Origin of the sequence: Streptomyces sp. NPDC096046 (genome assembly GCF_040303285.1) — a bacterium.
In the GTDB taxonomy this organism is placed as follows: Bacteria; Actinomycetota; Actinomycetes; order Streptomycetales; family Streptomycetaceae; genus Streptomyces.
Window position 1 is genome coordinate 81,075 of record NZ_JBEOSZ010000023.1, and the last position, 44,531, is coordinate 125,605.

Consider the following 44,531-nt stretch of genomic DNA (forward strand, 5'->3'; position numbering starts at 1 on the left):
AACGTCGAGAACGCCTCGTACGGAATCGGCCTGTGCGCCGAGTGCGGCCTGGTGTCCGAGCTGCACAACACCGGCGGCGGCCGGCTGACGCACTTCACCTGCGTCGACCGCGACGGCGACCCGCTCGTCCCGTGCGGCCGCTGCCGCCAGCTGCTCCACGAGTTCGGCGGTCCGGACCTCCTGCTGGAGACCCCGGCGGGCATCCTGCCGCTGTCGGAGATGCTGCCCCAGGCCTTCGGCCCGGACCACCTCAGCAAGTAACTTCCGTGCGGCCCCTCTGAGTTGCTCACGCGACCGGCTCAGAGGGGCCGCACGGCTTCTGGAACCCTCGGAAGGAAGCCAAGCCATGGCCATGGACGTCATCTCCGTCATCCGCACCAAGCGGGATCGCGGCGAACTCAGCGACGAGCAGATCGACTGGGTCATCGACGCGTACACCCGCGGGGAGGTCGCCGACGAGCAGATGTCCGCTCTCGCCATGGCGATCCTGCTGAACGGCATGAACCGCCGCGAGATCGCCCGCTGGACGGCCGCGATGATCGCCTCCGGCGAGCGCATGGACTTCTCGTCCCTGTCCCGCCCGACGGCCGACAAGCACTCCACGGGCGGCGTCGGCGACAAGATCACACTCCCGCTGGCCCCCCTGGTCGCCGCCTGCGGCGCTGCCGTCCCCCAGCTTTCGGGCCGCGGCCTCGGCCACACCGGCGGCACCCTCGACAAGCTGGAGTCGATCCCGGGCTGGCGGGCGCTGCTCTCGAACGAGGAGATGCTGTCGGTGCTGGACGGCACCGGCGCGGTGATCTGCGCGGCGGGCGACGGCCTGGCCCCCGCCGACAAGAAGCTGTACGCGCTGCGGGACGTCACCGGCACGGTCGAGGCGATCCCGCTGATCGCCTCCTCGATCATGTCGAAGAAGATCGCGGAGGGCACGGGCTCGCTGGTCCTGGACGTGAAGGTCGGCACCGGCGCCTTCATGCGGACGCTCGAAGATGCCCGCGAACTGGCCTCCACGATGGTGGGCCTGGGCACCGACCACGGCGTGAAGACGGTCGCGCTCCTCACGGACATGGCCACGCCCCTCGGCCTGACCGCCGGAAACGCCCTGGAGGTCCGAGAGTCGGTGGAGGTCCTGGCGGGCGGCGGCCCCGCGGACGTGGTCGAGCTGACGATCGCCCTGGCCCGCGAGATGCTGGACGCGGCCGGCGTGAAGGACGCCGACCCGGCCGAGGCCCTGGCCGACGGCTCGGCGATGGACGTCTGGCGCCGCATGATCGCGGCCCAGGGCGGCGACCCGGACGCGGCGCTGCCGGTCGCCCGCGAACAGCACGTGATCAAGGCCCCGGCCTCGGGCGTCCTGACCCGCCTCGACGCCTACGACATCGGCGTCGCCGCCTGGCGCCTCGGCGCGGGCCGCGCCCGCAAGGAGGACCCGGTCCAGGCGGGCGCGGGCGTCGAGATGCACGCCAAGCCGGGCGACACGGTGACCGAGGGCCAGCCCCTGCTGACCCTCCACACGGACACCCCCGAGCGCTTCGAGTACGCTCTCCAGTCGATCGAGGGCTCCTACGACGTGGCGGCCCCCGGCACGGCCTTCACACCGTCGCCGGTGGTGCTGGAACGTATCGCCTGACCAGGCGGCTTCCCTGCCATATGAACGGGACCGGATGAACGGGACCGGGGACCCCCACCGGTCCCGTTCGGCAGGCCGGGACCGGGGACCCGCCCGCCACAACCGCGTCGGCAAGCCGCCGACTGCGCCACCGCCGGGACTCCGCTCCACCTCCTCACCGACCGTTGGGCTCCCGGGGGCCCGACGACGACGCAGTACGGGGAGCCGAAGGGCGAGGTCCACCGCGTCCTGAGCCGTGAGGTTCGGTGCTCCCATCAAGCTGCCGGACCCGTTCGGCGTGACGACCGGCACCAGTGAGTCTCCGGTCGACCGACCGTCACCCCAGCACCGCCGCCACCACCACCAGGACCGGCACCGCCAGCACCGTCGACAGCAGGATCGCCTCCCTCGCCAGCGCCTCGCCCACCCGGTAGCTGCTCGCGTAAGTGAAGAGGTTCTGTGCCGCCGGAAGTGCCGATGTCACCACCACGTCGAGCAGGGACGCCCCGTGGAGGCCGAAGACGCCCGCCGCGAGGGCCCAGGCGGCCAAGGGCTGGACGACGGACTTGAGGGTCACGGCGAGGAGCACGGGGGCCCGCTCGGCGCCCCGCAGGGGCAGGGTGCTGCCCCGCAGGGAGATACCGAAGGCCAGGAGCACGGCGGGTACCGACATGCGGCCGATCAGGGTCAGGGGGTCCATCAGTGGGCCCGGCAGCGTGAGGCCCGACGCCGAGACCGCCACGCCGGCCAGGGAGCCCAGGGCTATCGGATTCCGCAACGGTGTGAGCAGCCGCTGCCACAGCGGCCGCTTCTCCCCGCCGCTCACCAGGTCCAGCACCGTAAGCGCCACCGGTGTGACACCGACCAGCTGGAACAGCAGCACCGGCGCGACCAGAGACGCGTCGCCCAGCACGTACACGGCGATCGGGATGCCCAGGTTCCCGGAGTTGACATAGCTGGAGCACAACGCTCCGATCGTCGTCCGGCCCACGCCCCAGCCGCGCGCCACACCCACCGCCACGAAGACACCCGCGGCCGCCGCCGTGCTCAACGCCGTGACCAGCAGCCGGTCGGAGAAGACCACCGACAGGTCCGCCCGCGCGAGGGTGGTGAAGAGCAGCGCCGGTGACGCCACATGGAAGGCGAGCTTGGTCAGGACCTCCCGGCCGCCGTCGCCCAGATACCCCCGGCGTCCGATCAGATAGCCGACGCCGATGACGACGGCGATGACCGCGAACCCGCTCAGCACTCCCTGCACGGCACCTCCTCACCGGCGAAGCGGGCATCGGGCAGCGCGGGAGGGGCAGATGGTTGGGGCATGCGGCCAACCCTCCGGGGGTGGCGCTGCCCGGTCAATGTGATCCGTCCGGCGCGGAACGCGCTGCGCGGCAGGAACGCGCTGCGCGGCGTCGAACGCTCCGCGCGGCGCCGAGTGATCCGCGCAGCATCGAGTGGTCTGCGCGGTGTCGAACGCTCCGCGCGGTGTCGAACGCTCCGCGCGGTGTCGAACGCTCCGCGCGGCATCGAGTGATCTGCAGGGCGCCGAGTGATCCGCGCGGCACCGACGGGGCGGACAGGCCCGATGAGTTACGGTCGTCCGCCCGGTCTACCGATCGTGGACGCCATGACACCGCCCGTACTCGTACTGCCCGGCCCCGGCACCCGCGACGAGGTGAGAGGGCTCAGCGACGATGTGCGGGCACTGCTGCACGGCAGCGGCGCCCGGGTCGTGGTGTGCGATGTCGCGGGCCTGGGGCCGCCGGGGCTCGCCGCCGTCGACCTGCTGGCGAGGCTCCAGCTGGCCGCCCGCCGGGCCGGGGGCCGGATCCGGCTGCGCGACCCCGACCCCGCCCTACGCGCCCTGCTCGACCTGGTCGGTCTCCGCTTCGAGGTGGAGGGGGAGGTCGAAGAGCGGAAACCAGCGCTGGGTGTCGAGGAAGCAGTGGAACCCGGTGATCCGGCCGTCTGAGATCTCCAGCACCTGGACCGCCCACGGAGCGAAGCCGCCCTTCTCCGGGTCCGGCTTGTACTGGGCGAATCCCGGCAGGCCGTTGACCTGCACCGGCACCAGCCGGGAACCCGCGCAGGGTGCGCCGAGGGTGGTCATGAAGCCGGTGATGTCCTGCGTGCCGGTGAGCCACAGGTCGAACGGCGGCATCGTCATGACCGCGTCCTCGTGCAGCAGGGCCGTCAGCGCCGTCATGTCGTAGCCCTCGAAGGCCGCCACATAGCGGTCCAGAAGCTTCTGCTGGTCCTCGTCCAGCGGGTCGGAGACGGCCGCTGCGGCGCCCGGCTCCTGCCGCTCGGCCAGCGTGGCGCGGGCCCGCTGGAGGGCGCTGTTCACCGACGCCACCGAGGTGTCCAGCAGCTCGGCGACCTCACTGGCCTTCCAGGCGAGGACCTCGCGCAGGATCAGCACGGCACGCTGCTTGGCCGGGAGCTGCTGGAGGGCGGCCATGAAGGCCAGCCGCACGGACTCCTTGGCGACCGCCGCCTCCGCCGGGTCGTCGGTGGTGGGCAGCACACGGGCGTCCGGCATGGGCTCCAGCCAGGTGTTGTCCGGTCGGGGGGAGAGGGCCGCCTGGGCGAGCGGGGTGGACTCGGTGAGGTCCATCGGCCGGGCGCGCTTGTTGCCCGCGGTGAGCATGTCCAGGCACACGTTGGTCGCGATCCGGTAGAGCCAGGAGCGCAGACTGGAGCGGCCCTCGAACTTGTCGTAGCTGCGCCAGGCACGGACCATGGTGTCCTGCACCGCGTCCTCGGCCTCGAAGGAGGAGCCGAGCATCCGGTAGCAGTACCCCGTCAGCTCGGTGCGGTGTGCCTCCAGCCTGGTGTCCAGGTCCGTCGATGTCGCCGTGCCGTTCGCCATCTCCACCCACCCCTGTGGACGTTCTGTTCACGCGCCATTGCGCCCCAGCACCTCGGAAGCTACCGCAGCCCACTGACAACGGCCCCCCGAGCACACGGAAGCGCAGGTCGCAGCCGGTGCTCCAGACCGGCTGCGACAAGCCGGCGGGCCTTCAAGCGAGCTCCTTGACCGACATCAGCAGATGCCGGTGCTCCCCGGCCTCCGCGCCCGCGCCCGCCGCCCCGTCGCCCGGCATGGCGTGCAGCAGCGCCCGCTGCCCGGCTCCGAGCAGCTCCAGCCGTACCCGCGGGCTCTCGAAGGAGGTCAGCGCGTCCAGCAGGTAGGCGGGGTTGAACGCCACCGGCACCTCGTCGGCGCCGCTCAGCGTGGCCGGGATCCGCTGGGCCGCCACATCGTCCCCGTAGCCGGCGCGCAGCAGCACGGAGCCCTCGGCCGAGAAGCCGAGGCGCACCGGACTGTTCGCCTCCGCCACCACCGCGACCCGCCGCACCGCCTCCGCCAGCGTCTCGCGTTCCACCTCGGCGACCGCGGCCCCCGCCATGTCGAACAGTGATCTGAAGGCAGGCAGCCGCCCGTCCAGCAGCCGCAGCGCGGTCCGCGTCCGGCCGCCCTCGAATCCGACCAGTCCGCCGCCCCCGCCCGGCTCCCAGCCGATCCGCACCTCCCCGCCACGCCCCAGCGACCGGGCCACGTCCAGCAGCCGCCGCGCGGGCAGCAGGGTCTCCACGGCCGGGTCGTCGCCGGTGTCCGCGGCCTGCGGCCGCCACTCCAGCCGCCGCACCGCATACCGGTAGCGGTCCGAGGCCGCCAGCGTCATCGCACCGCCGTCGAGGCGCAGTTGGACGCCCGTCAGCAGGGGGAGAGAGTCGTCGCGCCCGGCGGCGACCGCGACCTGGGCGACGGCGGTCGCGAAGGCGGCGGCGTCCACGGTGCCGTAGGGCGCGGGCGGGGCGGGCGGGGACGGGTACTCGGCGAGCGGCAGTGCCGACAGCCCGAAGAGCGTCCCGTCCGCCTCCACCGTGAACCGCGAGGCTTCCAGCGCACAGCTCACCGGCCCGTCCGGCAGCACCCGGCAGACGTCCAGCAGCCGCCGCCCCGGGACGAGCACCCGCCCTGGTGCCGTGACCTGAGCGTCGGCCTCCACGCGTACCGTCGCCTCGAAGTCGACCCCCGTCACCGTCAGCCGACCGGTCTCCGCCTCCAGCAGCAGTCCGCCCAGCACCGGTACCGGCGTCCGCCCGGGCAACGCGCGTGCCGCCCGGCCCACCGCGTCGGCGAACTGAGTACGGTCGGTCCGGAACTCCATGGAAAATCCCCCTGCTCGGTCCGGTGGTCAGCCGACGCGGACGGTATCCGCACCCACTGACACCCGGCCCCGACCAGGGGGAGGGAACCCGTGCTCAGGCGGCCGGGGCCAGTCGCCGGCGTTGCAGCCGGGCCGCCCGGGTACCGAAGACGGTGATCGTCACGACGCCCAGGACCGCCAGCAGCCCGACCCCGACCGTGCCGGCCCAGCCGCCCGCGTGGAAGGCGATCGCGCCGACGGTGCTGCCCGCGCTGGAGCCGATGTAGTACGCCGACTGGTACAGCGCCGAGGCCTGGGCGCGGCCGTGCGTGGCCGTCTTGCTGACCGCCGAGGAGGCGACCGCGTGCCCCGCGAAGAAGCCCGCCGTGATCAGGACAAGGCCCAGCAGGACCAGCGGGAGCGAGCCGGCCAGGGACAGCAGCAGACCCGCCGCCGTCGTACCGCCGCCCGCGTACAGCGCGCCCCGGCGGCCCAGCCGGCCGACCAGCCGGCCCGCCGTGGACGCCGACACCGTACCGACCAGGTACACCAGGAAGATCGAACCGATGATGCCCTGCGGCAGCGAGAACGGGGCCTCGGTCAGCCGGTAGCCGATGACCGTGTACACACCGCCGAACACGGTCATGAACAGCGCGCCGATCGCGTACAGCCGGCACAGCAGCGGGTTGGACAGGTGGGCGCGGACCGTCCGGGCCAGGACGCGCGGCCGCAGCGAACCGGCCTTGAAGTGCTTCGGGGCGGGGAGCAGCAGCCGGAAGGCCACCGCGCACGCCACCGCGATCACGCCGATGACACCGACGGCGACCCGCCAGCCCCACTCCTGCGCGACCCAGCCGGTGATGACGCGGCCGCTCATCCCGCCGACGCTGTTGCCCGCGACGAACAGGCCGATCGCGGTGACCAGCGCCTTGGGGCTGACCTCCTCGGCGAGGTACGCGGTCGCCGACGCCGGCAGCCCGGCCAGGGCGGCGCCCTGCAGCGCCCGGAGCGCGATCAGCACACCGAGGGAGGGAGCCAGCGGTACCAGCAGCCCGAGGGTCACGGCCACGGCCAGCGAGCCCGTCATGACCGCACGGCGTCCGAAGCGCTCCGACAGGGCGCTCATCGGCAGCACGAACAACGCCAGCCCGCCGGTCGCCGCCGCCACGGTCCAGCTCGCGTCGCTCGCCGCCACCCCGAACTCGCCGGAGATCAGCGGGAGGAGGGCCTGGGTGGAGTACAGCAGCGCGAAGGTCGCGACCCCCGCGAGGAAGAGGGCGAAGCTCATCCGGCGGTAGCCGGGGCCACCCGGGGAGACGCGTGAGTCGGCGGCAGGGACAGAGGCATCGGCGCCCACGACGGTGGACGCCCCGGTACTGGCGGGAGACATGCTTCGAACGTACGGACGCCGCACTCATCCGTCCAATGCATGGAACGGTCATAATCGTTCCCATGGTGCATCAATCGAGCTCACAAGGTCGCCTGTCACCGAGCAGTGACACAGAAGACAGGGCGGAGATGTCCAGAGCGCTGGCTCCCCGCCTCGCGTACTTCGCGGGTGTCGCCCGCACCGAGCACGTCACCCGCGCCGCCCGGGAGATGAACGTCCCGCAGTCGACGCTCTCGCGGTCCATGGCCCGCCTGGAGCAGGACCTTGGCGTCGACCTGTTCGCCCGGCACGGCCGCACGGTCTCCCTCACCCCGGCCGGCCGTACCTTCCTCACCTCCGTCGAACGCGCCCTGGCCGAGGTCGAGCGCGCCGTCGAGGAGGTGCGCGCGGACGCCGACCCGGCCACCGGCAAGGTCGCCTTCGGCTTCCTGCACACCATGGGCGCCGAGACCGTCCCGGGCCTGCTGCACGCCTTCCGCGCCGACCATCCGCGCGTCCGCTTCAGCCTCGTCCAGAACTACGGCGAGGCCATGCTGGAGCGCCTGCGCGCCGGCGAGCTCGACCTGTGCCTGACGTCCCCGGTGCCGGACGCGCCCGACCTGGTGGCCCGCCGCCTGGACGAGCAGAAGCTGCGCCTGGTCGTCCCCGCCGACCACCCCCTCGCCGGGCGCCGCCGCATCCGCCTCGCCGAGGCGGCCGACGACACCTTCGTCACCCTGGAGCCCGGCTACGGCCTGCGCCGCATCACCGACGACCTCTGCAAGGAGGCCGGCTTCAAGCCCCGCATCGCCTTCGAGGGCGAGGAGGCGGAAACCCTGCGGGGCCTGGTGGCGGCGGGCCTGGGAGTGGCGCTCCTGCCCCCGCCTGCCGTCCCCCGTCCCGGAGTGGTGGAACTGACGGTCACGGCCCCACGGGCGGCCCGCGAGATCGGCGTCGCCTGGCTGGAGGGCCACCCGGACACACCCCCGGTGGCGGCTTTCAAGAAGTTCCTTCTCTCGAGGAGAGGCAGCTTGTTGCCGGCCTAGCCATGGCCTACCCGGGGTCGCGGGGACCCGCGCGGCACGCCACGAACGACCCGCACGGGCTCACTGGCGAGCAGCCCGGCGGCGCTACCGCCTCGAAGGGCTGAACCCCGCGGCCAACGGCATCCGCAACCCCAGCGGGGGCGGCGCGGCGAACGCGTCCCGCACCGGTCGCGACATGGCCCGCCCGAACAGGGCTCCCATCACGAAGTCCTCGGCCAGGGCCAGCACTTCGTCCCGGTACTGGCTCAACCCGTGGCCGTCCGCGTGCACTTCGAACCGGCACACGTCCCGGTTCGCCTTCTTCGCCCGCGCCGCCAGCCGGAACGACAGCTCCGGATCCGTCCGCCCGTCGTTCGTGCCGTGCACGATCAGCACCTGGCGCCCGACCAGCTGCTTCACCGGTTCGGGTGGCGCCGCGACGTCCTCCTGCGGCAGCCATGGGGCGAGCGCGAGCACGGAGTTGACGGCTTCGTGCCCGGCGGCCCGCAGGCCCGCCCGGCCGCCCATCCCGAGGCCGACGAGGCAGACGGGGACGTCTCCGTACCGCCGTACGATCTCGTCGGCCGCCCAGGTCGCGTCCTGTGCGAGGTTGGCCTCGCTGCCGTTCCAGCCGCGGCAGCGGTAGTGCACCACGTGCGCGGCGAGACCCTCGTCCCGGCCCGCGCGGGCCAGGCGGCGTCCGACGCCGCGCATCGAGGCGGTCGCCAGCACGGGGGACGGCCTGCGGCCGGAGACCTCGTCGCCGCCCGGGAGCAGCAGCACTACGCCGCTCACCGCTGTCGGCTCCGGCCCCAGTGCCCTGCCCAGCCGGGCCCTGCGAACCGGCGTCGCTTGGTGTGCCATGACAGAACAGTGTCAGAAACGCGGGTGTACTCGACCCGTCCTCGCGGTCACCGTTACGTATCGACGAAAACGTACAGCGGCGGGGAACGCGCCGTCTACGCGCGTAGGAGTTAGAGTGCGGAAATGACGAGCCAGACCATCGCGAACACCCCGACACCGGACCAGATCCGCCGGGCTCCCAAGGTTCTGCTGCACGACCACCTCGACGGCGGTCTGCGCCCCGGCACGATCGTCGAACTCGCCCGCGAGGGCGGCTACTCCCAGCTCCCCGACACCGACCCGGAGAAGCTCGGCGTCTGGTTCCGCGAGGCCGCCGACTCCGGTTCCCTGGAACGGTACCTGGAGACCTTCTCCCACACCGTCGCCGTCATGCAGACCCGTGACGCCCTGGTCCGGGTCGCCGCCGAGTGCGCCGAGGACCTGGCCGCGGACGGCGTCGTCTACGCCGAGGTGCGCTACGCCCCCGAGCAGCACCTGGAGGGCGGCCTCAGCCTCGAAGAGGTCGTCGAGGCCGTCAACGAGGGCTTCCGGGAAGGGGAGCGGCGCGCCCGGGGGAACGGCCTGCGCATCAGGGTCGGCGCGCTGCTCACCGCCATGCGGCACGCGGCACGCGCCCTGGAGATCGCCGAACTCGCCAACCGCTACCGCGACCTGGGCGTCGTCGGCTTCGACATCGCGGGTGCCGAGGCCGGCTACCCGCCCACCCGGCACCTCGACGCCTTCGAGTACCTCAAGCGCGAGAACAACCACTTCACCATCCACGCCGGCGAGGCCTTCGGCCTGCCCTCCATCTGGCAGGCCCTCCAGTGGTGCGGCGCCGACCGGCTCGGGCACGGCGTGCGGATCATCGACGACATCCAGGTGCACGAGGACGGCCGCGTCGAGCTCGGGCGGCTCGCCTCCTACGTCCGGGACAAGCGCATCCCGCTGGAGCTGTGCCCGAGCTCCAACCTCCAGACGGGGGCCGCGTCCTCGTACGCCGAGCACCCCATCGGGCTGCTGCGCCGACTGCATTTCCGCGCCACCGTCAATACGGACAACCGTCTCATGTCGCACACCAGTATGAGCCGAGAATTCGAGCACCTCGTCGAGGTGTTCGGATACACGCTCGACGACATGCAGTGGTTCTCCGTCAATGCGATGAAATCATCGTTCATTCCTTTCGATGAACGACTGGCCATGATCAATGACGTGATCAAGCCCGGATATGCCGAGCTGAAATCCGAATGGCTGTTCCGTCAGACCGCCTCCACCAGCGATTCTGCCGCCTCGGAGGACTGATTCGGGGGTATTCGGCGCACAGCGAATGCGGGCGGTGTTCACAATCCGTCCGCATTTCGATGTTTGCGGCGGGCGGGGTCGCGTGATTACGGTCGCTGAACCGCTCACACCCCGTCATCCCGTTACGAGGACGCATTTCATGAAGCAGTCTGCTGCCAAGACCCTCGGTGTCGCCGCTCTCGGTGCCGCCTTCGCCGCCGCCGGTGCGGGTGCCGCCAACGCCGCCTCCGCCCTTCCGGACACCGCCCAGACGCCGGAGACCGTCACCGCGGCCCTCCCGGCGGAGCAGCTCTCTCAGACGCTGCCGGGCTCGGGCGAGGCGCTGGGCCAGGGGCAGACGGCGGCCGGTGCCGGTCCGGCCGCCGCCCAGCCGGTCGCCGAGCAGGTGCTCGCCAACGGCCCGACGGGCCCCGCCGCCGATCTGCTGGGCGGTCTCCCGGTGCAGGGCCTGCCCACGCACGGCCTGCCGGTCAACGGCGTGCCGGTCGGCTGAGCCTCGCCGAGGCGGACACACGCCGATGGGGCGCACCCGCACGGGGTGCGCCCCATCGGCGTTCTCGCGTACGGATGTCACCAGGCGGTCTGGGCCTTGCCGCGCGTCTTGTCCTCGGAGGGCAGCAGGATCCACAGGGCGATGTAGAGGAGGAACTGCGGACCGGGCAGCAGGCACGAGACCAGGAAGATCACCCGCATCGTGGTGGCGGAGGTGCCGAAGCGCCGTGCCAGCGCGGCGCACACGCCGGCGATCATACGGCCGTGGGTGGGGCGGGCGAGGCGGGACATGTGCGACTCCTTCGTGAGGGTGTATGAGGCCTCTCGTACGAGTACCCCATCCGCACACCACGCTACGTAGACGAAGGGGGCAAAGCGTCGCTCCACGGGGCGATCCCGACCCTGGGAATCGTCGGGGTCCGACCCTGAGCCGGCTCCTCCGGAGGCAGGGGCGCACGCAGCAGGCGGGTGGTCGTCGTGCGGCGGCGCAACCAGGAGCGGCCCGCCGGGACCAGTGCCAGATGCGCGAGGGCCACGCCCGCGGTGTTCAGGAACAGCGAGTCGACATCGACGACCTGACCGGGCACGCCGGTCTGCAGCAGTTCGATGCCCCACGACAGCAGGGCGCCGACCGCGACGGTGCGCAGCAGGGACGCCAGCGGCGAGACGACCAGCCTGCCGCCCACCACGGGCAGCAGCACACCCAGCGGGGCGAGCAGGGCCAGCCCCTCACCGATCCGGCGGGCCGCCTCGGACCAGCCCAGGGCGAGATCGGCCCGGATACCGGCGAACGGCCGCAAGTTGGCGGGCATCACCCAGGGCACGTCCAGCGGCCGCAGCGTGACCCAGGCGACGAACGCGAGGTGGGCGACGAGGAGGACACCTCCTGTCACACGGATGCGGGACGCGGCGCTGCCGCCGACGGAGCCTTGACGCTGCACGCCCCCCAAGACGCGGCCTCCGGCCGGATCGGTTCCGCAAGGGGCACCGGAAGGCCGGTGAGGCATGCGCCACAGCCCGGACGGCGGCATGCGCCACAGGGCCGGGCGGGTCACTCCGCGGCCACGCCCCGCGCCGGCGGTTCCGTGCTGCCCGGGCGGGCCCGCACCTCCTCGGTGCACTCGTAGCGGCGCGGAGCCTCGGCGCCGGGTCCGCCCAGGACCACCGAGCCGTCCCCCTGGGCCGCCGCCGAGTCGGAGAAGGTGCACACGATCTGGGCGAGGGCGTACGAGGTGAGTCCGGCCGGCGCCGTGCTCAGCCGCAGTGTCTCCTCCGGGTCGCCGGGGCGCGGCCCGCCCACGGAGATGCCGCCGCGGACGGCCGTGCTGTAACCGGCCTCCTTCTCGGCGGTCGACGGGGGTGTGGCGAGCTGGTCCAGCAGGCCCTGCGCGACGAGCATGCGTCGCTCGGAGTCGGCCGCGCCGTCCGGCACCCGCACGGTCCGGTCGACGGTCACCAGCGAGGACCCGCACAGCAGGAACACCTGCACCGGCAGTCCCCGGGCGGCCTGCGTCGACACGTCCGGCTCGGAGAGCGAGCACCGCACCCGCGACGGCGCGGGTCCGAAGTTGGTCGGCACCTCCGTGGGCCGGATCCCGCAGCCGGCCAGCAGCACGGCGAGCGCCGGAACGGCGAGCAGCCGAGGCACGGCCGCGAAACGCGCGGTCATCAGGCGTCCCCCTTCGAGTCCGCGCCCTGGGGCCGGCCGGTGTCGCTCCCGGGCTCCAGCTCGTCCTCGGCCGGCTGCTCCTCCGCCGGGGACGTGCCGCGCGGCAGCCGCAGCGTGAACACCGCCCCCGAGTCGGGCGAGTTGGCCGCCGTGATCTCACCGCCGTGGATGTGGGCGTTCTCCAGCGCGATGGACAGGCCCAGACCGCTGCCCTCGGAACGCGGCCGTGAGGCGCTGGCCTTGTAGAAGCGGTCGAAGACGTGCGGCAGGACGTCCTCCGGGATGCCGGGCCCGTGGTCCCGCACCTCGATGACGATGGAGTCGTCCGCCTCCCGTACGGACACCCGGACCGGGGAGCCGCCGTGCTTGAGCGCGTTGCCGATGAGGTTGGCCAGGATGACGTCCAGGCGCCGCGGGTCCAGGCGGGCGTGCAGGCCGCGCTCGGCGTCCAGGTCCACCGCGTCCAGCCAGGCGCGGGCGTCGATGCAGGCGGTGATCTGGTCGGCGAGGTCGACGTCGTCCAGGACGAGCCGGGCGGTGCCCGCGTCGAAGCGGGTGACCTCCATCAGGTTCTCGACCAGGTCGTTCAGCCGCCGCGTCTCGCTGACCACCAGCCGCACGGCGGGCTCGATCATCGGGTCCATGCTGCCGGTCTCCGCCTCCAGCTCCTCCTCGAGCACCTCCGTCACGGCGGTGATCGCGGTGAGCGGCGTCCGCAGCTCATGGCTCATGTCCGCGACGAACCGCCGGGACGCCTCGTCGCGGGCGGCCATGTCGGCGACCCGTTTCTCCAGCGCCTCGGCCGCGTTGTTGAACGTCCGGGACAGATCGGCGAGTTCGTCGGTCCCGGACACCCGCAGCCGGGTGTCCAGCTTGCCCTCGCCGAGCCGCCGGGCAGCCGCCCCGAGCCGCTGCACCGGCTTCAGCACCGTCGTCGCCGCGGCCTGCGCGAGCAGCGCCGAGCCGATCAGCGCGAGCCCCGTGGCGATGCCCAGCGACCACGCCAGCGAGTTGAGGTCCTTGGCCTCCGGCTCCAGCGACTTGAGCATGTAACCGGTCGGGCCACCGCCGATCACGCGCGTGCCCGCCACCAGGTAGGGGGTGTCGTGGTCGACGATGCGCTGCCAGTACAGGTGGTGCGGGTGCTTGTCGGCCCCGTCGACCTTCTGCGTCCGGTTCACCGCCGTGCGCAGCGAGGCCGGCACGTCGCCCAGTGAGAAGCCGCTGAGCCCGCCGGAGCTGCCGTAGACGGTGCGGCCATCGGTGTCACGGCCGACCAGCAGCACACTGAAGCGCTGGTCGCTGCCCGCCATCTGGCCCGCGGTGTGCTGCAGCTCGTCCTGCGTCGGCCGCGGGGGCAGCGCGCCCGCCCGGTTCTGCATCTCCTGCTCGAAGTCGCGCAGCACGGCGTCCTGGGTGCGGGTGAGCACCGCCTCGCGGTTGAGCCAGTACGCGATCCCGGACGCGGACACGGCGGCCGTCAGGGCCACCAGGCCGAACACCACGACCAGTCGCAGCCGCAGGCTGGTGAAGCGCAGCCCCGACAGAACTCCCTTGCGCGCCCCGGTCCAGCCGCGGGCCCCCCCTTGGTGCGCCTGGGTCACTGAGGCGCGTCCAGCCGGTAGCCGACACCCCGCACGGTACGGATCAGCGTCGGGGACGAGGGCACGTCCTCGACCTTGGCGCGCAGCCGCTGGACGCACGCGTCCACGAGCCGCGAGTCGCCCAGGTAGTCGTGCTCCCACACCAGCCGCAGCAGTTGCTGCCGGGACAGCGCCTGGCCCGGCCGCCGGCTCAGCTCCAGCAGCAGCCGCAGCTCGGTCGGCGTCAGCTGGAGGTCCTCGCCGTTCTTCGTCACGGTCATCGCCGAGCGGTCGATGACGAGGCTGCCGAAGCTCGCCGCGTCGTTCGACTCCCGCTCGCCGCGCCGCAGCACGGCCCGGATCCGGGCGTCGAGCACGCGTCCCTGCACCGGTTTGACGACATAGTCGTCGGCGCCGGACTCCAGCCCGACCACCACGTCGATGTCATCGCTGCGCGCGGTCAGCAGGATGATCGGCAACTGGTCCGTGCGCCGGATGCGCCGGCACACCTCGAACCCGTCGATGCCGGGCAGCATCACGTCCAGCACGATCAGATCCGGCCGCTGCTCGCGCAAGAGCTTCAGACCGTCCTCACCGCTGGCAGCGGTCGCCACGCGGTGGCCCTGGCGCGTCAGTGAGAGCTCCAGGGCCGTCCGGATGGCGTCGTCGTCCTCGATCAGCAACAGGGAAGGCACGCGCTCATTCTGGCCCATGGAGGGGTCGGGGTTCGACCGGTGGGGCCCAGTCGTTGTGGCCGGTACCGCCGACGCGTGTGCGGGAGCTGTGGTGGACCTGTGGCCGACCCCTGTGACAGGCCTGTGACAGTCGGCGGACACGGCCATGAAGGTGCGGCGGCAAGCTTTTCGGCACAGGCGAGGAAGCCCGCCCGAACAGGCGGGCCGCACACCGGAAGTCCACGACGGGGGGCGCGAGATGAACACGCTGCACGGCATCAGCACCAGCGCAGTTGTCACGCGTCTGCACGACGTGAACCGGGGTTGCGAGAAGTCCGGTGGCGAGGGGGGCACCTCCCTGCTCGAGCGGAGCCGAGAGCTCGGGGGACGGGGGTGCGCTCGCGGCACCGGGCGTCAGCACACCGTGTTCATGACGGTGGTCGACGCACCCACGGGGGAGATCAACAAGGGGTCCGCGGCGGCAGCCGCCACGGGCGCCGACGGGGGAGCAGCGTACGGGGAGGGCTCGGGGGAGCGCCGTTCGCTGACGGAGGCGGAGTTCACCGCCTACGTCCAGGAGCGCCGCGCCTCCCTGTACGCAACCGCCTACCACCTCACCGGTGACCGCTTCGAGGCCGAGGACCTGCTGCAGAGCGCGCTGTTCTCGACCTACCGGGCGTGGGACCGGATCAGTGACAAGGCGGCGGTCGGCGGGTACCTCCGCCGCACCATGACCAACCTGCACATCAGCGCCTGGCGGCGCCGCAAGCTCAACGAGTACCCGACCGAGGAACTGCCGGAGACGCCCGGCGACACGGACGCGATGCGCGGCACCGAGCTGCGCGCGGTCCTGTGGCAGGCGCTGGCCCGGCTGCCCGAACTCCAGCGCACCATGCTGGTCCTGCGCTACTACGAGGGCCGCACGGACCCGGAGATCGCGGAGATCCTCGACATCAGTGTCGGCACGGTGAAGTCCAGCATCTGGCGGTCGCTCCGCCGGCTGCGCGAGGACGAGGTCCTCAGCTTCGGCCGTGACGAGGAGGACGCCTTCGGCGAGCTCGTCGCCTGAAGGTACGGGGGGAGCCCCGCAGGGGTCACGGGGGAAACACAGGGGGCCCACGGGGGAACTGTAGAGGCGCTGGGGGCGTCTCCACAGGAGAGTGGGGGCTCGGGGGAGACAACGGGGGAGCACAGAAGCGGGGCTGGAGGGCCGGGGGGTCCGTCCAGTCCCGCTTTTTCCTGTGCCCGGCCCTCCAGCTCCCTCTAGGCCACTGTGTCGAGGCTCGTGCACCGGCCGGCCGCCGCTGCCGCCAGCCGGCCCAGCGCCTCGTCCCGGTCGCAGGCGTACGCGCCCAGTGCCGTCTGGCGGGCGACGATCGTGCGCTCCTGCCGCATCAGGCGCCAGCCGCGGCGCAGCAGGAACGGCACCGACTTGCGGCCCTCCCGCAGATCCCGCAGGAAGCGGCGGCGGAAGGTCTTCACCGGGCCGCGGCTCAGGCACAGCGCGTCGGCGAGGACGCCGAGTTCACGGCAGCGCGTGACGATCTCCGCGGCGAAGATGCCCTCCGCGATGAACAGCGGGGGCCGTCCGATGTCGACCGTCTCGTCTCCGGTGCGGGCGCTGAGGGAGATGTCGTAGACGGGAACTTCCGTACGACCCGTGCGGCACAACCGGACGATCGCGGCGACGGCCGTGTCCGCGTCCCACGAGTCCGGATGGTCCCAGTCGATGTCGGAGCTCTCCGCCACCAGGGGCAGGGTCGGGTCGTCGCCCTCCTTGTAGAAGTCGTCGAGCCGCAGCACCGGGAGGCCGGAGCGGGCCGCGAGGAGGGACTTGCCGGAGCCGGAAGGGCCGCAGAGCAGCACGACTCGCGTCGATATGGGCGATGGAGAACTCACGGGACACCAGTGTGAGGCATCCACCGGGGGCCGTACGACCCCGCGGGTCGGCTTTGATGCGCGCGTCACACCTCAACTACCACAAGTGCCTTTATTGTCACTTTCAGTAGTGATGGAACTGTGCAGGAGAAGGTGGCACCGCTGACGACTCGACTCCCTGCTCGGAACTCGCGGAACTCCCCGGCCCGGTGTGCGCTGCTGGCCGTCACCGCCGTCGGGGTAGTGCTCGGCCCGGCGGGCGACGCCGTCCCGCTCATCCGCGGGATTCGCACCCGCCCCCTGCCGGGCAGGTCGACCAGCAGGCGGGCCTGCAGGCGCTCACCGGCGTCGTCGGCTACGTCACCGGCCCGGTCGCCGGTTTCAAGCCCGGCCCTCTCGCGGGTGCGGGCGTCGACCCCCTCGGCAGCGGCGTGGGTACGCAGCACGGCGACTTCGGGCCGCTGACTTCGCAGGCGCTGACGAGGCCGGTGGCCCAGGCGCCGCCGATCGGGAGTATGCCGCTGCTGGGGTCGGTGGCGGGAGGGCTGGGCTGAGCGTGGGATGCACGAGTGAGGAAGGTGAGTCGAGCTCCCTTCGTCGTGAAGTGGCTGGACTCACTCTGTTCAGGCGGTACGGCCCAGGTGAGTGATCATGATGTGGATCACTTCGTCGTCAATGATGTACAGGACCCGGTAGTCGCCGACGCGGAGGCGGCGGATGTCGGGTGACCCATACGGAGTCGACGCCGCCGGACGGGGGTCATCGGCCAGTTTGTCGATGGTGTCGAGGACCAGGGCGAGCCCGCTCGGGTCTTCTTTCAGGGACCGGGCTGCCGAGTCGAGGGCATGCGGCTCGAAGACGATCTCGTACGTCACCGCTGTTCGAGCCCCAGCCGTCGACGAACCTCGGCCATCGGGATACCCGGTTCGAGGGTTCCCTCTGCCTTGCGCCGCTGATAGTCCGCCACCGCCAGGGCGTCTTCGAAGTCCTCTATCACTTGCGGTGACACGAGGAGTGCGGCCACATGTCCGTGGTCGGTGAGGGCGATGGTCTCGCGGCCGTGGGCGGCGCGGCGGACCAGGTCGCCGAGCTGGGAACGGGCGGCGCTGATGGCAATCTCAACCATGCTCTCATGGTGCCACAAGATTACCCTTGTGTGCAATGCATTCGACTAGATGCATGTATGGGTATCACTGTGCTGGGGTCCGGCTGTTCCGTCGAAACGGAAGGAGCGCCTGTCGGCTGCCGGGACAGCCTCGTCGGGGACGGCGCTCTGCATGGTGCCGTCTCGCTTGGACTCATAAAGTCGAGGGGGAACCCGTGGCGTACCCGGTTTAGGTCAGGAACCTGCGCAGGAAGCTGATCGAGCGGTTCCGGCCGCTGATCGACATGGAGGATGTCGCGGGCAGGCCGGACGAGGAGCAGATGTTCCTCAGTCGTGCGGTGGCCGCACTGGCGGTCAAGATCGAGACGGCATGTTCTGACGAAGAGGCCGGCCGTTCCGTGATCGACAGCTCCACCGACAAGGGTGTCGACGCGGTCTCGGTACAGCAGCGAGGTGACCGGCAGCAAGTCACCGCCAGGCTCTGTGACCTGGTGCGGCCCGGGCGGCTGATCATCGTCGATGTGCGTTCCGACGACATCGAGAAAAGCGATGCACTCGGCTTGTTCGTCGTGCTGATGCAGTTGTTCGCAGAGGCGCGTCAGGGACACGAGGCATTCAACAAGTTGGTTGTCTTCGACGAGGCGCACAAGTATGCGGACAGTGGGGACTTGGTGGCAGGGCTCGTCTCGAGTGTTCGCGAAATGCGACACAAGGGTATGTCCGTCATCGTCGCGAGCCAGGACCCGCCGTCCGTTCCGACCGCATTGATCGAGCTGTCCAGCGAAATCGTGTTGCACAAGTTCACGTCACCGGCGTGGCTCACGTACCTGCAGAAGGTGAACACCGCGCTGGGTGGCCTCACGCCGCAGAAGATGGCGGCTCTGCAGCCAGGGGAGGCCTATCTCTGGTCGAGCAAGGCGACGGACGAGGCCTTCACCCAGGGAACCGTGAAGGTCCTGTGCCGCCCGCGGGTCACTGAGCATGGAGGCGGGACCAGAACGGCCTTCGACTGACCTGTGACTGGGGGCAGTGGCCCCGACATGGGCTGTCAGGGCCACTTTGGAGGGCTTTACGCTTCCGGGATCTCAGTACGAGGAACCCGACGCGCCCAGTGACCCGGTGGGGTGCCAGACCGTTTTGGTCTCCAGGAACGCCGTCAGCCGGTCGATGCCGGGGGTCTCCGTGTAATCCACAGGCTGTGGACGGAGGACGCGCTTGAGGTTGTCCGCCGCGGCGATCTCCAGGTCCTTCGCCAGGGCCTCGTCGGCGCCCGCGAGGTCGATCGCGTTGACGTCCTGGTGGGCGGCGAGCGGGGTGGCGATCTCCGCCGTGCGGCCCGACAGGACGTTGACGACGCCGCCGGGGACGTCCGAGGTGGCCAGCACCTCGGCCAGGGACAGGGCGGGCAGCGGGGTCTTCTCGCTCGCCACCACGATCGCCGTGTTGCCCGTCGCGATCACCGGGGCCAGCACCGACACCAGGCCCAGGAAGGACGACTCCTGCGGCGCGAGGACCGCGACCACGCCCGTCGGCTCGGGGGAGGACAGGTTGAAGAACGGGCCCGCGACCGGGTTGCCGCCGCCGACCACCTGGGCGATCTTGTCGGTCCAGCCCGCGTACCAGACCCAGCGGTCGATCGTGGCGTCCACGACCGCCGCGGCCTTGGACTTCGACAGCCCCTCCGCGCCGGCCACCTCGCGCGTGAACTGGTCGCGGCGGCCCTCCAGCATCTCGGCGACGCGGTAGAGGACCTGGCCGCGGTTGTACGCCGTCGCCCCGGACCAGCCGCCGAACGCCTTCCGGGCCGCGACGACCGCGTCACGGGCGTCCTTGCGGGAGGACAGGGGCGCGTTCGCCAGCCAGTTGCCCTTTGCGTCGGTCACCTCGTACACCCGGCCGCTCTCGGAACGCGGGAACTTCCCGCCGACGTACAGCTTGTAGGTCTTCAGGACGTTGAGCCGATCAACTGCATTCATTTAACGCTCGCCCTCCGGGCTCGACGGGGCGAGGTACGCCTCCAGGCCGTGGCGGCCGCCCTCGCGGCCGAAGCCCGACTCCTTGTAACCGCCGAACGGCGACGTCGGGTCGAATTTGTTGAACGTGTTGGACCAGACGACACCCGCGCGGAGCTTGCCGGCGACCGCCAGGATGCGCGAGCCCTTCTCCGTCCAGATGCCGGCGGACAGGCCGTAGGGCGTGTTGTTGGCCTTGGCGACCGCCTCGTCCGGGGTGCGGAAGGTCAGCACCGACAGCACCGGGCCGAAGATCTCGTCCCGGGCGATGCGGTGCGCCTGGGTGACGTTCGTGAACAGGGTCGGGGCGAACCAGTAACCGCTCTCCGGCAGTTCACACGCCGGCGACCAGCGCTCGGCGCCCTCCGCCTCACCCTGCTCGACGAGCGAGGTGATGCGGGTGAGCTGCTCCTCGGAGTTGATCGCGCCGATGTCGGTGTTCTTGTCCAGCGGGTCGCCGAGGCGGAGCGTCGACAGGCGGCGCTTGAGGGAGTCGAGAAGCTCGTCCTGGATCGACTCCTGGACCAGCAGGCGGCTGCCGGCGCAGCAGACCTGGCCCTGGTTGAAGAAGATGCCGTTGACGATGCCCTCGACGGCCTGGTCGATCGGGGCGTCGTCGAAGACGATGTTGGCGCCCTTGCCGCCCAGTTCGAGCGTGACCTTCTTGCGCGTCCCGGCGACCGTGCGGGCGATCTCCTTGCCGACGGCCGTGGAGCCGGTGAAGGCGACCTTGTTCACGTCCGGGTGCGCGATCAGCGCGGCGCCCGCGTCGCCGTAGCCGGGGAGGATGTTGACGACGCCCTTGGGCAGGCCCGCCTGGCGGCAGATGTCCGCGAAGAACAGCGCGGAGAGGGGGGTGGTCTCGGCCGGCTTCAGCACGACCGTGTTGCCGGTCGCCAGGGCCGGGGCGATCTTCCACGCCAGCATCAGGAGGGGAAAGTTCCAGGGGATGACCTGGCCCGCGACGCCGAGCGGCCTGGGGTTCGCGCCGAAACCGGCGTGGTCGAGCTTGTCGGCCCAGCCCGCGTAGTAGAAGAAGTGCGCGGCGACCAGGGGCAGGTCGGCGTCGCGCGTCTCCTTGATCGGCTTGCCGTTGTCCAGGGTTTCGAGGACGGCGAGCTCGCGGGAGCGCTCCTGGATGATGCGGGCGATCCGGAAGAGGTACTTCGCGCGCTCCGCGCCCGGGAGGGCCGACCACTTCTCGAAGGCCCGGCGCGCGGCCTTCACCGCGCGGTCCACGTCCTCGGAACCGGCCTGGGCGATCTCGGAGAGGACCTCCTCGGTGGACGGGGAGACGGTCTTGAAGACCTTGCCGTCCGCCGCTTCGACGAACTCGCCGTCGATGAACAGGCCGTACGAGGGCGCGATGTCGGCGATCGCGCGCGACTCGGGGGCCGGGGCGTATGCGAATACGGGTGCCATGGTGATCAGTCCACCGTCACGTAGTCGGGGCCGGAGTAGCGGCCGGTGGCCAGCTTCTGGCGCTGCATCAGCAGGTCGTTCAGCAGCGAGGAGGCGCCGAAGCGGAACCAGTGGTTGTCCAGCCAGTCCTCGCCCGCCGTCTCGTTGACCAGCACGAGGAACTTGATGGCGTCCTTGGAGGTCCGGATGCCGCCGGCCGGCTTCACACCGACCTGGATGCCGGTCTGCGCACGGAAGTCGCGCACCGCCTCCAGCATGAGCAGGGTGTTCGCCGGGGTCGCGTTGACGGCGACCTTGCCGGTGGACGTCTTGATGAAGTCCGCGCCCGCCAGCATCCCGAGCCAGCTCGCGCGGCGGATGTTGTCGTACGTCGAGAGCTCGCCCGTCTCGAAGATGACCTTCAGGCGCGCGGAGGCCCCGCAGGCCTCCTTCACGGCGGTGATCTCGTCGTACACCTTGAGGTATCGACCTGAGAGGAACGCCCCGCGGTCGATGACCATGTCGATCTCGTCCGCGCCGGCGGTGACGGCGTCGCGCACGTCGGCCAGCTTGACGTCGAGCGCGGCGCGGCCCGCCGGGAACGCCGTGGCCACCGAGGCGACCTTCACACCGGAGCCGGCGACGGCCTCCTTGGCCACGGCCACCATGTCGGGGTAGACGCACACCGCCGCCGTGGCGGGCGCCGTACGGTCCGTCGGGTCGGGCTTGACCGCCTTCGCGCCGAGTGCCCGGACCTTGCCCGGGGTGTCCGCGCCTTCCAGCGTCGTCAGGTCGACCATCGAGATGGCCAGGTCGATGGCGAACGCCTTCGCGGTGGTCTTGATCGAACGCGTGCCGAGGGAGGCCGCCCGGCCTTCGAGCCCGACCGCGTCGACGCCGGGGAGCCCGTGGAGGAAGCGGCGCAGCGCGCTGTCGGACGCGGCGACGTCCTTGAGGGGGTGAGCTGCGGTGAGTGCAGAACTGGGCATGGTCACCAGACGAGCATATCTACGCGCGTAGCGGCTGTACAGCCCTCCGGTTTGCCCGGGTGGATGCCGGACCGGCGGGACCGGTCCGGCAGAATCGAGACATGACGAGCCCCGAGTCCCAGTCGCCCGCGCCGCAGCCTCCGGAGCCCGAGTCCCCGGACCGGGTGTACCGGTCGGTCCCGGCCATCGCCGGCGGTGTGATGCTGCTCGCCATCGCCGGGTGGCTCGGTATCGACGCGGTGCTCTCCGGGGACGGGCGCACACCGTGGCTGGCGCTCGCCGTGCTGCTGCTCGTCGTGCCGCTGGTCGTCGCCTTCACCCTGCGGCCCGCGGTGTACGCGGGCGACGACCGACTGCGGATCCGCAACCCCTTCCGCCTCATCGTCCTGCCCTGGGGGCAGGTCGCCTCGCTGCGCTCGTCGTACTCGAACGAGGTCCTCACCGAGTCCGGTGCGAAGTACCAGCTGTGGGCCGTGCCGGTCTCGCTGCGTGCGCGCAAGAAGGCCGCGCGGCGTGAAATGCGCGCGACGGCGCAGGCGCGACGCGAGATGGGGCGGGAGACGGGGCGGGACGAGAGCCGCGGCAGCGCGCTCGGCATGACCGCGGGGCTGGGACACGGCCTGAGCCGGGAGCCGATGTCGGACGGGCCCGTCCGGGCGGAGACCGACCGGATCATGGACGAACTGCGGGCGCTGCGCGAGGCGCGGCACGAGGCGGAGTCGGCACGGGGCGAGGTGGCCGTGCGGTGGGCCTACGAGGTGCTGGCGCCGGCGGTCGCGGGGGCTGTGCTGGTGCTGATCCTGGTGGCGGCGGGCTGACGGGGTCGCGGGCTGACGGGGCTGCGGGCTGACGGGGCCGGGGACCGACGTCGTGGCCGAGGCCTTGGGGCGGGGCCTTTGGTCGGGGACCGACGCCGTGGGCGGGGCCGAGGCCCTGGGTCGGGGACCGACACCCGTGGGCCGTGGCTTCGGTCCCTCGGTCTGGGGCGGGGCTGCGGCTTTCCGGTCCGGGTGCGGGCTGCGGCCTCTCGGTCCGGGGTGCGGGCTCCGGCCTCTCCGCCGAGGACCTCTCCCAGGCGCCTCTCGGCAAGCGGCAGCGGCGGGAGGCCGCCCGGAAGAGTTCCTGAGTCGTCGGCAGGGGGCGGTGGTGCGGGGCCTCGGCCTCAGATGCCCGCCGCGGCCGACAGGCCTCGCTTGATCGACTCCAGCAGCGCCGTCGCCTTCGCGCGGGCCGCGGGGAGATCCTCGTGGGACCCGACCGGGATCACGACCTCCAGGTAGCACTTCAGCTTCGGCTCCGTGCCGCTCGGGCGGACGATCACCCGGGCGCCGTCGAGGGTGTAGCGCAGACCGTCCGTGGGCGGGAGATCGGCCGTGCCCCGGGTGAGGTCGTCGGTGCCGGTGACCGGCAGGCCGGCCAGTTCCGTCGGGGGCTGTTCGCGCAGGCGGCGCATCGCGGCGGTGATGAGGGAGAGATCCTCCACGCGGGCCGAGAGCTGGTCCGTCGCGTGCAGGCCGTGCTCCACCGCCAGGTCGTCCAGCAGGTCGAGGAGTGTGCGGCCCTCCTCCTTGAGCCGGGAGGCGAGTTCCGTGATCAGCAAAGCGGCCGTGATGCCGTCCTTGTCGCGCACGCCGTCCGGGTCGACGCAGTAGCCGAGGGCCTCCTCGTAGCCGAAGCGCAGGCCCTCGGCGCGGGCGATCCACTTGAAGCCGGTGAGGGTCTCGACATGGGGGAGTCCCGCCTTCTCGGCGATCCGGCCGAGGAGGGACGACGAGACGATCGACTCCGCGAAGGTGCCGGTCGCTCCGCGGCGGACCAGATGGGCGGCGAGCAGGGCGCCGACCTCGTCGCCGCGCAGCATGCGCCAGTCGGTGCCGTCCTGCACGGCGACGGCGCAGCGGTCCGCGTCCGGGTCGTTGGCGATGATCAGGTCCGGGGCGGTTGCGGCGGCGCGTGCCGTGGCGAAGGCCAGGTCCATCGCGCCGGGCTCCTCCGGGTTGGGGAACGCGACGGTCGGGAAGTCCGGGTCGGGCTCGGCCTGCTCGGTGACGAGGACCGGTTCCGGGAAGCCGGCGCGGGCGAAGGCGGCCAGGAGGACGTCCTTGCCGACGCCGTGCATCGCCGTGTACACCGTGCGGGCGGTGCGGGGGGAGCCCTCGGACAGGACGGCGTCCGTGCGGGCGAGGTAGGCGTCGAGGACGCTGTCGTCGAGGATGTCCCAGCCTTCGGTGGGGCGCCGGACGGTGGTGAGGGACGGGACCGCGGCGATCTCCGCCGCGATGTCGATGTCCGCCGGGGGGACGATCTGCGAGCCGTCGCCGAGGTAGACCTTGTAGCCGTTGTCGCGGGGCGGGTTGTGGCTGGCCGTGACCTCCACGCCCGCGACCGCGCCGAGGTGCCTTATCGCGAAGGCGAGCACGGGGGTCGGCAGGGGGCGGGGGAGGATCGCCGCGCGCAGGCCGGCGCCGGTCATGACGGCGGCGGTGTCCTGGGCGAAGTCGTGCGACTTGTGGCGGGCGTCGTAGCCGATGACCACGAGGCCGTTGTCGTGCCCCTGCTTCTTGAGGTAGGCGGCGAGACCCGCGGCGGCGCGGATGACGACCGAGCGGTTCATGCGCATCGGACCGGCGCCGAGTTCACCGCGCAGGCCGGCGGTGCCGAACTGCAGGGTGCCGCCGAAGCGCGCGGCGAGTTCCGTGTGGTCTCCGGCGTCGATGAGGCGGGCGAGCTCGGTGCGGGTCTCCGGGTCGGGGTCCTCGGTGAGCCACGCCTGGGCCTGTGCGATGAGTTCGTCGTGCACGGTCGGTGTCAGCCTCTCGGTTGTGGGTGGTGCCGGGGTGCCTGCGGCGGTCTGTGCGGGGCCGTGGGGGTGCGCGGGGCCGCCTGCCCGGGTGCGGTGGGTCGGGGCCGCGCCGGGGGGTGTCCGTCCTCGGAACGGCGCGATGGGGTCGGATACCGACTGACCGTCCGTTGGCGCGCCAACCGCTGCGGGCGGACACCCCCCGACACGTCCCCTTCCGTGCGTGCGCGGGTGCGGCGGCGCGGTGGTCCCGCTCAGCTGCGGGCAGTCGTGCCGCTGAGGGCGATGGTGGTCCCCCTGCTCGAACGGAGCCGAGAGCTTGAGGGAGGGCGGGCGCAGCGGCACCCCGCCTGAGCAGTGGTGCCCGGTGCTTACAGGCGGCCCAGGACCTGCGTCAGTAGTGAGCCCATCCGCGTCGCGGAGTCGCGGCCCGCCTGGAGGACCTCTTCGTGGTTCAGGGGCTCGCCCGTCATGCCCGCGGCGAGGTTGGTGACCAGGGAGATGCCCAGGACCTCGGCGCCCGCCTCGCGCGCGGCGATCGCCTCCAGGACCGTCGACATGCCCACCAGGTCCGCACCGATGACGCGGGCCATGCGGATCTCGGCCGGGGTCTCGTAGTGCGGGCCGGGGAACTGGGCGTAGACGCCCTCCTCCAGCGTGGCGTCGACCTCCTTGCACAGGGCCCGCAGGCGCGGGGAGTACAGGTCGGTCAGGTCGACGAAGTTCGCGCCGATGATGGGGGAGGTGGCGGTGAGGTTGATGTGGTCGCTGATGAGGACCGGCTGGCCGGGGCGCATGCCCTCGCGCAGCCCGCCGCAGCCGTTGGTGAGGACGACCGTCTTGCAGCCGGCCGAGACCGCGGTACGGACGCCGTGGGCGACCGCTGCCACCCCGCGGCCCTCGTAGTAGTGCGTACGGCCCAGGAAGACCAGGGCGCGCTTGTCGCCGATCCGGTACGAGCGGATCTTGCCACCGTGGCCCTCCACCGCCGGCGGCGGGAAACCGGGGAGCTCGGTGACCTGGAACTCGGCCTCGGGGGCGCCCAGGGCGTCCACGGCCGGGGCCCAGCCGGAGCCCATCACGAGGGCGACGTCGTGGGTCTCGGCGCCCGTCAGTTCGCGCAGGCGGGCCGCGGCGGCGTCGGCGGCGGTGTGGGGGTCGCCCTGGATGTCGTCCGGAAGAAGAGATGCGTTCACGCCGAAGAGGGTAGCCGGTGAAAGCCTACGCGCGTAGATGGCAGAGCTCACGGGGTGGCGATCGTTGTCTTGTCGTTTCCGACGAAGGGGAGCGGACGGCGGCCGTCAGCAGGGGCGCTTGCGGAGCTCCATCACGTAGTCGTGCGGGGCGCCGGCCGACTCGGCGGCGTCGGCGATCTCGCCCAGGTAGCGGGCGGAGGGCAGGCCGCCCTCGTAGGCGTTCAGGGCGAAGGCCCAGGCCGATTCCTCACCGTCCAGGGTGTGGACCCGTACGCGCGTACGGCGGTAGATGTCGAGGCCCACGCCCTCCCAGCGGTCGAGGGACTCCTCGTCCATCGGGGCGATGTCGTACAGGGAGACGAAGACCTGGGAGAACGGGTCCTCCACGATCGTGGGCAGTGCGCCTTCCCAGCCCATGTGCTCGCCGCCGAAGGTCAGTCGCCATCCGTTCAGCCAGCCGGTGGCGCGCAGCGGCGAGTGCGGGGCGCGGCGGGACATCAGCCGCGCGTCGAGGTTGCCGGCGTACGCGGCGTAGAGCGACATGGGGGAAGGGTACGGCAGGCGACCCCGGCGTCACTGTCGTAACAACCGGCGCAGCGGCGGGGCCCCGGGGCGGTGGCACCGCGAGCGGTGCGGGACAATGGAGTACGTGACTCGGATCGTGATCATCGGTGGCGGACCCGGCGGATACGAAGCGGCCCTGGTGGCCGCTCAACTCGGCGCGGAGGTGACCGTCGTGGACTGCGACGGTCTGGGCGGGGCGTCGGTGCTCACCGACTGCGTGCCGTCGAAGACCCTGATCGCCACGGCCGAGGTGATGACCACCTTCGACTCCTCCTACGAGGAGCTGGGGATCATCGTGGCCGACGACACCCCGCACATCGAGCAGGCCGCCCGGGTGGTGGGCGTGGACCTGGGCAAGGTCAACCGGCGTGTGAAGCGGCTGGCGCTCGCCCAGTCGCACGACATCACCGCCTCCGTGACCCGTGCGGGGGCGCGTGTCATGCGCGGGCGCGGGCGGCTGGAGGGCATGCAGGCGCTCGACGGGTCGCGCAAGGTCGTGGTGCGCACCGCCGACGGGAGCGAGGAGACGCTGACGGCTGACGCCGTGCTCATCGCCACCGGCGGACACCCCCGTGAGCTGCCCGACGCCCTGCCCGACGGCGAGCGGATCCTGAACTGGACCCAGGTGTACGACCTCGACGAGCTCCCGGAGGAGCTGATCGTGGTCGGGTCGGGTGTGACGGGTGCCGAGTTCGCCGGCGCCTACCAGGCGCTGGGGTCCAGGGTGACGCTGGTGTCGTCGCGCGACCGCGTGCTGCCGGGCGAGGACCCGGACGCCGCCGCCGTGCTGGAGGACGTCTTCCGGCGGCGCGGCATGAACGTCATGGGGCGCACCCGGGCGCAGTCCGCCAAGCGGGTCGGGGACCGGGTCGAGGTGACCCTCTCCGACGGGCGGGTCATCACCGGGTCGCACTGCCTCATGGCCGTCGGAGCCGTGCCCAACACCGCGGGCATGGGGCTGGAGGAGGCCGGGGTCCGGCTGCGCGAGTCCGGTCACATCTGGACCGACAAGGTCTCGCGCACGACCGCTCCGGGCGTGTACGCGGCCGGTGACGTGACCGGCGTGTTCGCCCTCGCCTCCGTGGCCGCCATGCAGGGCCGCATCGCCATGTACCACTTCCTGGGCGACGCCGTGGCCCCGCTGAACCTGAAGACGGTCTCGTCGAACGTCTTCACCGACCCGGAGATCGCCACCGTCGGCTACACCCAGGCCGACGTCGACGGCGGGAAGATCGACGCCCGGTCCGTGAAGCTGCCGCTGCTGCGCAACCCGCGCGCGAAGATGCAGGGCATCCGCGACGGCTTCGTCAAGATCTTCTGCCGGCCCGGCACGGGCATCGTGGTGGGCGGTGTCGTCGTGGCGCCGCGTGCCTCGGAACTGATCCACCCCATCTCGATCGCGGTCGACAACAATCTGACAGTCGAACAGATCGCGAAGGCCTTCACCGTCTACCCCTCCCTGTCGGGCTCGATCGCCGAGGTGGCGCGGCAGTTGCACACCCGCAAGGAGAGCGGCGAGGGCTGAGGCCGAAACCGGTTCCTCCCTGGTCACGGGGAGTGTTCGACCATGCGTACGGCATAGGCGGCGGGACTGGGCTTCTATACCACTCCCCGCTGCTCGGTGCGAACATCTTCTGCTATTCAGCGCAAACTGCTGAAAGCAGACGGTCGCTGGCGTTACTGTCAGTTTCGTGTTCGCTGCAGAACGTCGCCAATTGATCCTCGAAATGGTGCGAGCGAACGGGGCCGTGTCGCTCCGTGAGCTCGCCCGCGTCGTCCAGACCTCCGAAGTGACCGTACGGCGGGACGTGCGCGCGCTGGAGGCAGAAGGACTCCTCGACCGCCGGCACGGCGGTGCGGTATTGCCGGGCGGTTTCACGCGAGAGTCCGGCTTTCCGCAGAAGTCTCATCTCGCGACCGCCGAGAAGACCGCCATCGCCGACCTCGCCGCGAATCTCGTGGAAGAGGGGGAGGCGATCGTGGTCGGGGCGGGTACGACGACCCAGGAGCTGGCCCGCCGGCTCGCCCGGGTGCCCGGGCTCACCGTCGTCACCAACTCCCTCCTCGTCGCCCAGGCGTTGGCCCATGCCAACCGGGTCGAGGTCGTGATGACCGGCGGTACGCTCCGCGGTTCGAACTACGCCCTGGTCGGGAGTGGTGCGGAGCAGTCCCTGCACGGGCTGCGGGTGTCACGGGCGTTCCTGTCCGGGAGCGGGCTGACCGCCGAACGCGGGCTGTCCACGTCCAACATGCTGTCGGCGTCCGTCGACCGGGCGCTGGTGCAGGCCGCGGCGGAGGTCGTCGTGCTCGCCGACCACACCAAGCTCGGCACCGACACCATGTTCCAGACCGTGCCGACGGATCTCATCACACGCCTCGTCACGGACGAGCCGCCCGCGCATGACGACCGTGCCGCCACGGAACTCCAGGCGCTCGCCGACCAGGGCGTGCAGATCGCCGTCGCCGGGGGGCAAGGGGGCTCTGCCGGGGCGGGGGGCCCGGGGGGTGACTCCCTCCCGGCGCGCCAGCAGCGCCGGGATGTGCCGTTGCCCGGGCCTCGACGGCAGGCGCCGGGGGCCGGGGGCCAGTTGCGGTCCGCCTCGATGCTGGGTGAACAGGGGCCTGCGGCGGAGCGGGCACGGGTGGCTGACATGCGGCGGCGTTGACGCCGACGGTGGATTGAGCCGCGGTTGCTTTTTCACGCCCCCGCGTTGCCGCTGAGGCCGGCCCTGGGTCCGCAGCCCAGCGGAACGGGGTGCCGCCCGCGCCCCCCCGGGCGGCAGGCATGCCCGCGGGCTGCGGGGACCGGGGTGCCGCCTGCGCCCCGTCCGGCTGCCCTTGGCGGCACGATCGCCCGCAGCCCGGGCGACCCGCACCCGCCGGACGACGCGAGGGGCCGTGTCGGGGGTGTCCGCCCGCAGCGGTTGGCGCGTCGACGGGGAGTGAGTCGCTACCCCATCCCATCGCGCCGTTCCGAGGACGGACACCCCCGGCGCGGCCCCGACCCACCCCGAGGGGTGGGCGCCGCGCCAGGGGTGGGACGTCAGTCCTTGATCTCGCAGATCGCCGCGCCCGACGTCACCGACGCGCCGATCTCCGCGCTCAGCGCCTTGATGGTGCCCGACCTGTGCGCGTTCAGGGGCTGCTCCATCTTCATGGCCTCCAGGACGACGATCAGGTCACCCTCCTTGACCTCCTGGCCCTCCTCCACGGCGACCTTGACGATGGTGCCCTGCATCGGGGAGGTGAGGGTGTCACCGGACGCCACGGGGCCCGACTTCTTCGCCGCGCGGCGCTTCGGCTTGGCGCCCGCCGCGAGACCCGTACGGGCCAGGGACATGCCCAGCGACGACGGCAGGGAGACCTCCAGGCGCTTGCCACCGACCTCGACGACGACCGTCTCGCGGCCCGGCTCCTCGTCCGCCTCCGCGTCGGCCGGTGCGGTGAACGGCTTGATCTCGTTGACGAACTCCGTCTCGATCCAGCGGGTGTGCACCGTGAACGGTTCGGTCGAGTCCGTGAGCTCGGGCGCGAACGCCGGGTCCCTCACCACCGCGCGGTGGAACGGGATCGCCGTCGCCATGCCCTCGACCTGGAACTCCTCCAGCGCGCGGGCGGCCCGCTGGAGGGCCTCCTTGCGGGTGCGGCCGGTGACGATCAGCTTCGCCAGCAGAGAGTCCCACGCCGGGCCGATGACCGAGCCGGACTCCACCCCCGCGTCCAGGCGGACACCCGGGCCGGACGGCGGGGCGAACGTCGTGACCGTGCCGGGAGCCGGGAGGAAGTTGCGGCCCGGGTCCTCGCCGTTGATGCGGAACTCGAAGGAGTGGCCGCGCAGCTCCGGGTCGCCGTAGCCGAGCTCCTCGCCGTCGGCGATGCGGAACATCTCGCGTACGAGGTCGATCCCGGCGACCTCCTCGGTGACCGGGTGCTCCACCTGGAGACGGGTGTTGACCTCGAGGAAGGAGATCGTGCCGTCGAGGCCGACGAGGAACTCGACCGTGCCGGCGCCGACGTAGCCGGCCTCCTTCAGGATCGCCTTGGAGGCCGAGTACAGCTGCTCCACCTGCGCCTCGGACAGGAAGGGCGCCGGGGCCTCCTCCACCAGCTTCTGGTGCCGGCGCTGGAGGGAGCAGTCACGGGTGGAGACGACCACCACGTTGCCGTGCTGGTCGGCCAGGCACTGGGTCTCCACGTGCCGGGGCTTGTCCAGGTACCGCTCGACGAAGCACTCGCCCCGGCCGAAGGCGGCGACGGCCTCGCGGACCGCCGAGTCGTACAGCTCCGGCACCTCTTCGAGGGTGCGGGCGACCTTCAGACCACGACCGCCACCGCCGAAGGCGGCCTTGATGGCGATCGGCAGGCCGTGCTCCTCCGCGAACGCGACGACCTCGTCGGCGCCGGACACCGGGTCGGGCGTGCCCGCCACCAGCGGGGCACCGGCGCGCTGCGCGATGTGCCGGGCGGCGACCTTGTCGCCGAGGTCGCGGATCGCCTGCGGCGGCGGGCCGATCCAGATCAGGCCCGCGTCCAGGACCGCCTGCGCGAACTCGGCGTTCTCCGAGAGGAAGCCGTAGCCGGGATGGATCGCGTCCGCGCCCGACTCGCGGGCGGCGTTGAGCACCTTCTCGATGTCGAGGTAGCTGGTGCCCGGGGTGTCACCGCCCAGGGCGAACGCCTCATCCGCCGCGCGGACATGCAGAGCGTCCCGGTCCGGGTCGGCGTAGACGGCCACGCTCGCGATACCGGCATCCCGGCAGGCCCGGGCCACGCGGACAGCGATTTCGCCACGGTTGGCGATGAGCACCTTGCGCACGATTGAGGCTCCCTCCTTGAAACAAGCCGAGTTTAGGGACTGCCGACACGGCACTACGACCCGTCCCCAGTGGTGAGCTTGCCCACACGGAGCGTGATGCGTGGCTCGCTCGACCCGCGTAATCCCTTGTCGCACCGCGGTACGCAGTATTCCTGCGGGAAACCCTAGCCGTCTCCTGTGGTCAAGGTCTCTGTCATCACGTGCTGCGGGCCACTCGGTTTCTTTGTCGAGTCCCTACGAATGGCCCAATGATTCTTTGCGCGCTGCCGGACCCTTGTCCCCCGGTTTACCGTCCCCCAAGCTCAAAGGAGCAGGGGGTGCCCCCATGTAGCGTTCGCGATGTCTTCAGAGGGAAGAGGGTGGGCCCGGTGATACGCAGGCCGGTGGCGTGGGTCGTGGCGGCGATGCTGTTCTGCGAGGCGATCGGCGTCGCGGCCCTCAACTGGTTCCTGGGAGTCGTCGTCGACCGCCAGGACATGTCGCTGGCCGGGCTGGACCCCCACATGATGTCGGTGTCGTCGAAGATCGGCGGGATCGTCTTCGGCCTCTACTTCGCGCTGTGCGGCCTGGTCGTCCTGCTGGTGGCGCTGCGGGACCGGCCCCCGGCGGGCTTCGGGCGGGTGCTGCTGATCAGCGCGGCCGTCGTGCACGGGGTGCTGGGCGCGTTCACCTGGGGCCTCGTCGGCTGGCCCGCGTTCCTGTTCATGATGCTGGTGCTCGCCCTGGTCGTGCTGCTGCTGATGACGTACGACCGCCCGGCCGAGCCCGCGGACGCCGTGCCCGGGGGCGGCAAGACCGGCGACGGGTCCCCCGTCACTTCTCCGCCGGCGCCCACAACTCCGTGATGCCGACGCCCAGTTCGGCCAGCAGCCGCCGGACCAGGGGCAGGCTGATGCCGATGACGTTGCCGTGGTCGCCGTCGATGCCGTCGATGAACGGGGCCGAGCGGCCGTCCAGGGTGAACGCCCCGGCGACGTAGAGGGGTTCGCCGGAGGCGACGTAGGCGGCGATCTCCTCGTCGGTGGGCTCGCCGAAGTGGACGACCGTGGAGGCGGTGGCGGACACGTAGCGGCCGGTGAGCGTGTCGTAGACGCAGTGGCCGGTCTGCAGGGTGCCGGCCCGGCCGCGCATCGCCTTCCAGCGGGCGGTGGCCTCCTCGGCGTCCGCGGGCTTGCCGAGAGCCTCGCCGTCCAGGTCGAGCACCGAGTCGCAGCCGATCACGAGCGCGCCCTTGGTCTGTGGCCGGGCCGCCACGACGGAGGCCTTCGCCTCGGCCAGGGCCAGCGCGAGCTCGGCGGGGGTGGGGGCGGTGACGGCGTCCTCGTCGACGCCGCTCACGATCACCTCGGGGGCGAGGCCGGCCTGGCGGAGCAGTCCGAGCCGGGCGGGGGACTGGGAGGCGAGGACGAGTCGGCGACGCGGCTGATCTGTCATGCGTTCAGCGTATCGGCGTCACCCCGGGCGTCTCACCTCACGCCGATCACGATCATCGCCAGGACCATGGCCAGGGCCAGGAGAACGCTCAGCCGCCGCAGCATGTCCTGCGTGTCGCGCAGTTCCTCGGGCGGCTCGTTCTCGGGGTCGGACCACAGCATGACCCCAGCGTGCGGCCTGGCCCGGCGGGGCGCCTGAGTAGGGGTACTCAAATCGGCGCCCCGCGTTGCTTCACCCGGCCGGTCTCATCCTGGCCAGTAGGTGCGGCCCCACGCCGCCGGCCCCGGCTGGGGCAGGCGGTGGGCCGCGATGCGGGACGGGTCGGACCAGGAGTCGCGGGTGGCCGGCGCGCCGGGCGGCGTCGCCGCTGCCGCCGCGGCGCGGGCCCTGACCACCGCCAGGGCGGCGGCCAGCTCCTCCGGGGTCGGGTTGCCCCGTACGACCTTGATCGTCATGTGGGCCTCCTGGGCTCGCTGCGGGCTAGAGGGGGATGTTGCCGTGCTTCTTCGGAGGCAGGGATTCCCGCTTCGTACGCAGTTGACGCAGCCCCCGTACGACGTGCCGGCGGGTCTCGGAGGGCAGGATCACGGCGTCGATGTAACCGCGCTCGGCCGCGACGTAGGGGTTGAGGAGGGCGTCCTCGTACTCCTGGATGAGCCGCGCCCGGACCGCCTCCAGGTCCTCCCCGGCCGCCTCGGCCTCGGCGATGGTGCGGCGGTGCAGGATGTTGACCGCGCCCTGGGCGCCCATGACGGCGATCTGGGCCGTGGGCCAGGCGAGGTTGAGGTCGGCGCCCAGGTGCTTGGAGCCCATGACGTCGTAGGCGCCGCCGAAGGCCTTGCGCGTGATGATCGTGATGAGCGGGACGGTCGCCTCGGCGTAGGCGTAGATCAGCTTGGCGCCGCGGCGGATGATGCCGTCGTGCTCCTGGTCGACGCCGGGCAGGAAGCCGGGGACGTCGACGAAGGTGAGCACCGGGACGTTGAAGGCGTCGCAGGTCCGTACGAAGCGGGCGGCCTTCTCGCTGGCCTTGATGTCCAGGCAGCCGGCGAACTGCATCGGCTGGTTGGCGACGATGCCCACCGGGTGGCCCTCGACCCGGCCGAACCCGGTGACGATGTTCGGCGCGTACAGCGGCTGCGTCTCGAAGAACTCGGCGTCGTCCAGGACGTGCTCGATCACCGTGTGCATGTCGTACGGCTGGTTCGCGCTGTCCGGGACGATCACGTCCAGCTCGCGGTCCTCGTCGCCGACCTCCAGGTCCGCCTCCTCCGCGAAGACCGGGGCCTCGGAGAGGTTGTTGGACGGCAGGTACGACAGCAGCTGCTTGATGTACTCGATGGCGTCCTTCTCGTCGCCCGCCATGTGGTGGGCGACTCCCGAGGTCGCGTTGTGGGTCCGCGCGCCGCCCAGCTCCTCGAAGCCCACGTCCTCGCCGGTGACGGTCTTGATGACGTCGGGGCCGGTGATGAACATGTGCGAGGTCTGGTCGACCATGACCGTGAAGTCGGTGATGGCCGGGGAGTAGACCGCGCCGCCCGCGCACGGCCCGACGACCAGGCTGATCTGCGGGATCACGCCGGAGGCGTGGGTGTTGCGGCGGAAGATCTCGCCGTAGGCGCCCAGCGAGGCCACACCCTCCTGGATGCGTGCGCCCCCGGAGTCGTTGATGCCGATGACCGGGCAGCCGGTCTTCAGGGCGAAGTCCATGACCTTGACGATCTTCTGGCCGTACACCTCGCCGAGGGCACCGCCGAAGACGGTGAAGTCCTGGGAGAACACGGCGACCGGGCGGCCGTCGACGGTGCCGTACCCGGTGACGACCCCGTCGCCGTACGGGCGGTTCTGGTCGAGGCCGAAGTTGGTGGAGCGGTGCCGGGCGAACTCGTCGAGTTCGACGAACGAGCCCTCGTCGAGCAGGAGCTCGATCCGCTCACGGGCTGTCAGCTTGCCCTTGGCGTGCTGCTTCTCGACGGCACGTGCGGAGCCGGCGTGTGTCGCTTCCTCGATGCGTCGCTTCAGATCCGCGAGCTTGCCCGCGGTCGTGTGAATGTCGGGCTGCTGCTGCTCTTCCGGCTCGGACATCGGGATGCGGCTCCCTGCCTGCTCAAAAGGGGGGACGGTTACTCATCCGTAGAGTAGTGGGGTGCCTCCGCATCGGCAGTGCGGCGTTTACCACACCTAGGGTGGCTTGCATGACGCCGCGAGATGCATCAGAGCCGAACGGAAGCCGGTGGTCGGACCTGGACCGTCCGCCCCTCAACATCACCGCCCTGCGCCGGGGTCTGGTACGGCAGGGAGGGCTGTGGTCGGAGGTGGACCTGGTGCAGCGCACCGGCTCCACCAACTCCGATCTGGTGGCCCGGGCAGCGAAGGGCGAGGCGGCCGAGGGCGCGGTGCTGGTCGCCGAGGAGCAGACGGAGGGCCGCGGCCGCCTCGACCGGCGGTGGACGGCACCGCCCCGCTCCGGCCTCTTCTTCTCCGTCCTGCTCACGCCGAGCGAGGTGCCGGTGGCGCGCTGGGGATGGCTGCCGCTGCTGGCCGGGGTCGCGGTGGCGACGGGGCTGTCCCGGGCGGCGGGCGTCGACACGGCCCTGAAGTGGCCGAACGATCTGCTGGTCACGGTGGGGGGAGCCGAACGCAAGGCCGGCGGGATCCTGGCCGAGCGGGCCGGCGACGGCGGGGTGGTCATCGGGGTCGGCGTCAACGTCTCGCTGAAGGACGACGAGCTGCCCGTGCCGACGGCGGGGTCGCTGGGGCTGGCCGGGGCGGTGAGCACGGACCGGGACCCGCTGCTGCGGGGCGCGCTGCGCTCGCTGGAGGACTGGTACGGCAAGTGGCGTGCCGCCGAGGGCGACGCGGGGGTCTGCGGGTTGCACGAGGCCTATGCGGCCGGCTGCGCGACGCTCGGGCGCGTGGTGCGAGCGGAGCTGCCGGGGGATCGGGCGGTTGTGGGGGAAGCGGTGGCCGTGGACGGGGACGGGCGGTTGGTGCTCGCCACCGAGGAGGGCGTGCAGGAGCCGGTCGGCGCCGGGGACATCGTGCACCTGAGACCGGCGTGAGCTGAGGGCGAGTGGGCCCGCGACACGGTGGGGCAGAGTGCCGCCGCGCCCAGCAGGCCACCACCAGCGGCATGCGTCCTCGCAGCTCAGCGGGAGTGTGCCCGAGCGGGGTGCGGGCCAGGTGCCGCCGGCCCGTCCGGCGATCGAGGACGAGGCCGTTCAGGCCGATCGGGCGTCCAGGGGGGCGGATCCCTCCGGGGGCAGCGGCACAGACGTCGAGTTGCCTGCAACACCGGGTGCCTCACCCCCCGGCGGCCCTCACGGAGTGAGCTGGCGCACACCTGCCGTAGAGTTGAGGCCGGTCGATACATGACCGTGACAGATCGGAAGGGCAACACGCGTGACCGTCGACGACTCGGGTTCCGGCGAGGACGCGCAGGGCGCCGACTCCGGCGAGGATCCGCTCGCCCTGCGCCTCGAAGGGCTCATCCTGGGCGCCGAGCGCCGCTACACCCCGTTTCAGGCGGCCCGCAGCGCCGGCGTCTCCATGGAGCTGGCCTCCCGCTTCTGGCGGGCCATGGGCTTCGCCGACATCGGCCAGGCCAAGGCCCTGACCGAGGCGGACGTCCTCGCGCTGCGGCGTCTGGCCGGTCTCGTCGAGGCGGGGCTGCTGAGTGAGGCGATGGCCGTGCAGGTGGCCCGGTCCACGGGGCAGACCACCGCGCGGCTCGCCGAGTGGCAGATCGACTCCTTCCTGGAAGGGCTGACCGAGCCGCCCGAGCCCGGCATGACCCGCACCGAGGTGACCTACCCGATCGTCGAGCTGCTCCTGCCCGAGCTGGAGGAGTTCCTGGTCTACGTCTGGCGCCGGCAGCTCGCCGCGTCGGCCGGACGGGTCGTGCAGGCGGCCGACGACGAGGAGATGGTCGACCGGCGCCTCGCCGTCGGCTTCGCCGACCTGGTCGGTTTCACGCGGCTGACCCGCCGCATGGAGGAGGAGGAGCTCGGCGAGCTGGTCGAGGCCTTCGAGACCACGGCCGCCGACCTCGTGGCCGCCAACGGCGGACGGCTGATCAAGACCCTCGGTGACGAGGTGCTGTACGCCGCCGACGACGCGGGCACGGCCGCCGAGATCGCCCTGCGGCTGATCGAGACCATGGCGCACGACGAGACGATGCCGGAACTGCGGGTCGGCATGGCGTTCGGCACGGTGACCACCCGAATGGGTGATGTGTTCGGTACGACGGTGAACCTGGCCTCCCGGCTCACCTCGATAGCTCCCAAGGACGCCGTCCTGGTCGACACCGCCTTCGCCGAGGAGCTGATCCGTACGCAGGACGCCCCGACCTCGGAGGCGGAGGCGGCCGAGGAGGCCGCGGCGGCGGAGAAGGAGGGCGAGGAGCCCCCCGTGTACCGGTTCGGGCTCCAGCCGATGTGGCAGCGGCCCGTGCGTGGGCTGGGCGTCGTGGAGCCATGGCTGCTCACCCGGCGGGACGGCGCGCCGTAGCCGCTTGCCCGTGGGGCGTCACCGGCGGCCGAGGGGCGAGTCCACGCAGAGGCCGATGACCGGCACGCACAGGCCCGGGTCCCGCGGCTGCGCGGGCGCCTCGGGCCGCGGTTCCGGGGTGGGCGCGGTCCTGCTCGGCCGTGCGGACGGGGTCGGTGCCGGGTGCGGGGCATCGCCCTGCGACGCCGTCGGCGCCGGGGCCGGGCCCCGGGTGTTCGGCGTGTCGGGAATGGTCGTGGGTGCGGGGCCGGTGACCGCGGCGCCCACGGAGGTGCCGGTCGGGGCGGAGGCAGGCGGCTGGGGCCGCTCGGTGGCCGGGGGCGGGGTCAGGTCGCCCAGGGGCGTGGGCGACGAGGGGCTCGCCTCGGGTGCGGCCGGGAAGGTCGCGGCGCTGTGGGTGGCGTCATCGGGGGCGGTGGAGACCGGGTCCGGGCGGGGCCCGGCCCCGACCGGACCGGCGTCGGCGTCCGGACCGGAGGCCAGGCGCAGGAGGCTCAGGGCGCCGGTGGCGAGGGCGAGGGCAAGGCCGCCGACGGCGAGCAGGACCTTGCGGGGACGGGGCTTGCGGTGCCGGCCCCGGACGCGCGGAGCGAAGGGCCCGTTCTCGGCCGGGTCCGGCTCGACGGGCACGGGCGGCTCACGCCGATGGGGCGCCGTGGTGCTCCCGATGTCTCGTGGCCTCGCCTGCGTGTTCGTCGTCATCACGGCCCCTCCCCGAAACGGTCCCTCCCCGACGCACCCGCGCCCCCTGTACGCCGTGGCGGACGCACGCTATGCGCTCCCATGGGCGGTTGGGCCGGAGTTGGGGTGATGTCACTCGAACGGGTGGGCGGGGGGTGGAGGGGGAACCGGATGCGTCCGGCCTTTCGCGGGTGGGGCGCGGCTGCGATGATCTGGGCGTCGACCTTGTTAACCCGCGTTAACCGGAGGGTGTCATGAGTGAGGAACGGTTCGGGGAGTTCGTGCTGGTGCGGCGGCACGAGCAGGGGCATGTCGCGGAGCTCGTCCTCGACCGGCCCAAGGCCATGAACGCGGTGTCGACCCAGATGGCGCGGTCCGTCGCCGGGGCCTGCGCGGCCCTGGGGGAGGACCGGGACGTCCGGGCGGTCGTGCTCACCTCGACGCACGAGCGGGCCTTTTGCGTGGGGGCCGACCTGAAGGAGCGGAACTCGTTCAGCGACGCGGATCTGCTGCGGCAGCGGCCGGTGACGCGGGGGGCGTACACCGGGGTGCTGGAGCTGCCGGTGCCGACGGTGGCGGCGGTGCACGGGTTCGCGCTCGGCGGCGGATTCGAGCTGGCTCTGGCGTGTGACGTGATCGTGGCGGACCGGACGGCCGTGGTGGGGCTGCCGGAGGTCTCGGTCGGGGTGATCCCCGGGGGCGGGGGGACGCAGTTGCTGCCGCGACGGGTCGGGGCGGCCCGGGCGGCCGAGCTGATCTTCTCCGCGCGGCGGGTGGAGGCCGAGGAGGCGGGGGAGCTGGGGCTGGTCGACCAGGTGGTCCAGGAAGGACGGGACCGCGAGGAGGCGCTGGCACTGGCGGCCCGGATCGCCGGGAACTCGCCGGTGGGGCTCCGCGCGGCGAAGCGGGCGCTGCGGCTCGGGCAGGGGCTGGATCTGCGGGCCGGGCTCGAGGTTGAGGACGCGGCGTGGCGGGCCACGGCGTTCTCGGGGGACCGGGCGGAGGGCGTCGCGGCCTTCAACGAGCGGCGCACGCCGCAGTGGCCGGGGGAGTAGGGAGCGGGAGCCCCGGCCCGGGCCGAACAGGTCGTCCCCGTTCGCGTCGTAAACAGGTCAGTCTGGCTGGAAACTCCCTAGCCTGGAGTGATGGGTGAGGACAGACGGCTGGCGGCCGTCGTCGCATTGGCTCAGGGGATGGCGGCCGCGCACGGGTCGCGTGAGGCGTGGCGTGCGGCGGCCACCGGGGCGTGCCGGGCCCTGGGCGGGAGCTTCGCCGCGCTGTCGGTGTGGGAGCGGGAGCTCGGGCGGCTGAGGGTCCTCGTGAACGTCGGCGAGCTGGCCGAGGGGGAGGAGGAGTTCCCCGAGGACGAGGCCTATCCGGTGCACCAGTTCGCGGAGATCACCGAGTTCCTGCACGAGCAGTGGGCCGGTGGCGGGGAGCCCGACGCGTGGGTGGAGACCGCCCAGGGGCCCGCGGCCGGGCGGCGGCCCGGGTACTGCCATCAGCGGGTGGCCGCCCTGCGGCGCCGGGGCCGCGGCTGCTGCGTGGTCGCGCCCATCGTGCTGCACGGGCGGGCCTGGGGCGAGCTGTACGTCGCCCGTCCGGCCGGTGAAGCCGTCTTCGGCCGGGGTGACGCCGACTTCGCCACCGTCCTGGCCTCCGTCGTGGCCGCCGGTATCGCCCAGACCGAGCGGCTGGAGGAGGTCCGGCGGCTCGCCTTCACCGACTCCCTCACCGGACTCGCCAACCGGCGTGCCGTGGACGTGCGCCTGGAGCAGGCGATCGAGCGGCATCGCGGTGACGGCGCCGTCGTCAGTCTCGTCGTCTGCGATCTGAACGGGCTCAAGCGGGTCAACGACACCCACGGGCACGCCGCCGGTGACCGGCTCCTGGAGCGGTTCGGCTCGGTGCTGTCGCTGTGCGGGGCCATGGTGCCCGGGGCGCTGGCGGCGCGGCTCGGCGGGGACGAGTTCTGTCTGCTCGCGGTCGGGCCGCCCGCCGACCAGGTCGTGAAAGCGGCCGGCGAACTGTGCCGCCGGGCCGCCGAGTTGGAGCTCGGAGACGGCGTGGCCTGCGGGGTCGCGTCCACGGAGGATCCGATCGGTCCCGTGCGCTCCGCCCGGCGGCTCTTCCGTCTGGCCGACGCCGCCCAGTACCGGGCCAAGGCCGAGCGGGCGAACAGGCCGGTCGTGGCCGGGCGGGCCGGGCCGGACGACCCCGTGGTGCGGCTGGCGGACCAGCCGTCCCAGGAGGCGGGCGGTGAGCGCCGGAGGTTCAGGGGCCGGCACACGCCCTGACTCCGGCGGGCCGGACGGCGTGACGCATGCGGTGACCGGATGGTGTGACGCATTCGGTAAGGGGTGAACGCCGCCCCCAGTGGTGACATCATCGAATTCACTGCGTACGCTCCTGAATATGGATATGCACACTGTGGTGGTGGGGACCTCTGGGGTGACCGCGTCCGACGTGCTCGCCGTGGCACGCGGCGGTGCCCGCGTCGAGCTCTCCGAGGAGGCCGTGGCCGCCCTCGCCGCGGCCCGCGAGATCGTGGACGCGCTGGCGGCCAAGCCGGACCCCGTGTACGGCGTGAGCACCGGCTTCGGTGCCCTGGCGACCCGGCACATCAGCCCGGACCTGCGCGCTCGGCTCCAGCGCAACATCGTCCGCTCGCACGCCGCCGGGATGGGTCCGGCCGTGGAGCGCGAAGTCGTCCGCGCCCTGATGTTCCTGCGGCTCAAAACCGTCTGCTCCGGACACACCGGCGTCCGGCCCGAGGTCGCGCAGACCATGGCCGACCTCCTCAACGCCCGGATCACCCCGGTCGTGCACGAGTACGGCTCCCTCGGCTGCTCCGGCGACCTCGCGCCGCTGTCCCACTGCGCGCTGGCGCTCATGGGCGAGGGCGACGCCGAGGGCCCCGACGGTGTCGTGCGCCCGGCCGCCGAACTCCTCGCCGCTCACGGCATCCAGCCGGTCGCACTGCGCGAGAAGGAGGGCCTCGCCCTTCTCAACGGCACCGACGGCATGCTCGGCATGCTGGTGATGGCCCTGGCCGACCTGGAGACGCTCTACCGGTCCGCAGACGTCACCGCCGCCCTGTCCCTGGAGGCCCTGCTCGGCACCGACAAGGTCCTCGCCCCCGAACTGCACGCCATCCGCCCGCACCCGGGGCAGGCCGCCAGCGCCGCCAACATGCTGGCGGTGCTGAAGGGGTCGGGCCTGACCGGGCACCACCAGGACGACGCCCCGCGCGTCCAGGACGCCTACTCGGTGCGCTGCGCCCCGCAGGTCGCCGGCGCCGGGCGGGACACCATGACCCACGCCCGGCTGGTCGCCGACCGCGAGCTGGCGTCCGCCGTGGACAACCCCGTGGTCCTGCCCGACGGCCGGGTCGAGTCCAACGGCAACTTCCACGGGGCGCCCGTCGCCTACGTGCTGGACTTCCTCGCCATCGCCGCCGCCGATCTCGGCTCCATCGCCGAGCGGCGTACCGACCGGCTGCTCGACAAGAACCGCAGCCACGGCCTGCCGCCGTTCCTCGCCGACGACCCTGGTGTGGACTCGGGCCTGATGATCGCTCAATACACACAGGCCGCGCTGGTGAGCGAACTGAAGCGGCTCGCCGTACCCGCGTCGGCCGACTCGATCCCGTCCTCCGCCATGCAGGAGGACCACGTCTCGATGGGCTGGTCGGCGGCGCGCAAGCTGCGCACGGCCGTCGACAACCTCACTCGCGTCATCGCCATCGAGCTCTACGCCGCCACGCGCGCCGTCGAGCTGCGCGAGGGGCTGACCCCGGCACCCGCGACACGGGCGGTCATCGACGCCGTACGGGAGGCGGGAGTCCAGGGCGCCGGGCCGGACCGGTTCCTCGCCCCCGACCTCGCCGCGGCGGACGCGTTCGTGCGGGACGGGCGGTTGCTGGCCGCCGTGGAGAAGGTCACCGGGCCGCTCCAGTAGGGCGGCAGGGGCCCTGTCGTCGGCGGGGCCCCGCGTCAACGACCGTCAGAGACCGAGCCGCTCCCGGCGGACCGAGTACACGACGAATCCGGCGCCCAGCGTCAGGCAGAAGGTCCCGCCGATCACGTACGGCGTGCTGTCGAAGCTGCCGGTGTCGGCGAGACGGGTGCCGGTGACGGAGGCGTCCGCGGTCGTGGCCGCGATCCGAGCCTGTTCCGTGACCTGCGGCGACGGGCTCGTCGAGACCGCGTCTCTCACCGGCGAGTCCGACGTCGCGTTCGCGGACGGGACGAACCACAGGGCGCCCAGCAGGGACGCCGCGGCGGTGGCGGTCAGCAACGGACGGCGAGCGGATGACACGGAATATCGATCCCCTTGTGGCGCTGGCGAATTGGCCGTGTGGGGCGATGTTAGTGAAAGTCGCGGGTCACGGGAAAGTCACGGGAGGACCTGGACGTACGCTCGCGCCATGAGCACTCCAGAGACATCACGTTTTGTACGGGTTCGAGTCGAAGTCGTTCTCGAGGTCGACGACGCGGACGCGGTCACCAAGGCCGCGCTGCGCCGGATCGCGGACGACGCAGAGATGCCGGCGGCGGAACGAACCCACGCCGAGGGTGCTGTGACGGAAGACACGGCGGAGGCCCTGGCGTACCTCGTGGACCCGTTCGACCTGGTCAGCCAGGTGCCGGGGGTCGAGCTCCAGCAGGCCTCCTGGAGCAGCGAGCGGATCGACTACGACCCCGACTCGCCGGAGTGGGACCTCGACGAGGATGATGGCGACGGCAACGACGGCTGAGCTGTTCGGGAAATTCGTGGCCCCGGGCGGCAACCGCCGCCGGGGGTCTTCGCGTCTCAAGCGGCGCATCGACCGCACCTGTATCGACCGGCACCGTCCGTCACGGACGTGGTGATCCCCACACCTGCGCGATCTGGGGAACCGGGCGAACCGGTCGTAGCGTTGAACGTTCCGGACGAAGGACTCATGGGTTCCGACGGGGGCACTCAGAGTGGGCGGGGGCGCTCAGGTGCGGCGGGCGCACTCGGGGTTTGGGGAATTAGGCAACGATGGAGAAGCGTGTGATGACGGTCAGTAAGCGGCGCAAGGGCCTGACGGTCGCGTCCGCACTGCTCGGCGGAGTGCTGATGCTCTCGGCCTGCTCCGGAGGCGACGAGGGCGCCGGGAGCGACGGAGGCGACAGCTCCCAGTCGAAGGTCGACGAGGCGGCGGCGAAGAAGACCTCCGAGGCCCAGATCAAGATCACGCCCGAGGACGGTTCCGACAACGCCTCCATCAACAACTCCGCCGCCGTCACCGTGAGCAAGGGCACGCTCACGGACGTGAAGATGACGACGTCGGAGGGCACCGAGGTCAGCGGCCAGATATCCGCCGACAAGACCAGCTGGAAGCCCACCACCCAGCTGGAGCGGTCCACCACGTACAAGCTGGCGGCCGAGGCGAAGGACTCCGAGGGCCGCGTCGCCCACGAGAACGCCTCGTTCACCACGGTCTCCCCGGCCAACAGCTTCATCGGCAACTTCACGCCGGACGACGGCACCACCGTGGGCGTCGGCATGCCGGTCTCGATCAACTTCGACAAGGCGATCACCAACAAGGCGGCCGTCCAGAAGGGCATCGAGGTCAGCACGACCAGCGGCCAGGAGGTCGCCTGCCACTGGTTCAACGCCAACCGCATGGACTGCCGGCCCGAGGACTACTGGAAGGAAGGCTCCACCGTCACGCTGAAGCTCGCGCTCGACGGCGTCGAGGGAGCCAAGGGCGTCTTCGGCGTCCAGCAGAAGACGGTCACCTTCAAGATCGGCCGCAACCAGGTCTCGTACGTCGACGCGAAGACCAAGCAGATGAAGATCACGCAGGACGGCAAGGTCGTCCGCACGATCCCGATCTCCGCCGGCTCGCCCGAGAACAAGACCTACGAGGGCGTCATGGTGATGTCCGAGAAGTTCAAGGAGACGCGCATGAACGGCGCGACCGTGGGCTTCACGGACGACGACGGCAAGGGCGAGTACGACATCAAGGACGTGCCGCACGCCATCCGCCTCTCCAGCTCCGGCACGTTCATCCACGGCAACTACTGGGGCGCGAAGTCCATCTTCGGCAGCGCGAACACCAGCCACGGCTGCGTGGGCCTGCAGGACGCCAAGGGCGCCGACGACCCGAACACGCCGGGCGCGTGGTTCTACAACAACTCGCTCATCGGTGACGTCGTGGTCGTCGAGAACACCGGCGACAAGACGATCGCGCCGGACAACGGCCTCAACGGCTGGAACATGAACTGGGCCGACTGGAAGGCCGGTTCGGCGGTCTGACCACTCGCCGGTCCCACTGACGAAAGGCCGCCGCCCACCCCCGCCGGGGGGGTGGGCGCAGTGGTGTCCGACCCGGACCGCGATGCCCTGCTCGTCGAGGACCTGGCCCACGTCGTGCGGATGGATGTCGCCGAG

At 71.9% G+C, this 44,531-nt stretch carries 45 protein-coding genes and 2 pseudogenes (1 of these 47 only partly in view); 20 read left to right on the forward strand and 27 right to left on the reverse strand.

Annotated features, from left to right (window positions below):
* Window positions 1-261, forward strand: partial view of a cytidine deaminase gene (locus ABTX62_RS21110; RefSeq protein ID WP_352117593.1) — the 3' portion only. It extends 144 nt beyond the left edge of the window; the window shows 261 of its 405 coding nt (coding positions 145-405); its start codon lies beyond the left edge, outside the window; it ends in the stop codon at window positions 259-261.
* An 85-nt stretch (window positions 262-346) separates the two neighbouring features.
* Window positions 347-1,630 carry a thymidine phosphorylase gene (locus ABTX62_RS21115; protein ID WP_352117594.1) on the forward strand — a complete coding sequence of 428 codons (1,284 nt, stop codon included), beginning with the start codon at window positions 347-349 and terminating at the stop codon, window positions 1,628-1,630.
* A 316-nt stretch (window positions 1,631-1,946) separates the two neighbouring features.
* Here ABTX62_RS21115 and ABTX62_RS21120 read toward each other — a convergent pair whose 3' ends face one another.
* Complete coding sequence (locus tag ABTX62_RS21120; protein WP_352117595.1) at window positions 1,947-2,867, reverse strand: AEC family transporter; 921 nt, start codon at window positions 2,865-2,867, stop codon at window positions 1,947-1,949.
* A gap of 324 nt (window positions 2,868-3,191) precedes the next feature.
* Between ABTX62_RS21120 and ABTX62_RS21125 the strand changes: the two genes are divergently transcribed.
* Complete coding sequence (locus ABTX62_RS21125) at window positions 3,192-3,578, forward strand: STAS domain-containing protein (protein ID WP_352117596.1); 387 nt, start codon at window positions 3,192-3,194, stop codon at window positions 3,576-3,578.
* Here ABTX62_RS21125 and ABTX62_RS21130 read toward each other — a convergent pair.
* From ABTX62_RS21130 to ABTX62_RS21140, 3 genes are all read right to left on the reverse strand, one after another.
* Complete coding sequence (locus ABTX62_RS21130; protein WP_352117597.1) at window positions 3,462-4,478, reverse strand: sigma-70 family RNA polymerase sigma factor; 1,017 nt, start codon at window positions 4,476-4,478, stop codon at window positions 3,462-3,464. The two genes, ABTX62_RS21125 and ABTX62_RS21130, sit on opposite strands and share 117 nt — an antisense overlap.
* Before the next feature lie 151 nt (window positions 4,479-4,629).
* Entirely contained in the window at window positions 4,630-5,784 is a 1,155-nt protein-coding gene (dnaN, locus tag ABTX62_RS21135) for a DNA polymerase III subunit beta (RefSeq protein ID WP_352117598.1), read from the reverse strand.
* 94 nt (window positions 5,785-5,878) lie between these two features.
* A complete protein-coding gene (locus ABTX62_RS21140) occupies window positions 5,879-7,153 on the reverse strand; it encodes an MFS transporter (RefSeq protein ID WP_352117599.1) in 1,275 nt (424 codons plus the stop codon).
* 62 nt (window positions 7,154-7,215) lie between these two features.
* Here ABTX62_RS21140 and ABTX62_RS21145 point away from each other — a divergent pair, with 62 nt between their 5' ends.
* Window positions 7,216-8,178, forward strand: a complete 963-nt coding sequence (locus ABTX62_RS21145; RefSeq protein WP_352117600.1) for a LysR family transcriptional regulator — start codon at window positions 7,216-7,218, stop codon at window positions 8,176-8,178.
* A gap of 84 nt (window positions 8,179-8,262) precedes the next feature.
* Here the strand turns inward: ABTX62_RS21145 and ABTX62_RS21150 are convergent, their stop codons facing one another.
* Window positions 8,263-9,021 carry an alpha/beta hydrolase gene (locus tag ABTX62_RS21150; protein WP_352117601.1) on the reverse strand — a complete coding sequence of 253 codons (759 nt, stop codon included), beginning with the start codon at window positions 9,019-9,021 and terminating at the stop codon, window positions 8,263-8,265.
* 123 nt (window positions 9,022-9,144) lie between these two features.
* Between ABTX62_RS21150 and ABTX62_RS21155 the strand changes: the two genes are divergently transcribed.
* On the forward strand, window positions 9,145-10,302 hold the full coding sequence (locus ABTX62_RS21155; protein ID WP_352117602.1) for an adenosine deaminase: 1,158 nt from the start codon (window positions 9,145-9,147) through the stop codon (window positions 10,300-10,302).
* A 139-nt stretch (window positions 10,303-10,441) separates the two neighbouring features.
* Window positions 10,442-10,795, forward strand: coding sequence for an ATP-binding protein (locus tag ABTX62_RS21160; protein WP_352117603.1), 354 nt, complete (start codon window positions 10,442-10,444; stop codon window positions 10,793-10,795).
* A 77-nt stretch (window positions 10,796-10,872) separates the two neighbouring features.
* Here the strand turns inward: ABTX62_RS21160 and ABTX62_RS21165 are convergent, their stop codons facing one another.
* From ABTX62_RS21165 to afsQ1, 5 genes are all read right to left on the reverse strand, one after another.
* The gene (locus tag ABTX62_RS21165) at window positions 10,873-11,085 is read right to left on the reverse strand and encodes a PspC domain-containing protein (protein WP_283969352.1); all 213 of its coding nucleotides are present in this window, start codon (window positions 11,083-11,085) and stop codon (window positions 10,873-10,875) included.
* 62 nt (window positions 11,086-11,147) lie between these two features.
* Window positions 11,148-11,735 (reverse strand): VanZ family protein, encoded by a 588-nt coding sequence (locus ABTX62_RS21170; protein ID WP_352117604.1) that lies wholly within the window; start codon window positions 11,733-11,735, stop codon window positions 11,148-11,150.
* A gap of 110 nt (window positions 11,736-11,845) precedes the next feature.
* Window positions 11,846-12,463 carry a hypothetical protein gene (locus ABTX62_RS21175; RefSeq protein ID WP_352117605.1) on the reverse strand — a complete coding sequence of 206 codons (618 nt, stop codon included), beginning with the start codon at window positions 12,461-12,463 and terminating at the stop codon, window positions 11,846-11,848.
* Entirely contained in the window at window positions 12,463-14,067 is a 1,605-nt protein-coding gene (locus tag ABTX62_RS21180; RefSeq protein WP_352117606.1) for an ATP-binding protein, read from the reverse strand. Before ABTX62_RS21180 ends, ABTX62_RS21175 begins: the two co-directional genes overlap by 1 nt.
* Entirely contained in the window at window positions 14,064-14,741 is a 678-nt protein-coding gene (afsQ1, locus tag ABTX62_RS21185; protein WP_053675520.1) for a two-component system response regulator AfsQ1, read from the reverse strand. Before afsQ1 ends, ABTX62_RS21180 begins: the two co-directional genes overlap by 4 nt.
* Window positions 14,742-14,979: 238 nt before the next feature.
* Between afsQ1 and ABTX62_RS21190 the strand changes: the two genes are divergently transcribed.
* On the forward strand, window positions 14,980-15,789 hold the full coding sequence (locus tag ABTX62_RS21190) for a SigE family RNA polymerase sigma factor (protein WP_352117607.1): 810 nt from the start codon (window positions 14,980-14,982) through the stop codon (window positions 15,787-15,789).
* A gap of 194 nt (window positions 15,790-15,983) precedes the next feature.
* On the opposite strand, the gene ABTX62_RS21195 is transcribed toward ABTX62_RS21190, so the two are convergent.
* On the reverse strand, window positions 15,984-16,688 hold the full coding sequence (locus ABTX62_RS21195; protein ID WP_352117608.1) for a uridine kinase family protein: 705 nt from the start codon (window positions 16,686-16,688) through the stop codon (window positions 15,984-15,986).
* A gap of 63 nt (window positions 16,689-16,751) precedes the next feature.
* Between ABTX62_RS21195 and ABTX62_RS21200 the strand changes: the two are divergent.
* A pseudogene (locus ABTX62_RS21200) lies at window positions 16,752-17,152 on the forward strand (hypothetical protein).
* A 69-nt stretch (window positions 17,153-17,221) separates the two neighbouring features.
* On the opposite strand, the gene ABTX62_RS21205 reads toward ABTX62_RS21200, so the two are convergent.
* Both ABTX62_RS21205 and ABTX62_RS21210 read right to left on the reverse strand, forming a co-directional pair.
* Window positions 17,222-17,473 (reverse strand): type II toxin-antitoxin system RelE family toxin, encoded by a 252-nt coding sequence (locus ABTX62_RS21205; RefSeq protein ID WP_352117609.1) that lies wholly within the window; start codon window positions 17,471-17,473, stop codon window positions 17,222-17,224.
* Window positions 17,470-17,724 (reverse strand): type II toxin-antitoxin system prevent-host-death family antitoxin, encoded by a 255-nt coding sequence (locus ABTX62_RS21210; protein ID WP_352117610.1) that lies wholly within the window; start codon window positions 17,722-17,724, stop codon window positions 17,470-17,472. Before ABTX62_RS21210 ends, ABTX62_RS21205 begins: the two co-directional genes overlap by 4 nt.
* Window positions 17,725-17,987: 263 nt before the next feature.
* Between ABTX62_RS21210 and ABTX62_RS21215 the strand changes: the two genes are divergently transcribed.
* On the forward strand, window positions 17,988-18,716 hold the full coding sequence (locus ABTX62_RS21215) for an ATP-binding protein (protein ID WP_352117611.1): 729 nt from the start codon (window positions 17,988-17,990) through the stop codon (window positions 18,714-18,716).
* 72 nt (window positions 18,717-18,788) lie between these two features.
* Here the strand turns inward: ABTX62_RS21215 and ABTX62_RS21220 are convergent, their stop codons facing one another.
* Genes ABTX62_RS21220 through deoC form a run of 3 tightly spaced genes read right to left on the reverse strand, consistent with a single transcriptional unit; the run spans window position 18,789 to window position 22,105 of the window.
* Window positions 18,789-19,679, reverse strand: a complete 891-nt coding sequence (locus tag ABTX62_RS21220) for an aldehyde dehydrogenase family protein (protein ID WP_352117612.1) — start codon at window positions 19,677-19,679, stop codon at window positions 18,789-18,791.
* The gene (locus tag ABTX62_RS21225; RefSeq protein WP_352117613.1) at window positions 19,680-21,137 is read right to left on the reverse strand and encodes an aldehyde dehydrogenase family protein; all 1,458 of its coding nucleotides are present in this window, start codon (window positions 21,135-21,137) and stop codon (window positions 19,680-19,682) included.
* Window positions 21,138-21,142: 5 nt separating this feature from the next.
* Window positions 21,143-22,105 carry a deoxyribose-phosphate aldolase gene (gene deoC / locus ABTX62_RS21230; RefSeq protein WP_352117614.1) on the reverse strand — a complete coding sequence of 321 codons (963 nt, stop codon included), beginning with the start codon at window positions 22,103-22,105 and terminating at the stop codon, window positions 21,143-21,145.
* Between the two features lie 101 nt (window positions 22,106-22,206).
* Here deoC and ABTX62_RS21235 point away from each other — a divergent pair, with 101 nt between their 5' ends.
* Window positions 22,207-22,923, forward strand: coding sequence for a PH domain-containing protein (locus ABTX62_RS21235; RefSeq protein ID WP_352117615.1), 717 nt, complete (start codon window positions 22,207-22,209; stop codon window positions 22,921-22,923).
* Window positions 22,924-23,267: 344 nt separating this feature from the next.
* Here the strand turns inward: ABTX62_RS21235 and ABTX62_RS21240 are convergent, their stop codons facing one another.
* The 3 genes from ABTX62_RS21240 to ABTX62_RS21250 form a co-directional block, all read right to left on the reverse strand.
* Window positions 23,268-24,905, reverse strand: coding sequence for a phospho-sugar mutase (locus tag ABTX62_RS21240; protein WP_352117616.1), 1,638 nt, complete (start codon window positions 24,903-24,905; stop codon window positions 23,268-23,270).
* 371 nt (window positions 24,906-25,276) lie between these two features.
* Window positions 25,277-26,101, reverse strand: a complete 825-nt coding sequence (locus ABTX62_RS21245) for a purine-nucleoside phosphorylase (protein ID WP_352117617.1) — start codon at window positions 26,099-26,101, stop codon at window positions 25,277-25,279.
* A 105-nt stretch (window positions 26,102-26,206) separates the two neighbouring features.
* Window positions 26,207-26,644 (reverse strand): gamma-glutamylcyclotransferase family protein, encoded by a 438-nt coding sequence (locus tag ABTX62_RS21250; RefSeq protein WP_352117618.1) that lies wholly within the window; start codon window positions 26,642-26,644, stop codon window positions 26,207-26,209.
* Between the two features lie 97 nt (window positions 26,645-26,741).
* On the opposite strand from ABTX62_RS21250, the gene ABTX62_RS21255 reads away from it, so the two are divergent.
* Window positions 26,742-28,190 carry an NAD(P)H-quinone dehydrogenase gene (locus ABTX62_RS21255; protein WP_283969365.1) on the forward strand — a complete coding sequence of 483 codons (1,449 nt, stop codon included), beginning with the start codon at window positions 26,742-26,744 and terminating at the stop codon, window positions 28,188-28,190.
* Window positions 28,191-28,356: 166 nt separating this feature from the next.
* Complete coding sequence (locus ABTX62_RS21260; RefSeq protein ID WP_352117619.1) at window positions 28,357-29,331, forward strand: DeoR/GlpR family DNA-binding transcription regulator; 975 nt, start codon at window positions 28,357-28,359, stop codon at window positions 29,329-29,331.
* A 377-nt stretch (window positions 29,332-29,708) separates the two neighbouring features.
* Here ABTX62_RS21260 and ABTX62_RS21265 read toward each other — a convergent pair whose 3' ends face one another.
* Window positions 29,709-31,481: an acetyl/propionyl/methylcrotonyl-CoA carboxylase subunit alpha gene (locus ABTX62_RS21265; protein ID WP_352117620.1), complete on the reverse strand. Its 1,773-nt coding sequence runs from the start codon at window positions 31,479-31,481 to the stop codon at window positions 29,709-29,711.
* A gap of 404 nt (window positions 31,482-31,885) precedes the next feature.
* On the opposite strand from ABTX62_RS21265, the gene ABTX62_RS21270 reads away from it, so the two are divergent.
* Window positions 31,886-32,326 carry a hypothetical protein gene (locus ABTX62_RS21270; RefSeq protein ID WP_352117636.1) on the forward strand — a complete coding sequence of 147 codons (441 nt, stop codon included), beginning with the start codon at window positions 31,886-31,888 and terminating at the stop codon, window positions 32,324-32,326.
* On the opposite strand, the gene ABTX62_RS21275 is transcribed toward ABTX62_RS21270, so the two are convergent.
* The 4 genes from ABTX62_RS21275 to ABTX62_RS21290 form a co-directional block, all read right to left on the reverse strand.
* Window positions 32,295-32,915, reverse strand: a complete 621-nt coding sequence (locus tag ABTX62_RS21275; protein WP_352117621.1) for a Maf family protein — start codon at window positions 32,913-32,915, stop codon at window positions 32,295-32,297. The two genes, ABTX62_RS21270 and ABTX62_RS21275, sit on opposite strands and share 32 nt — an antisense overlap.
* Before the next feature lie 32 nt (window positions 32,916-32,947).
* Window positions 32,948-33,076, reverse strand: coding sequence for a morphogenic membrane protein MmpB (gene mmpB / locus ABTX62_RS21280; RefSeq protein WP_107062905.1), 129 nt, complete (start codon window positions 33,074-33,076; stop codon window positions 32,948-32,950).
* A gap of 84 nt (window positions 33,077-33,160) precedes the next feature.
* A complete protein-coding gene (locus tag ABTX62_RS21285; protein WP_031132777.1) occupies window positions 33,161-33,370 on the reverse strand; it encodes an acyl-CoA carboxylase epsilon subunit in 210 nt (69 codons plus the stop codon).
* Window positions 33,371-33,395: 25 nt separating this feature from the next.
* Entirely contained in the window at window positions 33,396-35,000 is a 1,605-nt protein-coding gene (locus ABTX62_RS21290) for an acyl-CoA carboxylase subunit beta (protein WP_352117622.1), read from the reverse strand.
* Window positions 35,001-35,110: 110 nt separating this feature from the next.
* Between ABTX62_RS21290 and ABTX62_RS21295 the strand changes: the two genes are divergently transcribed.
* Together ABTX62_RS21295 and ABTX62_RS21300 are read left to right on the forward strand one after the other, a co-directional pair.
* Window positions 35,111-35,977, forward strand: a complete 867-nt coding sequence (locus ABTX62_RS21295) for a biotin--[acetyl-CoA-carboxylase] ligase (RefSeq protein ID WP_352117623.1) — start codon at window positions 35,111-35,113, stop codon at window positions 35,975-35,977.
* Window positions 35,978-36,317: 340 nt separating this feature from the next.
* The gene (locus ABTX62_RS21300; protein ID WP_283969371.1) at window positions 36,318-37,424 is read left to right on the forward strand and encodes an adenylate/guanylate cyclase domain-containing protein; all 1,107 of its coding nucleotides are present in this window, start codon (window positions 36,318-36,320) and stop codon (window positions 37,422-37,424) included.
* A gap of 18 nt (window positions 37,425-37,442) precedes the next feature.
* On the opposite strand, the gene ABTX62_RS21305 is transcribed toward ABTX62_RS21300, so the two are convergent.
* Window positions 37,443-38,126, reverse strand: a complete 684-nt coding sequence (locus ABTX62_RS21305) for a hypothetical protein (RefSeq protein WP_352117624.1) — start codon at window positions 38,124-38,126, stop codon at window positions 37,443-37,445.
* 233 nt (window positions 38,127-38,359) lie between these two features.
* Here ABTX62_RS21305 and ABTX62_RS21310 point away from each other — a divergent pair, with 233 nt between their 5' ends.
* From ABTX62_RS21310 to hutH, 3 genes are all read left to right on the forward strand, one after another.
* The gene (locus ABTX62_RS21310) at window positions 38,360-39,160 is read left to right on the forward strand and encodes an enoyl-CoA hydratase/isomerase family protein (RefSeq protein WP_352117625.1); all 801 of its coding nucleotides are present in this window, start codon (window positions 38,360-38,362) and stop codon (window positions 39,158-39,160) included.
* Window positions 39,161-39,250: 90 nt separating this feature from the next.
* Entirely contained in the window at window positions 39,251-40,402 is a 1,152-nt protein-coding gene (locus tag ABTX62_RS21315) for a GGDEF domain-containing protein (RefSeq protein WP_352117626.1), read from the forward strand.
* Window positions 40,403-40,526: 124 nt separating this feature from the next.
* A complete protein-coding gene (gene hutH, locus ABTX62_RS21320) occupies window positions 40,527-42,065 on the forward strand; it encodes a histidine ammonia-lyase (RefSeq protein WP_352117637.1) in 1,539 nt (512 codons plus the stop codon).
* 45 nt (window positions 42,066-42,110) lie between these two features.
* Here hutH and ABTX62_RS21325 read toward each other — a convergent pair whose 3' ends face one another.
* Entirely contained in the window at window positions 42,111-42,425 is a 315-nt protein-coding gene (locus ABTX62_RS21325) for a hypothetical protein (RefSeq protein ID WP_283969375.1), read from the reverse strand.
* Between the two features lie 109 nt (window positions 42,426-42,534).
* On the opposite strand from ABTX62_RS21325, the gene ABTX62_RS21330 reads away from it, so the two are divergent.
* Together ABTX62_RS21330 and ABTX62_RS21335 are read left to right on the forward strand one after the other, a co-directional pair.
* Window positions 42,535-42,864, forward strand: a complete 330-nt coding sequence (locus ABTX62_RS21330) for a hypothetical protein (RefSeq protein ID WP_352117627.1) — start codon at window positions 42,535-42,537, stop codon at window positions 42,862-42,864.
* 284 nt (window positions 42,865-43,148) lie between these two features.
* Window positions 43,149-44,396: a L,D-transpeptidase gene (locus ABTX62_RS21335; protein WP_352117628.1), complete on the forward strand. Its 1,248-nt coding sequence runs from the start codon at window positions 43,149-43,151 to the stop codon at window positions 44,394-44,396.
* Window positions 44,397-44,444: 48 nt separating this feature from the next.
* On the opposite strand, the pseudogene ABTX62_RS21340 reads toward ABTX62_RS21335, so the two are convergent.
* A pseudogene (locus tag ABTX62_RS21340) lies at window positions 44,445-44,531 on the reverse strand (aminotransferase class V-fold PLP-dependent enzyme); the annotation flags it as partial.

Excerpts from the sequence above, each read along its gene's own strand:
- ABTX62_RS21210 (WP_352117610.1), bottom strand. The coding sequence starts at position 17,724 with ATGGTTGAGATTGCCATCAGCGCCGCCCGTTCCCAGCTCGGCGACCTG.
- ABTX62_RS21145 (WP_352117600.1), top strand. The coding sequence starts at position 7,216 with ATGGTGCATCAATCGAGCTCACAAGGTCGCCTGTCACCGAGCAGTGAC.
- hutH (WP_352117637.1), top strand. The coding sequence starts at position 40,527 with ATGCACACTGTGGTGGTGGGGACCTCTGGGGTGACCGCGTCCGACGTG.
- dnaN (WP_352117598.1), bottom strand. The coding sequence starts at position 5,784 with ATGGAGTTCCGGACCGACCGTACTCAGTTCGCCGACGCGGTGGGCCGG.
- ABTX62_RS21125 (WP_352117596.1), top strand. The coding sequence starts at position 3,192 with ATGAGTTACGGTCGTCCGCCCGGTCTACCGATCGTGGACGCCATGACA.
- mmpB (WP_107062905.1), bottom strand. The coding sequence starts at position 33,076 with ATGCTGTGGTCCGACCCCGAGAACGAGCCGCCCGAGGAACTGCGCGAC.
- ABTX62_RS21140 (WP_352117599.1), bottom strand. The coding sequence starts at position 7,153 with ATGTCTCCCGCCAGTACCGGGGCGTCCACCGTCGTGGGCGCCGATGCC.
- ABTX62_RS21295 (WP_352117623.1), top strand. The coding sequence starts at position 35,111 with ATGACGCCGCGAGATGCATCAGAGCCGAACGGAAGCCGGTGGTCGGAC.
- ABTX62_RS21235 (WP_352117615.1), top strand. The coding sequence starts at position 22,207 with ATGACGAGCCCCGAGTCCCAGTCGCCCGCGCCGCAGCCTCCGGAGCCC.
- ABTX62_RS21155 (WP_352117602.1), top strand. The coding sequence starts at position 9,145 with ATGACGAGCCAGACCATCGCGAACACCCCGACACCGGACCAGATCCGC.
- ABTX62_RS21160 (WP_352117603.1), top strand. The coding sequence starts at position 10,442 with ATGAAGCAGTCTGCTGCCAAGACCCTCGGTGTCGCCGCTCTCGGTGCC.
- ABTX62_RS21270 (WP_352117636.1), top strand. The coding sequence starts at position 31,886 with ATGCTGTTCTGCGAGGCGATCGGCGTCGCGGCCCTCAACTGGTTCCTG.
- ABTX62_RS21250 (WP_352117618.1), bottom strand. The coding sequence starts at position 26,644 with ATGTCGCTCTACGCCGCGTACGCCGGCAACCTCGACGCGCGGCTGATG.
- ABTX62_RS21310 (WP_352117625.1), top strand. The coding sequence starts at position 38,360 with ATGAGTGAGGAACGGTTCGGGGAGTTCGTGCTGGTGCGGCGGCACGAG.
- ABTX62_RS21255 (WP_283969365.1), top strand. The coding sequence starts at position 26,742 with ATGGAGTACGTGACTCGGATCGTGATCATCGGTGGCGGACCCGGCGGA.
- ABTX62_RS21175 (WP_352117605.1), bottom strand. The coding sequence starts at position 12,463 with ATGACCGCGCGTTTCGCGGCCGTGCCTCGGCTGCTCGCCGTTCCGGCG.
- ABTX62_RS21290 (WP_352117622.1), bottom strand. The coding sequence starts at position 35,000 with ATGTCCGAGCCGGAAGAGCAGCAGCAGCCCGACATTCACACGACCGCG.
- ABTX62_RS21275 (WP_352117621.1), bottom strand. The coding sequence starts at position 32,915 with ATGACAGATCAGCCGCGTCGCCGACTCGTCCTCGCCTCCCAGTCCCCC.
- ABTX62_RS21335 (WP_352117628.1), top strand. The coding sequence starts at position 43,149 with ATGACGGTCAGTAAGCGGCGCAAGGGCCTGACGGTCGCGTCCGCACTG.
- ABTX62_RS21330 (WP_352117627.1), top strand. The coding sequence starts at position 42,535 with ATGAGCACTCCAGAGACATCACGTTTTGTACGGGTTCGAGTCGAAGTC.
- ABTX62_RS21220 (WP_352117612.1), bottom strand. The coding sequence starts at position 19,679 with ATGAATGCAGTTGATCGGCTCAACGTCCTGAAGACCTACAAGCTGTAC.
- ABTX62_RS21215 (WP_352117611.1), top strand. The coding sequence starts at position 17,988 with ATGGAGGATGTCGCGGGCAGGCCGGACGAGGAGCAGATGTTCCTCAGT.
- ABTX62_RS21150 (WP_352117601.1), bottom strand. The coding sequence starts at position 9,021 with ATGGCACACCAAGCGACGCCGGTTCGCAGGGCCCGGCTGGGCAGGGCA.
- ABTX62_RS21130 (WP_352117597.1), bottom strand. The coding sequence starts at position 4,478 with ATGGCGAACGGCACGGCGACATCGACGGACCTGGACACCAGGCTGGAG.
- ABTX62_RS21315 (WP_352117626.1), top strand. The coding sequence starts at position 39,251 with ATGGGTGAGGACAGACGGCTGGCGGCCGTCGTCGCATTGGCTCAGGGG.
- ABTX62_RS21165 (WP_283969352.1), bottom strand. The coding sequence starts at position 11,085 with ATGTCCCGCCTCGCCCGCCCCACCCACGGCCGTATGATCGCCGGCGTG.
- deoC (WP_352117614.1), bottom strand. The coding sequence starts at position 22,105 with ATGCCCAGTTCTGCACTCACCGCAGCTCACCCCCTCAAGGACGTCGCC.
- ABTX62_RS21285 (WP_031132777.1), bottom strand. The coding sequence starts at position 33,370 with ATGACGATCAAGGTCGTACGGGGCAACCCGACCCCGGAGGAGCTGGCC.
- ABTX62_RS21115 (WP_352117594.1), top strand. The coding sequence starts at position 347 with ATGGCCATGGACGTCATCTCCGTCATCCGCACCAAGCGGGATCGCGGC.
- ABTX62_RS21305 (WP_352117624.1), bottom strand. The coding sequence starts at position 38,126 with ATGACGACGAACACGCAGGCGAGGCCACGAGACATCGGGAGCACCACG.
- ABTX62_RS21225 (WP_352117613.1), bottom strand. The coding sequence starts at position 21,137 with ATGGCACCCGTATTCGCATACGCCCCGGCCCCCGAGTCGCGCGCGATC.
- ABTX62_RS21190 (WP_352117607.1), top strand. The coding sequence starts at position 14,980 with ATGAACACGCTGCACGGCATCAGCACCAGCGCAGTTGTCACGCGTCTG.